The sequence below is a fragment of the Streptomyces sp. NPDC002446 genome (assembly GCF_053595675.1).
The window spans coordinates 1-48,998 of record NZ_JBSFYC010000062.1 but is presented as its reverse complement, the minus strand read 5'-3'; the positions used below and the strand labels follow the sequence as shown (position 1 = coordinate 48,998).

At 70.6% G+C, this 48,998-nt stretch carries 44 protein-coding genes and 1 pseudogene; 27 read left to right on the top strand and 18 right to left on the bottom strand.

Annotated features, from left to right (window positions below):
- Positions 1–235 precede the first annotated feature (235 nt).
- Both typA and ACWD6P_RS28275 read right to left on the bottom strand, forming a co-directional pair.
- Entirely contained in the window at positions 236–2,140 is a 1,905-nt protein-coding gene (gene typA / locus ACWD6P_RS28280) for a translational GTPase TypA (protein ID WP_451446990.1), read from the bottom strand.
- A 183-nt stretch (positions 2,141–2,323) separates the two neighbouring features.
- Positions 2,324–4,759, bottom strand: coding sequence for an ABC transporter family substrate-binding protein (locus ACWD6P_RS28275; protein ID WP_451446989.1), 2,436 nt, complete (start codon positions 4,757–4,759; stop codon positions 2,324–2,326).
- 390 nt (positions 4,760–5,149) lie between these two features.
- On the opposite strand from ACWD6P_RS28275, the gene ACWD6P_RS28270 reads away from it, so the two are divergent.
- The 4 genes from ACWD6P_RS28270 to ACWD6P_RS28255 all read left to right on the top strand — a co-directional run bounded on the left by ACWD6P_RS28270 (position 5,150) and on the right by ACWD6P_RS28255 (position 9,215).
- On the top strand, positions 5,150–5,449 hold the full coding sequence (locus ACWD6P_RS28270) for a hypothetical protein (RefSeq protein WP_451446988.1): 300 nt from the start codon (positions 5,150–5,152) through the stop codon (positions 5,447–5,449).
- A 127-nt stretch (positions 5,450–5,576) separates the two neighbouring features.
- A complete protein-coding gene (locus tag ACWD6P_RS28265) occupies positions 5,577–6,404 on the top strand; it encodes a hypothetical protein (protein WP_451446987.1) in 828 nt (275 codons plus the stop codon).
- A gap of 46 nt (positions 6,405–6,450) precedes the next feature.
- On the top strand, positions 6,451–8,418 hold the full coding sequence (locus ACWD6P_RS28260; RefSeq protein WP_451446986.1) for a fumarate reductase/succinate dehydrogenase flavoprotein subunit: 1,968 nt from the start codon (positions 6,451–6,453) through the stop codon (positions 8,416–8,418).
- Positions 8,415–9,215 carry a succinate dehydrogenase/fumarate reductase iron-sulfur subunit gene (locus ACWD6P_RS28255; RefSeq protein ID WP_451446985.1) on the top strand — a complete coding sequence of 267 codons (801 nt, stop codon included), beginning with the start codon at positions 8,415–8,417 and terminating at the stop codon, positions 9,213–9,215. The genes ACWD6P_RS28260 and ACWD6P_RS28255 overlap by 4 nt, the downstream gene beginning before the upstream one ends.
- Positions 9,216–9,452: 237 nt before the next feature.
- Here the strand turns inward: ACWD6P_RS28255 and ACWD6P_RS28250 are convergent, their stop codons facing one another.
- The 6 genes from ACWD6P_RS28250 to ACWD6P_RS28225 form a co-directional block, all read right to left on the bottom strand.
- Positions 9,453–12,122 (bottom strand): SpoIIE family protein phosphatase, encoded by a 2,670-nt coding sequence (locus ACWD6P_RS28250; protein WP_451446992.1) that lies wholly within the window; start codon positions 12,120–12,122, stop codon positions 9,453–9,455.
- 171 nt (positions 12,123–12,293) lie between these two features.
- Positions 12,294–12,755 carry an ATP-binding protein gene (locus tag ACWD6P_RS28245; RefSeq protein ID WP_451446984.1) on the bottom strand — a complete coding sequence of 154 codons (462 nt, stop codon included), beginning with the start codon at positions 12,753–12,755 and terminating at the stop codon, positions 12,294–12,296.
- A gap of 225 nt (positions 12,756–12,980) precedes the next feature.
- Positions 12,981–13,406 (bottom strand): (deoxy)nucleoside triphosphate pyrophosphohydrolase, encoded by a 426-nt coding sequence (locus tag ACWD6P_RS28240; protein WP_451446983.1) that lies wholly within the window; start codon positions 13,404–13,406, stop codon positions 12,981–12,983.
- Positions 13,407–13,457: 51 nt separating this feature from the next.
- A complete protein-coding gene (locus ACWD6P_RS28235; RefSeq protein WP_451446982.1) occupies positions 13,458–13,637 on the bottom strand; it encodes an SPOR domain-containing protein in 180 nt (59 codons plus the stop codon).
- 246 nt (positions 13,638–13,883) lie between these two features.
- Positions 13,884–15,587 (bottom strand): APC family permease, encoded by a 1,704-nt coding sequence (locus ACWD6P_RS28230; protein WP_451446981.1) that lies wholly within the window; start codon positions 15,585–15,587, stop codon positions 13,884–13,886.
- Between the two features lie 290 nt (positions 15,588–15,877).
- Positions 15,878–16,630 carry a GntR family transcriptional regulator gene (locus ACWD6P_RS28225; RefSeq protein WP_451446980.1) on the bottom strand — a complete coding sequence of 251 codons (753 nt, stop codon included), beginning with the start codon at positions 16,628–16,630 and terminating at the stop codon, positions 15,878–15,880.
- Between the two features lie 278 nt (positions 16,631–16,908).
- Between ACWD6P_RS28225 and ACWD6P_RS28220 the strand changes: the two genes are divergently transcribed.
- Both ACWD6P_RS28220 and ACWD6P_RS28215 read left to right on the top strand, forming a co-directional pair.
- Positions 16,909–17,658, top strand: coding sequence for a PIG-L deacetylase family protein (locus ACWD6P_RS28220; protein WP_451446979.1), 750 nt, complete (start codon positions 16,909–16,911; stop codon positions 17,656–17,658).
- A gap of 165 nt (positions 17,659–17,823) precedes the next feature.
- Positions 17,824–18,405, top strand: coding sequence for a Uma2 family endonuclease (locus tag ACWD6P_RS28215; RefSeq protein ID WP_451446978.1), 582 nt, complete (start codon positions 17,824–17,826; stop codon positions 18,403–18,405).
- 230 nt (positions 18,406–18,635) lie between these two features.
- On the opposite strand, the gene ACWD6P_RS28210 is transcribed toward ACWD6P_RS28215, so the two are convergent.
- The 3 genes from ACWD6P_RS28210 to ychF form a co-directional block, all read right to left on the bottom strand.
- A complete protein-coding gene (locus ACWD6P_RS28210) occupies positions 18,636–19,052 on the bottom strand; it encodes a PIN domain-containing protein (protein ID WP_451446977.1) in 417 nt (138 codons plus the stop codon).
- Positions 19,049–19,300: a type II toxin-antitoxin system VapB family antitoxin gene (locus tag ACWD6P_RS28205; RefSeq protein ID WP_451446976.1), complete on the bottom strand. Its 252-nt coding sequence runs from the start codon at positions 19,298–19,300 to the stop codon at positions 19,049–19,051. The genes ACWD6P_RS28210 and ACWD6P_RS28205 overlap by 4 nt, the downstream gene beginning before the upstream one ends.
- Before the next feature lie 254 nt (positions 19,301–19,554).
- On the bottom strand, positions 19,555–20,643 hold the full coding sequence (gene ychF, locus ACWD6P_RS28200; protein ID WP_451446975.1) for a redox-regulated ATPase YchF: 1,089 nt from the start codon (positions 20,641–20,643) through the stop codon (positions 19,555–19,557).
- 393 nt (positions 20,644–21,036) lie between these two features.
- On the opposite strand from ychF, the pseudogene ACWD6P_RS28195 reads away from it, so the two are divergent.
- Positions 21,037–21,612, top strand: a pseudogene (locus tag ACWD6P_RS28195) (DUF6542 domain-containing protein); the annotation flags it as partial.
- A 13-nt stretch (positions 21,613–21,625) separates the two neighbouring features.
- Here ACWD6P_RS28195 and ppgK read toward each other — a convergent pair.
- Both ppgK and ACWD6P_RS28185 read right to left on the bottom strand, forming a co-directional pair.
- The gene (ppgK, locus tag ACWD6P_RS28190) at positions 21,626–22,519 is read right to left on the bottom strand and encodes a polyphosphate--glucose phosphotransferase (RefSeq protein WP_451446974.1); all 894 of its coding nucleotides are present in this window, start codon (positions 22,517–22,519) and stop codon (positions 21,626–21,628) included.
- Between the two features lie 60 nt (positions 22,520–22,579).
- Positions 22,580–23,581 carry a 4-hydroxy-3-methylbut-2-enyl diphosphate reductase gene (locus tag ACWD6P_RS28185; protein ID WP_451446973.1) on the bottom strand — a complete coding sequence of 334 codons (1,002 nt, stop codon included), beginning with the start codon at positions 23,579–23,581 and terminating at the stop codon, positions 22,580–22,582.
- A gap of 77 nt (positions 23,582–23,658) precedes the next feature.
- Here ACWD6P_RS28185 and ACWD6P_RS28180 point away from each other — a divergent pair, with 77 nt between their 5' ends.
- The 4 genes from ACWD6P_RS28180 (at position 23,659) to ACWD6P_RS28165 (ending at position 27,474) form a co-directional block, all read left to right on the top strand.
- The gene (locus ACWD6P_RS28180; RefSeq protein ID WP_451446972.1) at positions 23,659–25,008 is read left to right on the top strand and encodes an APC family permease; all 1,350 of its coding nucleotides are present in this window, start codon (positions 23,659–23,661) and stop codon (positions 25,006–25,008) included.
- Between the two features lie 116 nt (positions 25,009–25,124).
- Positions 25,125–26,360: an exodeoxyribonuclease VII large subunit gene (gene xseA / locus ACWD6P_RS28175; protein WP_451446971.1), complete on the top strand. Its 1,236-nt coding sequence runs from the start codon at positions 25,125–25,127 to the stop codon at positions 26,358–26,360.
- Between the two features lie 10 nt (positions 26,361–26,370).
- Entirely contained in the window at positions 26,371–26,679 is a 309-nt protein-coding gene (locus ACWD6P_RS28170; RefSeq protein WP_451446970.1) for an exodeoxyribonuclease VII small subunit, read from the top strand.
- Between the two features lie 201 nt (positions 26,680–26,880).
- On the top strand, positions 26,881–27,474 hold the full coding sequence (locus ACWD6P_RS28165) for a malonic semialdehyde reductase (protein WP_451446969.1): 594 nt from the start codon (positions 26,881–26,883) through the stop codon (positions 27,472–27,474).
- Between the two features lie 93 nt (positions 27,475–27,567).
- On the opposite strand, the gene ACWD6P_RS28160 is transcribed toward ACWD6P_RS28165, so the two are convergent.
- A complete protein-coding gene (locus tag ACWD6P_RS28160) occupies positions 27,568–28,104 on the bottom strand; it encodes a DUF4245 domain-containing protein (RefSeq protein WP_451446968.1) in 537 nt (178 codons plus the stop codon).
- 204 nt (positions 28,105–28,308) lie between these two features.
- Between ACWD6P_RS28160 and glpX the strand changes: the two genes are divergently transcribed.
- Positions 28,309–29,340, top strand: coding sequence for a class II fructose-bisphosphatase (glpX, locus tag ACWD6P_RS28155; protein WP_451446967.1), 1,032 nt, complete (start codon positions 28,309–28,311; stop codon positions 29,338–29,340).
- Between the two features lie 78 nt (positions 29,341–29,418).
- On the opposite strand, the gene ACWD6P_RS28150 is transcribed toward glpX, so the two are convergent.
- Both ACWD6P_RS28150 and ACWD6P_RS28145 read right to left on the bottom strand, forming a co-directional pair.
- Positions 29,419–29,778: a WhiB family transcriptional regulator gene (locus tag ACWD6P_RS28150; protein WP_451446966.1), complete on the bottom strand. Its 360-nt coding sequence runs from the start codon at positions 29,776–29,778 to the stop codon at positions 29,419–29,421.
- A 246-nt stretch (positions 29,779–30,024) separates the two neighbouring features.
- Positions 30,025–30,879: a DUF1707 SHOCT-like domain-containing protein gene (locus ACWD6P_RS28145; RefSeq protein WP_451446965.1), complete on the bottom strand. Its 855-nt coding sequence runs from the start codon at positions 30,877–30,879 to the stop codon at positions 30,025–30,027.
- A gap of 178 nt (positions 30,880–31,057) precedes the next feature.
- Here ACWD6P_RS28145 and ACWD6P_RS28140 point away from each other — a divergent pair, with 178 nt between their 5' ends.
- The 5 genes from ACWD6P_RS28140 to ACWD6P_RS28120 all read left to right on the top strand — a co-directional run bounded on the left by ACWD6P_RS28140 (position 31,058) and on the right by ACWD6P_RS28120 (position 35,919).
- Positions 31,058–32,725, top strand: a complete 1,668-nt coding sequence (locus ACWD6P_RS28140) for a fumarate hydratase (protein ID WP_451446964.1) — start codon at positions 31,058–31,060, stop codon at positions 32,723–32,725.
- Between the two features lie 220 nt (positions 32,726–32,945).
- Positions 32,946–33,293, top strand: coding sequence for a WXG100 family type VII secretion target (locus ACWD6P_RS28135; protein WP_451446963.1), 348 nt, complete (start codon positions 32,946–32,948; stop codon positions 33,291–33,293).
- Positions 33,294–33,334: 41 nt separating this feature from the next.
- Positions 33,335–34,588 (top strand): putative T7SS-secreted protein, encoded by a 1,254-nt coding sequence (locus ACWD6P_RS28130; protein ID WP_451446962.1) that lies wholly within the window; start codon positions 33,335–33,337, stop codon positions 34,586–34,588.
- Between the two features lie 9 nt (positions 34,589–34,597).
- Positions 34,598–35,191 carry a hypothetical protein gene (locus tag ACWD6P_RS28125; protein ID WP_451446961.1) on the top strand — a complete coding sequence of 198 codons (594 nt, stop codon included), beginning with the start codon at positions 34,598–34,600 and terminating at the stop codon, positions 35,189–35,191.
- A 5-nt stretch (positions 35,192–35,196) separates the two neighbouring features.
- Positions 35,197–35,919, top strand: coding sequence for a hypothetical protein (locus ACWD6P_RS28120; RefSeq protein ID WP_451446960.1), 723 nt, complete (start codon positions 35,197–35,199; stop codon positions 35,917–35,919).
- 32 nt (positions 35,920–35,951) lie between these two features.
- Here the strand turns inward: ACWD6P_RS28120 and ACWD6P_RS28115 are convergent, their stop codons facing one another.
- Positions 35,952–36,197: a hypothetical protein gene (locus ACWD6P_RS28115; protein WP_451446959.1), complete on the bottom strand. Its 246-nt coding sequence runs from the start codon at positions 36,195–36,197 to the stop codon at positions 35,952–35,954.
- Between the two features lie 116 nt (positions 36,198–36,313).
- Here ACWD6P_RS28115 and ACWD6P_RS28110 point away from each other — a divergent pair, with 116 nt between their 5' ends.
- The 7 genes from ACWD6P_RS28110 to ACWD6P_RS28080 all read left to right on the top strand — a co-directional run bounded on the left by ACWD6P_RS28110 (position 36,314) and on the right by ACWD6P_RS28080 (position 44,288).
- The gene (locus ACWD6P_RS28110) at positions 36,314–36,682 is read left to right on the top strand and encodes a Scr1 family TA system antitoxin-like transcriptional regulator (protein ID WP_451446958.1); all 369 of its coding nucleotides are present in this window, start codon (positions 36,314–36,316) and stop codon (positions 36,680–36,682) included.
- A complete protein-coding gene (locus ACWD6P_RS28105; protein WP_451446957.1) occupies positions 36,661–36,876 on the top strand; it encodes a DUF397 domain-containing protein in 216 nt (71 codons plus the stop codon). The genes ACWD6P_RS28110 and ACWD6P_RS28105 overlap by 22 nt, the downstream gene beginning before the upstream one ends.
- 52 nt (positions 36,877–36,928) lie before the next feature.
- A complete protein-coding gene (locus ACWD6P_RS28100) occupies positions 36,929–38,344 on the top strand; it encodes a class II fumarate hydratase (RefSeq protein ID WP_451446956.1) in 1,416 nt (471 codons plus the stop codon).
- A 188-nt stretch (positions 38,345–38,532) separates the two neighbouring features.
- Complete coding sequence (gene fomD / locus ACWD6P_RS28095) at positions 38,533–39,270, top strand: cytidylyl-2-hydroxypropylphosphonate hydrolase (RefSeq protein WP_451446991.1); 738 nt, start codon at positions 38,533–38,535, stop codon at positions 39,268–39,270.
- A 218-nt stretch (positions 39,271–39,488) separates the two neighbouring features.
- Complete coding sequence (locus ACWD6P_RS28090) at positions 39,489–40,172, top strand: class I SAM-dependent DNA methyltransferase (protein ID WP_451446955.1); 684 nt, start codon at positions 39,489–39,491, stop codon at positions 40,170–40,172.
- A 90-nt stretch (positions 40,173–40,262) separates the two neighbouring features.
- On the top strand, positions 40,263–42,668 hold the full coding sequence (locus ACWD6P_RS28085) for a SpoIIE family protein phosphatase (RefSeq protein ID WP_451446954.1): 2,406 nt from the start codon (positions 40,263–40,265) through the stop codon (positions 42,666–42,668).
- A 156-nt stretch (positions 42,669–42,824) separates the two neighbouring features.
- Complete coding sequence (locus tag ACWD6P_RS28080) at positions 42,825–44,288, top strand: catalase (protein WP_451446953.1); 1,464 nt, start codon at positions 42,825–42,827, stop codon at positions 44,286–44,288.
- A gap of 90 nt (positions 44,289–44,378) precedes the next feature.
- Here ACWD6P_RS28080 and ACWD6P_RS28075 read toward each other — a convergent pair whose 3' ends face one another.
- Positions 44,379–46,664 (bottom strand): transglycosylase domain-containing protein, encoded by a 2,286-nt coding sequence (locus ACWD6P_RS28075; protein ID WP_451446952.1) that lies wholly within the window; start codon positions 46,662–46,664, stop codon positions 44,379–44,381.
- Positions 46,665–46,973: 309 nt separating this feature from the next.
- Here ACWD6P_RS28075 and ACWD6P_RS28070 point away from each other — a divergent pair, with 309 nt between their 5' ends.
- From ACWD6P_RS28070 to ACWD6P_RS28060, 3 genes are all read left to right on the top strand, one after another.
- Positions 46,974–47,945, top strand: a complete 972-nt coding sequence (locus ACWD6P_RS28070; protein ID WP_451446951.1) for an SPFH domain-containing protein — start codon at positions 46,974–46,976, stop codon at positions 47,943–47,945.
- Positions 47,942–48,214, top strand: a complete 273-nt coding sequence (locus ACWD6P_RS28065) for a hypothetical protein (RefSeq protein WP_451446950.1) — start codon at positions 47,942–47,944, stop codon at positions 48,212–48,214. Before ACWD6P_RS28070 ends, ACWD6P_RS28065 begins: the two co-directional genes overlap by 4 nt.
- A 170-nt stretch (positions 48,215–48,384) precedes the next feature.
- Positions 48,385–48,998, top strand: a 614-nt coding sequence (locus ACWD6P_RS28060) for an ABC transporter ATP-binding protein (protein WP_451446949.1), incomplete at its 3' end; no start/stop codon positions are given.

Below are 48,998 nucleotides of genomic sequence, written 5' to 3'. Positions count from 1 at the left end.
GCGAAGCAGTCCGGACACCCTGCCCCGGAGGACCGCCACCGCACCCCGAAAAGCCCCGCGCAGCGGCACCCAGCCCGCCGCAGGCGCAACGGCGACAAACCCCCACGGCGGGAAACCCGAAAACGCAGGAAGCGAAAACAGGAACCAAAAACAGAAAGCAAAAAAGGGGCGCCCCCCAAAGAAGAGGGACGCCCCAAACACACCCTGAGCCCGAATAACGGCCCAGCGCCCAGCGTTACCGCTTGGCGCGCGAAGCCGTGCGGCCACGCTCCTTCTGGTCCAGGACGACCTTGCGGATGCGCACGGCCTCCGGCGTCACCTCGACGCACTCGTCGTCGCGGCAGAACTCCAGGGACTGCTCCAGCGACAGCTTGCGCGGCGGCACGATCGCCTCGAAGGAGTCGGCCGAGGAGGAGCGCATGTTGGTGAGCTTCTTCTCCTTGGTGATGTTGACGTCCATGTCGTCGGAGCGGGAGTTCTCGCCGACGATCATGCCCTCGTACACCTCGGTGCCCGGGTCGGTGAAGAGCACACCGCGCTCCTGGAGGTTCGTCATCGCGAAGGCGGTGACGGAACCGGCGCGGTCGGCGACCAGCGAGCCGTTGTTACGGGTGGACAGCTGGCCGAACCACGGCTCGTGGCCCTCGTGGATGGAGTGGGCGATACCCGTGCCGCGGGTGTTGGTCAGGAACTCGGTACGGAAGCCGATCAGCCCGCGGGACGGGACGACGAACTCCATGCGGACCCAGCCGGAGCCGTGGTTGGACATGTTGTCCATCCGGCCCTTGCGGACACCCATGAGCTGGGTGACGGCGCCCATGTGCTCCTCGGGCACGTCGATCGTCATGCGCTCGACCGGCTCGTAGGTCTTGCCGTCGACCTGCTTGGTGACCACCTGCGGCTTGCCGATGGTCATCTCGAAGCCCTCGCGGCGCATCTGCTCGACCAGGATGGCCAGCGCCAGCTCACCGCGGCCCTGCACCTCCCAGGCGTCGGGGCGCTCGGTGTCCAGGACGCGGAGGCTGACGTTACCGATCAGCTCGCGCTCCAGGCGGTCCTTGACCTGGCGGGCGGTGACCTTGCGGTCCTTGACCGCGGCCTTGGCGTCCGCGCCCTTGCCCGTGCCGCCGCGGCCGACCAGCGGCGAGGTGTTCGTACCGATGGTCATGGAGATCGCGGGCTCGTCGACCGTGATCAGGGGCAGCGCGACCGGGTTCTCGGGGTCGGCCAGGGTCTCGCCGATCATGATGTCGGGGATACCGGCGACCGCGCAGATGTCACCCGGGCCGGCGACCTCGGCGGGCTTGCGGGTGAGGGCCTCGGTCATCATCAGCTCGGTGATGCGGACGTTGGAGATCGAGCCGTCACGCTTGATCCAGGCGACGGTCTGGCCCTTGCGCAGCTCGCCCTGCTCGACGCGGAGCAGCGCGATACGGCCGAGGAAGTTGTCCGCGTCGAGGTTGGTGACGTGGGCCTGCAGCGGCGCCTCGTCGTCGTACGTCGGGGCCGGGACGTGCTCCAGGATCGTGGAGAAGAACGGCTCCAGGTTGGTGGAGTCCGCCGGGACCGTGCCGTCCTCCGGCTTGGTCAGCGAGGCGATGCCGTCGCGGCCGCACGCGTAGACGATCGGGAACTCGATCTGGTCCTCGTCGGCGTCCAGGTCGAGGAAGAGGTCGTAGGTCTCGTTGACGACCTCGTCGATGCGGGAGTCCGGGCGGTCGGTCTTGTTGATGCACAGGATGACCGGCATCCGGGCCTGCAGGGCCTTGCGCAGCACGAACCGGGTCTGCGGCAGCGGGCCCTCGGAGGCGTCGACGAGCAGGACGACGGCGTCCACCATCGACAGACCGCGCTCGACCTCACCACCGAAGTCGGCGTGGCCGGGGGTGTCGATGATGTTGATCGTGATCGGGGCCCCGCCGTCCTTGGGGTGGTACTTCACCGCCGTGTTCTTGGCGAGGATCGTGATGCCCTTCTCACGCTCCAGGTCGTTGGAGTCCATGACCCGGTCGTCGACGGAGTCGAGCTGGTGCGCGGCGAAGGCACCCGCCTGCTTGAGCATGGCGTCGACGATGGTGGTCTTACCGTGGTCGACGTGGGCGACGATGGCTACGTTACGAATGTCGTGGCGGGTGGGCATACTGGCGGCGCTTCTCCCGGAATCGTGGATGGCGACGCGTCCATCCGGTACGCGCGCCTGCCGGGCATGACACGCCACGGCCTCACCCCATGGTACGTGGCTGCGGCGGCAATGGCCGCCGCAGCCCATACGCATACCCTCTGACCTGCGGTTTCACACCGTTTGCGAGCTCTGGCTCGGCCTTTACTTCTGGTAGCCGATGTCCTGGAAGCGGGGCGTGGCGAACCCGAACGCGCCGACGTTGGCGAGCGTCTTCTTCGTCGCCACCAGCTCCGGCCGCTGGTAGAGCGGGATCGATCCGGCCGCCGCCCAGATCCGGGCGTCGGCCTGCCGCACCAGCGTGCGCGCGGCGCCCTCGTCCAGCTCGGAGGCGGCCTGGTCGAAGAGCTGGTCAATGTGGTCGGAGCCGACCCGGGTGTAGTTCTGCTCGACGGTCAGCGAGCCGTCGGGCGCGGGCTGCGGCTTGGCGTAGATCGGGCGGGCGTCGGTCGCCGGGTAGGCGGTGCCGGGCCAGGAGTACAGCGCCAGGTCGTAGTCGCCGGAGGCGATGTGGTCCTGGAAGTAGCTGGCGTCGGAGACCCGCTGGAGCGACGTCTGCACGCCGATCTTGGAGAGCATCGCGGCGATCCGCCGGCCGACGGTGCGCAGCTGCGCGGAGGCCGCCCCGTCGGGGACGACGAAGCGCAGGGTGAGCGGCTTGCCGTTCTTCTTGACGGTGGTGGCCCGGACCGCCGCGCCGCCGGCCGGATCCCGGTCGCCGCGGGCGGCCGGCCCGTGGTGGGGGCGCTGGGCGGTCAGGCGCCGGGCACCGGGGTGGCCGCCGTGTCCCGGCAGGTACGGGGTCTGGCCGGCCTCGACCAGCTCGGCGGCGCTCAGCGTCTGCGCCGCGCGCTTCTTGTACCGCTTGTACTTGGCGTACGCGGCGGACCCGGTGTCGCCGTCCGCGTCCTTCTTCTGGCCGGCGGCCGCGTCCTTGTAGAACGCCGCGCTCTGCCGCAGCAGGGCGGCCTGCTGCAGCTCGGAGCCGACCACGCCGGTGAAGGACAGCGGGGCCTTGGCCGCGGCGGGCCGGGCGTCCGGCTCCCGGCCGCCCCGGGCGGGCGCGCCGGCGTGGCCGGGGACGGGGCGCCCCGGGTTGCGGCCGTCGTAGGCGCCCTCGGCATCGCCGTACGCGCCGCCGCCCGGCTCCCCGTAGCCGTACTCGTACCGGTCGCCGTCGTCCTCGTACGGCTCGCGCCCGGAGCCGCCGTCCTCGTCCCCCCGGTCCCGCGCGCCGGGCGCCGGCGCGGCCGCCTTCCCGCCGGCCTGGTGCCGGTCGCCGTCCGCCTTCCAGCCGGCGTCCGCCAGCAGCTCCTTGGCCGCCCCGGTGTCCTGTTCGCCGAGCGCGTCGCTGTGGTCCTCGTAGCCGCGCTGCCCGGCCATCAGCAGATGGCTGCCGAGCGGCTCGGAGGGCAGGTCCAGCGGCTTGAGGACGAGGTCGGCCAGGGCCTGCCGGTCGATGGCGCGGGCCACCGCGCGGCGCACCCGGTCGTCGGCCAGCGGGCCGCTGGTCCCGTTGAGGGCGAGCTGGGTGTAGGCGGGCTCCAGGGCCTTGTGCAGGGTGTAGCCGCTCAGCTCGGCGCGCTCCGCGGCGGCCCGGGCGGCGGCGCGGCCCTGGGCCCGGCCGTCGTCGCCCGGCGGGCCCGCGTGGCCCATGCCGTCCCTGCGGAAGAGGCCCGCCGCGGCCGCGCCAGCGGCGGAGGTGACCCGCTTCGCGGTCGCCTGGTCGACCGCGGCGACGTCCACGGAGCCCTTGGCCAGCGCGGCGGCCCGCTTGTCGCCGGGCAGCGACTGCAGCACGATCGTGTCGAGCTTGGCCGGTGCGCCCCACCACTTCGGGTTCCGTGCCAGGACGACCCGCCCCGCCTTGGCGTCGCGCGCGCGGACCAGGAACGGGCCCGCGCCGACCGGGAGCCGCTCGCGCGCCGCGTCGTTGAAGGCGTTGGCGTTGCCCATCACGCTCCTGGGATAGAGCGGGGTGAACAGCGACCGCCAGTCGGCGTAGGGCCGGGCGAAGGTGACCTTGACCTCGCGGCTGCCCGCGCCCTGTGCGACCTTGCCGATCCGGTCGTAACCGGCGTTGCGGGCGGTCCAGTACGCGTTGTCCTTGCCGCGCAGCGCCGTCCACTGGGCGATGAAGTCCGCCGCGGTGATCGCCGTGCCGTCGCTCCACCGCGCCTCGGGATTGATCTTGTACGTGACGACCTGCCGGGGGTCCCGGTCGCTGACCTCCGCGGCCTCCAGGTAGTCGGCGTTGCGCTGCGGCGCGCCGTTGACGTCGACGGTGAACATGCTGGGCAGCACCGCACCGGCGATCCGGCTGGTGGTCGCGTCGGCGTCGGCCTGGAAGGCGTTCAGGGTGCCGGGCATCGCGTCGACCGCCCAGCGCACGGTGCCGCCGGTCCTGAGCTCGCCGCGGGGCGCCGGGGCGATGTCCTGGGCCGTCGAGGCGGACGCCGGCCGGCCCTCGTCGCTGCACCCGGCCAGGGCGGGCAGCGGAAGCAGCACCCCCGCCGCGACCAGCGCGGCGATGCGGCGTCCACGGGCCGCGGGGGCCGAGGGGTTGGCGTGGTCGGTCATGACTGTTACCTCCGGGCTCGCCCGCGTCGCGCCGCCGGCGGTCTGGCTCCGGCGCACCACGTTCGGCCGACTTTGCGGCTCATCACATCTATGGGCCCCTACTGAAAGCGACCGTCCGGCGCCCCGCCCCCCGACACGTCCAAGGCGGTACGAAGGCCACCCGCCCGGCGCAATACGCGACGGCCGATCGGCGGTGCGCGGGCGCGCCTGCGGCCGTACATCCGCCCGGTCCCGTACCGGCGTTCGATCTCCGCCGCGGCGCGCCGTAGCCGAAACGCACCGGTTCGAGTCGTAATCGCGCCGGACCCCTTCCCAACGCCTACTGTGACGCGCGACACTCTCGGGCGCATGAGATCGCCCACCACACCTTCAAAAGTGAGGGCACGTTATATGTCCCTTCAGGACGAACTGACGGCGGTTGAACGCAGCCTGGACGATCTGGTCCGGTCGGTGGGAAGTCTGGAGGCGCGGCTCGGCGCGGGGCTGGACATCCGCCGGGTGCGCAACGACACGGACCATCTGCGCGAGAGCCTCGCCCTGCTCAAGCAGAGCGCGGCGGCCGCACCGCCGACCCGGCCGGCCCCCCGCGCCGAGGAGATGGTGCTGATCCCCGACACCCCCTACGACGCCAAGCTGTGGACCGACGCCGAGGACGAGGGCCTCGGTTCCCGCAACGGGCATGCGCCCTAGGGGGAAACCCCTGGTGGAGGCCCCTTAGGGGGTGGCTCCGCCCCACTCAGATCCCTACCCCGTTGCCGCCCCGGCGGATGCGTTCGCGGACAGCATGCGCACGGAGCGCCCTTCACGGAGACCGACGTTGGCCACTGGCACCGAACCCTCATCGCACACGGGCGCGAGCGGTGTGCACACTGCCTCGCGCGCCGCCATCCCCGCCCGCCATCTGCGTACCGACCGCTGGTGGCTGGCGCCGGCCGGCACCGCCGCCGGGCTGCTCGCGTTCATCGTCTACTCGACCTGGCGGGCGTTCGCGAACGCCGACTACTACGCCGCGCCCTATGTCTCGCCGTTCTACTCGCCGTGCCTGGCGGAGAACTGCGAGACCATGCGCGGCGGCCCCAACTGGGAGATCTTCGGCAGCTGGTGGGTGCTCTCCCCCGCCCTGCTCATCCTGATCTTCCCGCTGGGGTTCCGGCTGACCTGCTACTACTACCGCAAGGCCTACTACCGCGGCTTCTGGGCCTCGCCGCCGGCCTGCGCGGTCGCCGAGCCGCACAAGAAGTACACCGGCGAGACCCGCTTCCCGCTGATCCTGCAGAACATCCACCGCTACTTCTTCTACTTCGCGGTGCTGGTCGCCGGGGTGCTGACGTACGACACCGCGCTCACCTTCCGCGATGCGCACTACGAGTGGGGCCACATGGGCCTGGGCACCCTGGTCTTCCTCGCCAACATCGTGCTGATCTGGGCGTACACCCTCTCCTGCCACTCCTGCCGGCACATCGTCGGCGGACGGCTGCGGCACTTCTCCAAGCACCCGGTGCGCTACCGGCTGTGGGGCTGGGTCGGCAAGCTCAACGAGCGGCACATGCTGCTCGCGTGGTCCTCACTGATCAGCGTGGCCCTGGCGGACTTCTATGTCTTCCTGCTGGCCAGCGGGGCCTTCGAGGACCCCCGCTTCTTCTGACCCCGACTTCTGGACGAGAGTTCCTCCAAGGAAAGGTGTGCCCCCGATGGCGCATGTGGACCGGCAGGCATGGGATGTGGTCGTGGTGGGCGCGGGCGGCGCCGGACTGCGCGCCGCCATCGAGGCCCGCGAGGCCGGTATGCGGACGGCCGTGATCTGCAAGTCCCTGTTCGGCAAGGCCCATACGGTGATGGCCGAGGGCGGGATCGCCGCCAGCATGGGCAACGCCAACGAGCACGACAACTGGCAGGTCCACTTCCGCGACACCATGCGCGGCGGCAAGTTCCTCAACCACTGGCGGATGGCCGAACTGCACGCCCGTGAAGCACCCGACCGGGTCTGGGAGTTGGAGACCTGGGGCGCGCTCTTCGACCGTACGCCCGACGGCCGGATCTCCCAGCGCAACTTCGGCGGCCACGAGTACCCGCGGCTGGCGCACGTCGGCGACCGTACGGGCCTGGAGCTGATCCGCACCCTCCAGCAGAAGATCGTCTCGCTGCAGCAGGAGGACGAGCGGGAGTTCGGCGCGTACGACGCCCGGCTGAAGGTCTTCCAGGAGTGCACCGTCACCCGCGTGCTCAAGACGCGCGCCGAGGGCGGCTCCGCCGCGGACGAGCGGGTCGCCGGCGCCTTCTGCTACGACCGCGAGTCCGGCCGCTTCTTCGTCCTGGAGGCCCCGGCGGTGGTACTGGCCACCGGCGGCATCGGCAAGTCCTTCAAGGTGACGTCGAACTCCTGGGAGTACACCGGCGACGGGCACGCCCTGGCGCTGCTGGCCGGCGCCCCGCTGATCAACATGGAGTTCGTGCAGTTCCACCCCACGGGCATGGTCTGGCCGCCGTCGGTCAAGGGCATCCTGGTCACCGAGTCCGTACGCGGTGACGGCGGGGTGCTGCGCAACAGCGACGGCAAGCGGTTCATGTTCGACTACGTCCCGGACGTCTTCAAGGAGAAGTACGCCGAGACCGAGGACGAGGGCGACCGCTGGTACGAGGACCCGGAGAGCAACCGCCGCCCGCCCGAACTGCTGCCCCGCGACGAGGTCGCCCGCGCCATCAACGCCGAGGTCAAGGCGGGCCGCGGCTCTCCGCACGGCGGTGTCTATCTGGACGTCTCCACCCGGATGCCGGCCGAGGTGATCATCCGCCGGCTGCCGTCGATGCACCACCAGTTCAAGGAGCTGGCGGACGTGGACATCACCGCCGAGCCGATGGAGGTCGGGCCGACCTGCCACTACGTGATGGGCGGGGTCGAGGTGGACCCGGACACCGCGGCGGCGACCGGCGTACCGGGCCTGTTCGCGGCCGGTGAGGTGGCCGGCGGGATGCACGGCTCCAACCGCCTGGGCGGCAACTCCCTCTCCGACCTGCTGGTCTTCGGCCGCCGGGCGGGGCTGCACGCGGCCGAGTACGCGGCGTCGCTGGCCGAGCGGCCGGCGGTCGATCCGCTGCAGATCGACGCCGCGGAGGCGGAGGCGCTGCGTCCCTTCAGCGTGGAGGCCGGCGCGGACGGCGCGGTGCACGACAAGGGCCCGGCGGAGAACCCGTACACCCTCCACCAGGAGCTCCAGCAGGCGATGAACGACCTGGTCGGCATCATCCGCCGGGAGAGCGAGATGTATGAGGCGCTCAAACGGCTCGCGGACCTGCGGGTGCGGGCCCGGCGGGCCGGCGTCGAGGGGCACCGGCAGTACAACCCGGGCTGGCATCTCTCCCTCGATCTGCGGAACATGCTGCTGGTCAGCGAGTGTGTGGCCCGGGCCGCGCTGGAGCGCGAGGAGAGCCGCGGCGGGCACACCCGCGACGACCATCCGGCGATGGACCGCGACTGGCGCAACATCAATCTGGTCTGCCGGCTCGCCGACCCGCAGGGCGACTCGCGGGCCGCGGACCCCTCGCTCGGGCAGATCCGGCTCTCCCGCCGCGAGACCCCGCCGATCCGCCGCGATCTGCTGGAGCTGTTCGAGAAGGACGAGCTGGCGAAGTATCTGACGGACGAGGAGCTGAGCCGGTGAGCGAGGCACAGACGCAAACGCAGCAATCGGGCGCCTACCAGGCGCACTTCAGGGTCTGGCGGGGTGAGACCGGATCCGGCTCCCTGGAGGACTTCCGGGTCGAGGTGCACGAGGGCGAGGTGGTGCTGGACATCATCCACCGTCTGCAGGCGACCCAGGCGCCCGATCTCGCCGTGCGCTGGAACTGCAAGGCGGGCAAGTGCGGTTCGTGCAGCGCGGAGATCAACGGGCGGCCGCGGCTGATGTGCATGACCCGGATGTCGGTGTTCGACCGTACGGAGACGATCACGGTCACACCGATGCGGGCGTTCCCGGTCATCCGCGATCTGGTCACCGATGTGTCCTTCAACTACACCAAGGCCCGCGAGATCCCGTCGTTCGTGCCGCCCGCGGAGCTGGCGCCCGGTGAGTACCGCATGCAGCAGGAGGACGTGGGCCGCTCACAGGAGTTCCGCAAGTGCATCGAGTGCTTCCTGTGCCAGGACACCTGTCATGTGGTCCGTGACCACGAGGAGAACAAGGCGGCGTTCGCCGGCCCCCGCTTCCTGATGCGGATCGCCGAGCTCGACATGCATCCGCTGGACGCGGCACCGGCGTCCGGCATCGACCGCAAGCGCACCGCGCAGGACGAGCACGGGCTGGGCTACTGCAACATCACCAAGTGCTGCACGGAGGTCTGCCCCGAGCACATCAAGATCACCGACAATGCGCTGATCCCGCTGAAGGAGCGCGCCGCGGACCGCAAGTACGACCCGCTGGTGTGGCTCGGGAACAAGATCCGGCGCCGCACGGAGTGACTCTCCGGCCGCTGGGGTGGCGGACGGTCCCGTAGGGGAGGTCCTGTGGGGGAGATCCCGTGGGGGAAGTCCCGTAGGAGAAGTCCCGTGGGGGAGGTCCCGTAGGGGAGATCCCGTGGGGGAAGTCCCGCAAGGGAAATCCCCTACGGGATCGACGGCCCCCCTTTCGTCCAGGGTAGGGGGCGCCTCCCCGGCCCGCGCCCCCTGTGGACAGCCCCCCTGTGGACAGCCCGCCCCTCAGAACAGGCTCAGCAGCGCATCCGCCGGATCCACGGCCGCCGACTCCCCGTCGGGCAGGGCCAGTTCGAACCAGACGGTCTTGCCGCGCGGTGTCCGGCGGCTGCCCCAGCCCTCGCTGAGCAGACCGACCAGCTGCAGTCCGCGGCCGCCCTCGTCGGTGTCGCGGGCGCGGCGGCGGCGCGGCTGGGCGAGATCGGCGTCCCAGACCTCGCAGACCAGCGTGCGGTCGAGCAGCAGCCGCAGCCTGATCTCGCCGTGGCCGTGCCGCAGCGCATTGGTCACCAGCTCGCTGACCAGCAGCTCCGTGGTGTCGACCAGCTCCTGCAGGCCCCAGTCCGTGAGCTGGTCGCGGGCCAGCTCACGGGCGCGGGACACCGAGCGGGCCTCCGGGGCGAGGCTCCAGTCGCCGACCGCGTCCTTGGGCAGCCCGTGGACCCTGGCCATCAGCAGCGCGATGTCGTCCTCGCCGTGCGAGGTGTCCAGGGCGCTGAGGACGTGGTCGCAGGCGTCCTCCAGGGGGCGGTCGGCGTCCGAGAGCGCCGCCCTGAACGCCCGCAGCCCCTCGTCGAGGGGGTGGTCGCGGGACTCCACCAGGCCGTCGGTGTAGAGGGCCAGCAGCGCGCCGTCCGGCAGCTCCACCTCGATCTCCTCGAACGGCTCGCCGCCGACGCCCAGCGGCATCCCCGGCGGTACGTCGAGCAGCAGCGCGTCCTCGCCCTCCTCGACCAGGACCGGCGGCAGATGCCCGGCGTTGGCGAACGTGCAGCGCCGGGTGACCGGGTCGTAGACGGCGTAGACGCAGGTGGCGAGGTAGACCTCGGAGAGGTCGGCGGTGCGGGCGGAGCGGCCCGGCTCCGGCGCGGCCGCGGCGGCGCCGTTGCGGCCGCGGGCGGTGCGCCCGGTCGGGCGGCCGTTGCCGCTGCCGCCGAGCCCGCGGGCGATCTCGTCCAGCGCCGAGAGCACCTCGGCGGGTTCCAGGTCGAGCAGGGCCAGCGTCCGTACGGCGGTGCGCAGTTCGCCCATCGCCACGGCGGCGCGCAGTCCGCGGCCCATGACGTCGCCGACGACCAACGCCGTGCGGTGCCCGGGGAGTTCGATGACGTCGAACCAGTCGCCGCCGACCTCGGTGGCGGTGGTGCCGGGCAGATAGCGGCAAGCGATGTCGAGTCCGGCCGCCTCCGGGTCGCCGGGCGGCAGCAGGCTGCGCTGCAGTATCAGGGCGCGTTCGTGCTCGCGGCGGTAGAGGCGGGCGTTGTCGATGCAGACCGCGGCGCGCGCCGCGAGCTCCACGGCGAGGGCGGTGTCGCGCTCCCCGAACGGCTCGCTGCCCTTCGTGCGGGAGAACTGCACCAGTCCGACGACGGTGTCCCGGGCGACCATGGGGACGGCGAGCGTGGAGTGCACCACCGCGCCCAGCTCGGGTCCGTCGTCGCTCTCCCGGGCCGGGATGATCTGCGCCTGGGCGGTGCGCAGGGCGCCCGCGCAGGGGGAGTTGAAGGGGTAGCGGTGGACGGCGCCGACCGCGACCGGCGTGTCCGCGGGGGAGCCGCCGGCCGCGCTGACGAACGGGGCGTCGGAGACGGCGCTGGCGAAGGCGACCCGGCGCAGCTCCGCGCTGCCGTCGCTCATGCCGGGCGGCGCCTCGTCGCCGGAGAGCAGGCCCTGGTAGAGGTCGACCGACGCCAGGTCGCAGAACTGCGGGACGGCGACGTCCAGGAGGGTGCGGGCGGTGGTCTCCAGGTCGAGGGAGTTGCCTATCCGGGCGCCGGCCTCGTTCAGCAGGGCGAGGTTGCGGCGGGCGTTGGCGGCTTCGCGTTCGGCCCGGCGCCGGCCGGTGACGTCGGCGGCGAGCGCCGCGACGCCGATGGGGCGGCCGCTGGCGCCGTGCAGCCGGTAGAGCGACACCGACCAGCGGCGGCGCTCCTCCTCGCCGGGCACCGCCCCGACGAGCTGCATCTCGGTGACCGGCTCGCCGGTCTCCAGGACGCGGCGCAGCGCGACGGTCATCCGCTCGGCCTCGGGGCGCGGCAGGAAGTCGTGCGGGGTGCGGCCGCGGTACTTGCTCGCGGGGCCGCCGAAGACGGTGGCGAAGCGTTCGTTGACCCGCAGCAGCTTCAGGTCCGTGCCGAACAGCGTGAAGCCCATGGGAGATTGACCGAAAACGGCCTGCGAGGCGGCGAGGTCGGTCTCGATGCCGCGCAGTGCCCGGACGTCGACGACGACACAGACCGCGGCGCGCTGCCCGTCCTCGTCGTGGGAGGGCATCACATAGATCTCGGCGAGCCCGTCGGCCGGTCCGCCCTCGTCCCTGCGGTAGGGCACCAGGCCGGTCCACTCGCGGCCGTCGAGGATCTCGGACACCTTGCGGCGTCCGGTCTCGCGGAACTCGCTGGGGACGAACGCCTCGACGGGGTCCTTGCCGATGGCGTATCGGGCGGGGATGCCCAGCATCTGCTCGGCCCGCTCGCTCCATTGGTCGATGCGCCCGTCGGGGCCGAGCGAGAACGAGGCCACTCTGATGTAGTCGTAGATCGATCCGGGCCGGCTGCTCTGCCATACGGGCGGACCTTGCAGGTTGCGCGCGTAGGAACGCCCACCTGGGTCACCGGGGCCGTCCACACCGCCCTGACCATCGGTCTGCGCGGGTTCTGCCCCGCCAGATGACATCTCGCTCACGAGCCCCGTCCCCTCCAGCTCATCGTGCCCGGACCGGACCAGCCTGAGTATCCAGCACCCCGGCTATCCGGAACACGGTCTTCACGATCACAGCACAGTCTCGATCGCAGGCCATCTACAAAATGTCGATGAAATGGCAACGATCACGACTCCACATGTCTCCTAACCAGCCACCGACAGCTCGAACCACACTGTCTTGCCACTCTTTCCACGCCGGGTCCCCCAGCGCCGCGAACTGCACGCGACCAGCTGCAATCCGCGGCCTCCCTCGTCGTCGGGGGCGGCGGTGCGCTCCTGTGGCGGGTCGGGCAGCGGATCGGAGACCTCGACGAGCAGCCCGCCGGCGCTCAGCAGCACCATGCGGACGCCGATCGGTCCGCTGGCGTAGCGCAGGGAGTTGGTGACGAGCTCGCTGACGAGGAGTACGGCGACATCGGTGGCGCCGTTCAGCCCCCAGTCGTCCAGCACCCGGCGGACCATGGTGCGGGCGGTGCGCACCGCGCCGGGATCGGCCGGAAAGCTCCATTCGGCGATCGGTGAACCGGTGGCCCTGCCGCGCTTGCGGACACTGCTGGAGCCGGACTCTGGGACCCCTGCCGCTGCGCTGTCGCTCACGCCGATCACATCCCAACCCCGATGGCATCCCCGTCGGATTGCCCGCATTGAAGGGGTCAATCTGGACATACCCGATATCGAGGCCGGAGTATCGCCCTCAACGGTGCACTGTGACACGAATGGAACAAATGGGAACGGCGGAGTGGAGCACGCGCAGCGGGCGGGCGCGCGTGCGCGGCGGAGGGGCCGGGGTACGCGGGGCGTGAGCGACGGCGGGCGGGCGGCCGCGCGCGCTCAGCAGGGCCGGGCGCCCGGCACTCCGGCCGTGACGACCAGCCGGCGCATCGCCTCGGCGACCGCCGGGCGGTCCTGATCCAGCCAGTCGACCTGCGTCTCCTCGCCGGGCCGCAGCCAGCGCAGCTCGTCATGGTCCTGCAGCGGCCGCGGCCGTCCGGACACCAGCCGGGCCGTCCACACCCGCAGGACGTAGCCGGGCCGCAGCACCCACTCCCCCGGAATGCGCTCCATGACCGCGGCCTCGACGCCCAGCTCCTCACGCAGTTCGCGCTCCAGCGCCCGTTCGGGCGTCTCGCCGTCCTCCACCTTGCCGCCGGGCAGTTCCCAGCGGCCGGCCAACGCGGGCGGTGCGCTGCGCCGGGCAGCCAGCAGCCGCCCGCCTTCGCACACCGCTCCGCCCACCACTACGCGCACCGTCGTCATGCGCGGCAGCCTACGTCCCCCGTCCTCGTCCCGCTTCTCGCCCGCCGCCCCTCAGGTCGCCGCGTGGTCGACCTTCTCGACCACGTAAAGCTGCTCATGGCCACGCGCGTCGAGCCCGTCGGCCACGCGCTCCGCCTCCGCCCGGGTGGCATAACGACCGACGCGATACCGGTTGCCACCTTCGTCCTGGCGGATGACTTGCCAGGGGAGCACGGCTCCACCGTCGGTCATTGCACCCCTCCGTCCGCCACACAGCGCGCCGTCGCGCGCCCCTCGTCTGCTGATGCCGAAATCGCAATCCGCATATGCCCGAGCGTACGCCCGACCTTTACGCACCGGATATGGATTTACACAAAGAGATACCGAACCGGCCACCCGCGGGCCCCCGGCGTACCGGAAGCGGCCTGCGAGTGGCCGGTTCTCGCCCGATGGCCTCGGGCATGTGTACAAAACTTCGCGACGCGGCGCCGGGCTGACTCAGGCCCCGACGGACGCCTTGGCCCCTTCGGCCTCCCCGGCCCCGTCCGCAACCGCGGCCTCGTCCGCCTCGCGGATCTCGGCCTCGACCTGGACCAGCGACGGGTTGCGCCAAGCGCTGCGCACACCCCAGAAGTAGAAGGCCAGCGCGATCACCACGACCACGGCGATGTCCCAGCCCTCGGGCAGATAGCCCTTGCCGCCGAACTCCTTGCCGCCCATGTACGAGACGGCCGCCATGACCAGCAGATACGCCACCATCCAGGCACCGGCCTTCAGGTGCGGGAGCAGCCCGGCCCACGGCTTGCGGCCCTGGGTCAGCGGCTTGCCGATCTCGTACCAGGCCCAGACCGGCAGTCCGACGGCCATGATCAGGATGACCTTGCCGGTCAGCGGCCAGCGGCCCCAGTACAGCACCAGCGAGCCGAAGATCATCGCGATCGGCGCGATGACCGGCATCACCCGGAGCTTGACCGGACGCTTGAGGTCCGGCGAGATGCGGCGCAGCGACATCACGGCGACCGGTCCGGTGATGTACGAGATGACCGTGGCGACCGAGACGATCTCGGCGAGCGAGCCCCAGCCGCGGAACACCGCGAGGAAGAGGAACGCGATCACGAGGTTGAGCAGCAGCGCCGGACGCGGCACACCGGTCTTCTTGTCCACCTTGCCGAAGACGCCGGGCAGATGGCCGTTCTCCTGCACGCCGTGGATCATGCGCGAGGTGGTGGCGGCGTAGATCATGCCGGTGCCGGACGGCGAGACGAAGGCGTCCGCGTACAGCAGCAGCGCCAGCCAGTTCAGGCCCCAGGCGACCGCGAGGTCGGCGAGCGGCGAGTTGTAGCCGAGACCGGCCCAGCCGCCGCGGGCGCCCAGGTGGTCGCCGGGCACCGCCATCAGGAACGCGACCTGCAGCGCGACATAGATGACCAGCGCGATCAGGATCGACCAGACCACGGCCTTGGGCAGCGACCGGCCGGGGTTGCGGGCCTCGGCGGCGAGGTTCAGCGGGGACTGGAAGCCGTTGTAGGCCCAGACGATGCCGGAGACGGCGACGGCGGTGAAGACCGAGCTCCAGCCGTTGGGGGTGAAGCCGCCGTGCTGGGTGATGTTGCTGGTGTCGAAGTGCGCCACCATCAGCGCACCGGCGGTCATCACCGGCACCACGACCTTGAAGACCGTGATCGCCGTGTTGGTCTTCGCGAACAGCGAGATGGCGAACCAGTTGAGGAAGAAGTAGAAGATCAGCAGGACGCTGGCGAGCGCGACACCCGTGCCGGTCAGCTCCTTGCCGTCGTAGAGCGACTGCGCCCAGCCGAATTCCCAGGAACTCATGTACTGGACGGAGGCGGTGGCCTCACCGGGGATGACCGAGACGATCGCGATCCAGTTGGCCCAGGCGGCGAGGTAGCCGGCCAGCGAGCCGTGCGAGTACTGGCCGTAGCGGACCATGCCGCCGGCCTTCGGGAACATCGCGCCGAGTTCGCTGTAGGTGAGCGCGATCGTGAGGGCGACCAGCGCGCCGATGATCCAGGCCACGATCGCGGCCGGACCGGCGATGGCAGCGGCCCGCTCGGCCCCGAAGAGCCAGCCGGACCCGATGATCGACCCGAGACCCGTGGCGGTCAGGGCGATGGTCCCGAGGGACCGGCGGTAATTCGAATGCGAACCCTGCTCCGCACCCTGGGTTTTCGTCGTGCTCACGTGCTGGTCTCCTGGTCTTCCCCCGTGCCGTGCACAAACTTCGCCATCGTAAGAGCGATTCCGAAGATCGGCTTCCCGCAGCTGGCCAAAACTCCCGCCCAGTTGAGGGTCTGTGAGGTTTCCAACACCAAGATCCGGCCAAGATTTATATCCATTTCCGGGCAAATTGGACATCGGACTGGAGACCGGAAGACGCTACGGATCCCGTACGCGGCGTCGAGCACGCGGACACAGGGAGTGGGGACAAGAGGGAGAGAAGGGGCGAACGGCCTCCCCGAAGGCCGTCGCGGCTACTTCACCGGCAGGTGGTACGACACCCGGTACCGGTCCGCGAGCGTGACGACATCGGCCGTCTCGACCGGCCGGCCGCCCGCGCAGTACGTCCGCGAGATGACCAGAACCGCATGCCCCGGCACCCCGCCCAGCGCCATGGCCTCCTCGGCCAGCGCGGGCCGCGCGCCGACCTCCTCGACGACGTTGTCCACCACCACGTCGATGGCCGCCATCCGCTCGACCACCCCGCGCCCCGCCAACGGCCCTTCCTCCGGCAGCATCACCGGCGTCCGGCCCGTCACCTCCAGGGGTTCCCAAGACGTGGAGAGCATCGCCGGCTCGCCCTCCGCCCGGAACACATAGCGGGTGCGCATCACCCTGGCGCCCGGCGGAATGCGCAGCCGGGCCGCGACCGCCGAACCGGCCGCCTCCTGCTCGCTGTTGGACTCCCAGGTGCCCCGCACCCGCTCATCCGTCTGCTCCTGCCGGAAGGGCGTACAGCCGCCGACCGAATGGAATCCGACCCGGGCGATACGGCGCGGGACGGGCTGCTCGCGGACGTATGTGCCCGACCCCGAGCGGCCCTCGACCAGCCCCTCGGCCATCAGGACCTTGCGCGCCTCCAGGGCGACGGTGTCCGAGACCCCGTACTCCTCGCGGATGCGGGCCTGCGAGGGAAGGCGGGTATGCGGCGGCAGCAACCCGTCGACGATCTTCTGGCGCAGGTCGCCGGCGACGCGGAGGTACGCGGGCTGCTCACCGAAAGGCACGTGCCCTCCCAACAGCTTGACAGTCAGCAACAGCGTGGCAACTGCGCGTTGTCGACCGCAACCTTGGGCCAGATATTCACCTGATGTGATGAAACCCAGCTCAGCCCCTGGAGAGCGGGCCCGAACCCCACGCCTCCCCCACCCCTCCCCTTCCCCCGCCTCACCCACACCCCACGCGGCACCTCCCCGCGCGGGCCGCCCCCGCATGGCACGATCGACCCGGCCGTCCCCCGGAACAGGTCACCGGAACAGGTCACAGGAAGGGAAGGAAGGCACCCATGCCCGCCGAGCCCCGCCTCGCCCCCATGCCCAAGGAGTGGCAGCGCGCCCTCGCGGTCGTCGCCCACCCCGACGACCTCGAATACGGCGCCGCGGCCGCCATCGCCGAATGGACCGCCGCCGGGCGCGAGATCAGCTACCTCCTGGTGACCCGCGGCGAGGCCGGAATCGACGGGCTGGCGCCGGCGGAGTGCGCGAGCGTCCGCGAGGCCGAACAGCGGGCCGGCGCCGCACTCGTCGGCGTGCACACCGTCGAATTCCTCGAACAGCACCGCGACGGCACCATCGAGGCCGGTACGGCGCTGCGCCGCGACCTCTCCGCCGCCATCCGGCGCCACCGCCCCGAGCTGCTGATCACCCTCAACCACCACGACACCTGGGGCGGCGTGCAGTGGAACTCCCCCGACCACCGGGTGGTCGGCCGGGCCGTCCTGGACGCGGCGGGCGACGCCGGCAACCGCTGGATCTTCCCCGAACTGGCCGACGCACACGGCCTGGCACCCTGGAACGGCGTCCGCTGGGTCGCCGTGGCCGCCTCCCCGTACCCCACCCACGCCGCCGAGGTCGGCCCCGGCATCGACCGCGCGATCGCCTCACTGGCGGCCCACGCCACCTACATCAGGGGCCTGCGCGGCGCCGACCAGGACCCGCACGCCTACGCCCGTACCTTCATCGAACAGGGCCTGCGCGCCGGCGGCGAACGCTACCGCGGCCGCCCGGCAACGCTCTTCCAGCTCTTCCCGCGCTGACCCTCGCGCTGCCCCCGCCCCACGGTCCTCGGGAATCCCCAACTCGGCGGCCATGGCGGCCTGATACCCGGGCACACCATCCATCGCGGCGGCGCCTAAGAGCCACCCGCCCCGCCGGTTGACGACCTCGTGGTCCGGGCCCTGCCGAGTCGCTACGGTTGAGCCATGACCGCACTGCCCGACTGGATGCGCCCGCCGCGCGCGGAAGGCTGGTTCGCGGAGGACCTGGACCGCCTCCCCGAGGCACCACGCCACACCGAGCTGATCGACGGAGCACTCGTCTTCATGCTGTCGCCGCAGCGGTCCTGGCACGGCCGCCTCGTCACCGCCCTGACCACCACGCTCACAGACCAGGCGCCGGCGGGCATCGAGGTCGAGCGGGAGATGACCATCCGGCTCGATGCCCGCAACCGCCCCGAGCCGGACCTTCTCGTGACGACCGCCCCCTACGACCCCGACCGCACGTACTTCGCACCCGGCGAAGTCCAACTCGTCATCGAGGTCGTCTCCCCCGAGTCGGCCCACCGCGCCCGCACCGTCAAGCTCCGCAAGTACGCGGAGGCCGGCATCCCGCACTACTGGTGCATCGAGGACGAGGACGGGTCACCCGTCGTTCACGTCTACGAGCTCGACGAACCCACCAGCGCATACGCGCCCGCCGGTATCTTCCGGGGCGCCCTCCAGCGCCCCGTGCCCTTCGACATCAGCCTCGACCTCGACAAGCTCACTCCGCCCCGGACCGGCTGAGGACCACCGCCGCGCCGGCACGGGGAATGCGAAGGGCCGGACTCCCAGAGCCCGGCCCCTTGCGATCTGTGTCTAGACGTTGAACCGGAACTCCACCACAACTTGTTTGACCTGCGGTTATGCGGACGCGTCCCAGCACCATCCCAGCACGGGAATCTCGACAAAGTACAAGAAGATTCGACGCCGAGAACGCTACCCAACACCTGCGAGCGCCGGTGCGCGTTCCCGACTCAGTCGGCGGTGCCTGGCTCTACGACCCACTCGGCCTGCAGCCCGCTCACCGAAGCAATCATGTCGAAGTCGCCGTCGTAGTGCAGGACCGTGGCTCGATGCCGCTCGGCGGTTGCCGCGATAAGGACGTCGGCCAGCGACAGCGCCCGGTGAAAGCCGGCGTTCAGGGCCACGGCCTGGATCTCGAGCGCCCGCTCGAACTCTTCGTCGTTGCAGGGCAGGTAGTCGAATCCACGGAGCAAGGTGCGCAGCCGCAGCGCCTCGGGCTTTCCGCGCGCCGAGTACAGAACCTCGTACTCGGTCGGGGCGCACACTGCCAAGAGCCCATCGCGGTCCAGCGCATCCAGCCGCGCCCGCACCGCCGGCCTGCCCCGGCGGGCCAAAGCGGACTTGTCGATCAGGTAGCGCCCCTTCACGCCGCCGAGGCCCCGCCTCCGCGCTTCAGGGAGCCGTCCGGATTCCGCGGCCCCGTCTGCGAGCGGATCTCCGCAAACACGTCCTCGAACTCGCCGTCATCCATGGCATCGAACAGCTCCCGGCGCAGCCGCAGCTTCACTCCCTCCTCCATGGCCGCCCGCACTGCGGCGGCCTTCGTCTTCACCCCGTACACCCGCATCGCCTGCTCGACGATCTCCTCGTCCAGATCGATCACAGTCCTGGCCATCAGCTATCCCTCCACACCCCGACGACACAACAACGATATCAATCGAGTCCCAAAAATGACATCGAAGTGCGGAGGTACGTCGATGACGCCTCTACTGCGAGCGGTGACGCGGCCCGGGAGGTAGACCACCAACCCATCTACATCCCAGCGCAATCCCAGCACGGGGAAAACCACAAGGGGTCCGACTCCAGAGAGTCGAACCCCTTCTGAACTGCATGTTTGCCAGATCAGCGATGCGGTGTTAGTTCATCCGCTCACACGTTGAAGCGGAACTCCACCACATCCCCGTCCTGCATCACATAGTCCTTGCCCTCCATGCGGGCCTTTCCGGCGGCGCGGGCGTCGGTGACGGAGCCGGTTTCGACGAGGTCGTCGAAGGAGATGACCTCGGCCTTGATGAAGCCCTTCTGGAAGTCGGTGTGGATGACACCGGCCGCCTCGGGGGCCGTTGCGCCCTTCTTGATGGTCCAGGCGCGGGTTTCCTTGGGGCCGGCCGTCAGGTAGGTCTGCAGGCCGAGGGTGTTGAAGCCGACGTGGGCGAGGGTGGCGAGGCCGGGCTCGTCCTGGCCGACGGACTGGAGGAGTTCGAGGGCCTCGTCCTCGTCGAGCTCGGCGAGGTCGGCCTCCAGCTTGGCGTTGAGGAAGATCGCCTCGGCGGGCGCGACCAGGGCGCGCTGCTCGTTCTTGAAGTCCTCGTCGGTCAGCTCGTCCTCGTCGACGTTGAAGACGTAGAGGAAGGGCTTGGTGGTGAGGAGGTGGAGGTCGTGCAGGAGCTCCTCCTTGCCGGAGCCCTGGACGATGCCCTGGGAGAAGAGGGTGTCGCCCTTCTCCAGGATCTCCTTGGCGGCCTCGACCGCCGCGACCTTCGGGGCGATGTCCTTCTTGATCCGGGACTCCTTGACCAGGCGCGGCAGCACCTTCTCGATGGTCTGGAGGTCGGCCAGGATCAGCTCGGTGTTGATGGTCTCGATGTCGTCCTTGGGCGAGACCTTGCCGTCGACGTGGACGACGTTCTCGTCCTTGAAGGCGCGGATGACCTGGCAGATCGCGTCGGACTCGCGGATGTTCGCGAGGAACTTGTTGCCCAGGCCCTCGCCCTCCGAGGCGCCGCGGACGATGCCCGCGATGTCGACGAAGTCGACGGTGGCCGGGAGGACCTTCTGCGAGCCGAAGATCTCGGCGAGCCTGGCGAGGCGGGAGTCGGGGACGCCGACGACGCCGACGTTCGGCTCGATGGTGGCGAACGGGTAGTTGGCCGCCAGCACGTCGTTCTTGGTCAGGGCATTGAACATGGTCGACTTGCCGACATTCGGCAGACCGACGATTCCGATCGTGAGCGACACTGTGGCGACTCGACTTCCGCAGGCAGAGGTGGTGGGTGGGCGGCCGCTGCGGGTCCGGTGCCGGATCCCGGGAGGGCCGATCAACCAGTCTACGGGGCGGGCCGGCCCAAGCGGCCGCCAGCGGGACCCGCCCTGCCCGGACGGCGCCCCCGCTCCCGGCCCCGCCTCGCACACCCGGTATCGGAGGAAGCCCCAAGCTCGGAGCAAAGCGCGTGTCCCGCAACCGGTTAATCCCACTTAGCGGCCTACCGTTGGCGAGTGGAGCAACACGAAGCGCGCACGCCCCAGCACGGCCCGCCACGGTCCGGACAGCCGGCCACGGACACGGGCACCCGGCTCCCGCGCCCCGCGGAGGCCGTGGCCGCCGACCCCGACGACGCCTTTCTCACCGCGATGCGGGCCTCCGGGTTCGTGTCCGTACCGGCGTCCGCCCCCGCCCCCGCACAGGCCCCGGCACGCGGCCCGGTGCAGGCGCGCCCGGCCCGCGGCCCCACCGGGGCGCCCATGGTGGCCCGCGCGCCCGGACGCCCCCAGGGGCCACCGGACGGCGCCGGGCCCCCGGCCGTCCGCCGGGCCGGTCCCCGGCACCTCCCCGCGGCCGCCGCCCCGCCGCCTCCCGCGCCGCGCCGGATGCCGGCCGCCAAGCTCACCGGCCTGGGCTGCTGGCTGCTGGCGACGCTGGCGCTGCTGGCGTTCGCGTATCTGGACCGGCTGCTCCTGGGCGGCGCGCAGGCCCCGTACGGCTTCGTCTTCCTGCTGGTGAGCGTGGGCGCGGCGCTCTGGGTCCGGCCGTACGACCTGATCTGCGCGCCGGTCACCCTGCCGATCGCCTTCGCGGTCGGTGCGCTGCCGATCCACCGCGGCGGGAGCGGATTCGGCGGACTGGTGATGGGGGTCTTCACGGTCCTCGCGCTGGATGCCGGCTGGCTCTACGCCGGCACGCTGATCTGCGCGCTGATCGCGGTCGTCCGCCGCGCGACGGTCATCTCGCGACGTCGGGCCAGCCGACCGGCGAGTCGACCGCGGAGCGGGCAGGGCGGGCCGCGCGACCGGTCGGCTGCGCGGCCGGCGGACCGGGGACGGCCGCGGCCGGGGAGCCGTCCGCGGCAGCAGGCCCGCCGGCCCGAGCGGCGTACGCAGCCATCGCGGCACCCACAATCCCCGCGTTGTTCTGAAGCTGAGCCGGCACGATCTCGGCCCTGACGCCCTCGATCAGCGGCAGGAACTTCTCCGCCTTGCGGCTCACTCCGCCGCCGATCACGAACAGCTCGGGCGAGAAGAGCATCTCCACATGGGCGAGGTACTTCTGGACCCGGCGTGCCCAGTGCGCCCAGTTCAGCCCCTCGTCCTCCTTGGCCCTGGTCGAGGCGCGCTTCTCGGCGTCGTGGCCGTGCAGCTCCAGGTGGCCGAGCTCGGTGTTGGGGACGAGCCGGCCGTCGGTGAAGACGGCGCTGCCGATGCCGGTGCCGAAGGTGAGGACGATGACCGTGCCGGCCCGGTCGCGGCCCGCTCCGAAGCGCATCTCGGCCAGGCCGGCCGCGTCCGCGTCGTTGAGGACGGTGACGGGGCAGCCGCCGGCCTCGCCGCCCAGCCGGCCGCTGAGCAGCGCGGCGGCGTCGGTGCCTATCCAGCCCTTGTCGACATTGGCGGCGGTACGGGTCGTGCCGCCGGTGACCACGCCGGGGAACGTCGCACCGACCGGCCCCGACCACCCGAAGTGCGCCACGACCTGCCGGACGCAGTCCGCGACCGCTTCCGGGGTGGCCGGGTGCGGGGTCAGTACCTTGTAGCGCTCCTCGGCGAGGTCGCCGCGCTCCAGATCCACCGGGGCACCCTTGATGCCCGATCCGCCGATGTCCACACCGAAGACCCTCATGGGGAAAAGGCTAGGCGGGGACGGGACGGCGCGCCCGGGGGAATCCGGATCCGGTGGCGGTCAGCTCTCGGCGGCGGACCTGGCCTCGGCGCGCAGGTCGCGGCGGAGCTCCTTGGGCAGCGAGAAGGCGATGGACTCCTCGGCGGCCGTGATGGTCTCGACGTCCTCGTAGCCGCGCTGGGCGAGCCAGTCCAGGACGCCGTGGACGAGGATCTCGGGGACCGAGGCGCCCGAGGTGACGCCGACCGTGCCGACGCCTTCCAGCCAGGCCTCGTCGATCTCCTCGGCGTAGTCGACGAGGTGCGCGTCGCGGGCGCCGGCGCCCAGCGCCACCTCGACGAGGCGGACCGAGTTCGAGGAGTTCTTGGAGCCGACGACGATGACGAGATCGGCCTCGGCGCCCATCTGCTTCACGGCGGTCTGGCGGTTCTGCGTGGCGTAGCAGATGTCGTCGCTGGGCGGCGAGAGGAGGTTGGGGAAGCGGCCCTTGAGGGCGTCCACGGTCTCCATGGTCTCGTCGACCGAGAGCGTGGTCTGGGAGAGCCAGACGACCTTGTCCGGGTCGCGGACCTCCACGTTGGCGACGTCGCCGGGGCCGTCGACGAGGGTGATGTGGTCGGGCGCCTCGCCGCTGGTGCCGATGACCTCTTCGTGGCCCTCGTGGCCGATCAGGAGGATGTCGTAGTCCTCCTTGGCGAACCGGACGGCCTCCTTGTGGACCTTGGTGACCAGCGGGCAGGTCGCGTCGATGGTGGCGAGCTTGCCGCGCTTGGCCTCTTCGTGGACGACGGGTGCGACGCCGTGTGCCGAGAAGATGACGATGTTGCCCTCGGGCACCTCCTCCGTCTCGTCGACGAAGATCGCGCCCTTCTTCTCCAGGGTCTTCACGACGTACTTGTTGTGCACGATCTCGTGGCGTACGTAGACGGGGGCGCCGTACTGCTCCAGCGCTTTCTCGACGGCGATCACGGCGCGGTCCACACCCGCGCAGTAGCCACGGGGGGCGGCGAGCAGGACCTTGCGGGCGGGCGGCTGGCCGGGCAGTGCAGTCATGCGTCCCATCGTAGGCCGTGCCTCCGCCTCGCAAGTTCGTGCCTTTAGCCCAGACTGAGAGCCGGACATTTCGAGGAGGCGCACGGATGGGGCTGCGGCGGACTCTGACGTTCCGGGATCTGATCGTCTACGGGCTGCTGTTCATCGCCCCGATGGCCCCGGTCGGCATCTTCGGCACGCTGCAGGCCAGGTCGCACGGGGCGATCACCGTCGTCTACGCCGTCGCGACCCTCGCGATGGGGTTCACGGCGTACTCGTACGCCCAGATGGTGCGGGTCGCCCCGCAGGCCGGGTCGGTCTACACCTACGCCCGGGTGGGGCTGGGCGAGGGTGCGGGGTTCGTCGCCGGGTGGATGGCGATGCTGGACTATCTGCTGATCCCGGCGGTGGCGTATCTGTTCTCCGGGATCGCGCTGCATGCGCTGGTGCCGTCGGTGCACCCGTGGGTGTGGACGGCGCTCGCCGTGGTGGTGACGACGCTGCTGAACCTGTGGGGCGTGCGGACCGCGGCCCGGGTGGGGTTCGCGGTGCTGGCGATGGAGATCACGGTGCTGGCGGTCTTCGTCGTCGCGGCCGTCTGCGTGCTGGTCGCGCACGGGGCGCAGCGGAGCTGGACGGCGCCGTTCACCGGCGAGGGCGCCTTCTCCATGGGCGCGGTGCTGTCGGCGGTGTCGGTCGCGGTGCTGTCCTATCTGGGCTTCGACGCCATCGCGTCGTTCGCGGAGGAGTCCGCCGGAGGGGCGCAGCGGGTGGCTCGGGCGGTGCTGACGTGTCTGGTGGTGGCGGGTGTGCTCTTCGCCGTACAGACGTATCTGGCGGCGCTGCTCACCCCGATGACCGCGGCCGAGCTGGCGGCCGAACCGGGGAAGCAGGGGGAGGCCTTCTACGCGACGGCCGACGCGGCCGTGGGCGAGTGGCTGCAGAAGCTGGTGGCGGCCAGCAAGGCGATCGGGGCGGCCTTCGCGGCGCTGGCGGGGCAGGCGGCGGCCGGGCGGCTGCTGTTCGCGATGGCCCGGGACCGGCGGCTGCCGGGCGCGATGGCGAAGGTGGACGCGTCGCGCGGGGTGCCGCGCCGGGCGCTGCTGGGTGCGGCCGCGGTGACGCTGGTGGCGGCGGTGTGGGCGGCCCGCCGGGACGACGGGCTCGACCGGCTGTCGTCGATCGTGAACGTGGGCGCGCTGACCGCGTTCGCGCTGCTGCACGCGTCGGTGATCGGGCACTTCCTGGTACGGAGACGGGGAACGGCACCGAGCGCACTGCGGCACGGGGTGGTGCCGTTGCTGGGCCTGGCAGTGGTGGTCGCGGTGATCGCGGCGGCGTCGCCCACGGCGCAGGTCGTGGGTGGGGTGTGGCTGGGGGTGGGGGTGGTGGTGCTGGGGGCGCAGTACGCAAGGTCCGGCGAATCCAGCCCGTCTGGGGGCACCTCCCAGCGGTAGCTGGGGGAGATTGAGGACCGGGGGTCCGGGGGCAGCGCCCCCGCGCAACGGCGCCGCACACGGGACCGACGGCAAGGCGGCGGCCACTGTCAGTGCCCACCGCTACCCTCGCTCGTATGGCTGTCTCAACGTCCCCGGAAACGCCGATCCCGGTCGGCGAGGTCTCCCGGCTCATCGGCGGTTGGATCGACCGCCTCGGCGCGGTGTGGGTCGAGGGGCAGATCACCCAGCTCTCGCGGCGGCCCGGCGCGGGGGTCGTCTTTCTGACGCTGCGTGATCCGTCGTACGACATCTCGCTGAGCGTGACGTGCTACCGCCAGGTCTTCGACAAGGTCGCCGACGTGATCAGCGAGGGCGCCCGGGTCGTGGTGCACGCCAAGCCGGAGTGGTACGCCCCGCGCGGCCAGCTGTCGCTGCGGGCGGCCGAGATCCGGCCGGTCGGGGTCGGTGAACTGCTGGCCAGGCTGGAGCAGTTGAAGAAGTCGCTGGCGGCCGAGGGGCTCTTCGCGGCGGACCGCAAGCGGCCGCTGCCGTTCCTTCCGCAGCTGATCGGGCTGGTCTGCGGCCGGGCGAGCGCCGCGGAGCGCGACGTCCTGGAGAACGCGCGGCACCGCTGGCCCGCCGTCCGCTTCGCGGTGCGCAACGTCCCCGTACAGGGCGTGCACGCCGTGCCGCAGGTGATCGCGGCGGTGCAGGAGCTGGACGCGCTGCCCGAGGTGGACGTGATCATCGTGGCGCGCGGCGGCGGCAGCGTGGAGGATCTGCTGCCGTTCTCCGACGAGCAGCTCGTACGGGCCGTGAGTGCGGCGACGACGCCGGTCGTCTCGGCGATCGGCCATGAGCCGGACACCCCGCTGCTGGACCTGGTCGCCGATCTGCGCGCCTCGACGCCGACGGACGCGGCGAAGAAGGTGGTGCCGGACGTGGGCGAGGAGCTGGCCCGGGTCCAGCAGCTGCGGGAGCGGGCGCGGCGGGCGGTCGACGGCCTGGTGCAGCGCGAGGAGCGGGGGCTGGCCGCGGCGCTGCAGCGGCCCTGCATACAGCGGCCGCAGCGGATGGTCGAGGAGCGCGAGGAGCAGATCACGGCCCTGCTGGAGCGCGGCCGGCGGACCCTGGGGCATCTGCTGGACCGTGCGGATTCGGAGCTGGTGCACACCCTCGCGCGGGTGGTCGCCCTCTCGCCCAAGGCGACGCTGGAGCGCGGCTACGCGGTACTGCAGAAGCCGGACGGCGCGGCGGTGCGCTCGCCTCAAGAGGTGAGTACGGACGACGAGTTGCGGGCCCGGGTGGCCGAGGGCGAGTTCAGGGTGCGGGTGGGCAGCGTCGGGGGCGCTGTCACACCCGCCGAATAGGGTGGGAGACATGGCGAAAGCGAAGACGGACGGCGTGGTGGACGCGGAGCAGGGCGCGGCGGCCGGCGCGGCACAGGTGGCGCCGGTGGACTCCACGCTCGGCTATGAGCAGGCGCGGGACGAGCTGATCGAGGTCGTCCGCAGCCTGGAGGCGGGCGGCACGACGCTGGAGGAGTCGCTGGCGCTGTGGGAGCGCGGCGAGGCGCTGGCGAAGGTCTGCCGCCGCTGGCTGGACGGCGCGCGGGCCCGGCTGGACGCGGCGCTGGCGGAGTCGGACGAGGCGGAGACGGAGGCGGGGGCGGGAGTGGAGCGCCGCTAGGGCCTTCCGGCCCTCGACCGGCCGAGCGTCCGCCCGTCATCCACTTTCCGGAAAGCCGCTTTCGGATCCCGGAATCTAGCTACCATCCCATGTGAACCGACTCACAATCAGCCGGAATCGCGCGCCATTTAGTTGAAACTTCACCTATCCGGTTTAGAGTGGTTTTGAACCCGACCCCACCCGACCCACCGAGGTGCCCTTATGTCTCTCGCCCTTGACGCCGCCGCTCAGGACCTCCTGTTCCGCGAGGCCCAGACCGCCAACACGTTCACGGACGAGCCGGTGACGGACGAGCAGGTCCAGGCGATCTACGACCTGGTGAAGTACGGCCCGACCGCCTTCAACCAGTCCCCGCTGCGGATAACCCTGGTCCGCTCGCAGGACGCCCGTGAGCGCCTGGTCAAGCACGCCATGGGCGCCAACGGCCCGAAGACCCTGAGCGCGCCGCTGACCGCGATCCTCTCCGTGGACCTGGACTTCCACGAGAACCTGCCGAAGCTCTTCCCGCACGCCCCGGGCATCAAGGACACCTTCTTCGCCGAGGCCGCCGTCCGCGAGGTCGCCGGCACCCAGAACGCCACCCTGCAGGCCGGCTACTTCATCGTCGGCATCCGCGCGGCCGGCCTGGCCGCCGGTCCGATGACCGGCTTCGACTTCACCGGCGTCGACAAGGAGTTCTTCGGCGACGGCAAGCAGAAGGCGTTCCTGGTCCTCAACATCGGCAAGCCGGGCCCCGACGCGTTCTCCCCGCGCTCGCCGCGGCTCGGCTTCGACGAGGCCGTCGCCAGCGTCTGAGCCGCACCCCGCGCGGCGACGCCGCGCCCCGGGCAATGACGAGGCCGCCGCACCCGCGTGGGTGCGGCGGCCTCGTCGCGCTCCGGTGCGCCGTCAGCCCTTCTTCGCCACCAGCGCCGCCGCCAGGTCCGCGAGCCGCCCGTACGGCGCGGTGCCGGTGACGACCGTGGTCACCCCGGACTCCTCACGGACCAGCGCCCGGTACTTGTCGCCCTGGTAGCGGTCCCACTTCTTGCTGCCGACGGCCTGCTTGCCCGCGACCTTCGTGGCGCCGAGCGTGACGTCCTTGATGAACTCCTTGGCGCTCGCGTCGCTCTGCTCGATGGACGCGTACTGCTGCTCGGGGTCGAGCATGCCCAGATGCCAGGCGCCGCCCTTGCCGTCGTCGCTGGCCTTGTACGAGACCGAGGTGGCGCGCCAGGTCCTGGGCAGCCCCTCGGGCGCCGCGACCGGGTACGGCGCCGCCCGCCGGGCCGTGATGAGCTCGACGCGGTAGTCGACCCTCTTGACCGCGCTCATCTCCGCGTCGGCGCTGTCGTCGTGCGGGATGAAGATGTAGATCGCCCCGACAAGGACGCCGATCACCGCCAGCGACAGGACCATGTCCCGCACCGTTTGCCTGCCTCGCATACCTGCCACGCCCCTATGGTCCCCCATGCCCGCCCCCGCTCCGACAGGCCCCCTGGTGACGGCCGTCACCTGCCAAAACGGCGGGGCGCGGACCTCCGCTGCGGCTGCTCATGCGAAGGGCCCTCTGCTCATTTTCGCGGGCTGGAGATAAAGTCATACCTACCCTCATCCTCACGGCCGTCGCCGTACAGAAAGGTGCGCTCGATGACCGAGCATCATCTCCCGTCCCAACTCGAGGTCAGTCCCGAGGCCCCGGACCGCAACCTCGCCCTGGAGCTCGTACGGGTCACCGAAGCCGGTGCCATGGCGTCGGGCCGCTGGGTGGGCCGGGGTGACAAGAACGGCGCGGACGGCGCGGCGGTCAAGGCCATGCGCGCCCTGATCCACACCGTCTCGATGAACGGCGTCGTGGTCATCGGGGAGGGCGAGAAGGACGACGCCCCGATGCTCTACAACGGCGAGCGCGTCGGCGACGGGACCGGCCCGGAGTGCGATGTGGCCGTGGACCCGGTGGACGGCACGACGCTGACCGCCAAGGGCATGGCGAACGCGGTCTCCGTGATGGCGGTCGCCGAGCGCGGCTCGATGTTCGACCCGTCCGCGGTCTTCTACATGGACAAGCTGGCGACCGGCCCGGAGGCCGCGGACTTCGTCGACATCACGGCCCCGGTGGCGGTGAACATCAAGCGGATCGCCAAGGCGAAGAAGTCCGCGGTCGAGGACGTCACCGTGGTCATCCTGGACCGGCCCCGCCACGAGGGCCTGGTCAAGGAGGTCCGCGAGGCCGGTGCGCGGATCAAGTTCATCTCCGACGGCGATGTCGCGGGCGCGATCATGGCGGCCCGCGAGGGCACCGGCGTCGATCTGCTGCTGGGCATCGGCGGTACGCCCGAGGGCATCATCGCGGCCTGCGCGATGAAGTGCCTGGGCGGCACGCTCCAGGCCAAGCTGTGGCCCAAGGACGACGAGGAGCGGCAGCGCGCCCTGGACGCCGGGCACGACCTGGACAAGGTGCTGGAGATCGACGACCTGGTCCGCGGCGACAACGTCTTCTTCGTCGCCACCGGCATCACCGACGGAGAGCTGCTGCGCGGGGTCCGCTACCGCGCCGAGACCGCCTACACCCAGTCCCTGGTGATGCGGTCCAAGTCGGGCACCATCCGCCAGATCGACTCCCAGCACCGGCTGTCCAAGCTGCGCGCCTACAGCTCGGTGGACTTCGAGCGCCCCAGCTGACGGCGCCGGCCGCCACGACACTTCGCCCCCGTCGGAGAGGCTCCGGCGGGGGCGAAGTGGCCCATACGGTCGCGACGGTCAGCCTGCCGCGGGCATATGGGCCGTACGCTGCAGCTCGGACTCGCGGCGCCGCCGACGGGTCAGCACGACCCGGCGCTCGGCCGCGGTCAGACCGCCCCAGACGCCGTACGGCTCCGGCTGGAGCAGCGCGTGTTCGCGGCACTCGACCATCACGGGACAGCGGGCGCAGACCCGCTTCGCGGCTTCTTCCCTGGCGAGCCGCGCGGCGGTCGGCTCCTTGGACGGGGCGAAGAACAGCCCGGCTTCGTCCCGGCGGCACACCGCCTCCGAATGCCAGGGGCCGGCCTCGTCGCGCGCAGGCACTCGCGGGGACGGAACGACAGCGGCATCCTGCAGGGGCTGATGCGGTAGCAGCACGGTCTACTCCTGACGACGGCTTCGGCGAGAGAAATCACCCTTGCCCGTCTCGCTGCGCACGGCCTTTTTCCGCACCCCGCAGCCGTACGAGAGACGATGCACCAGCCCTACCCGCTGTACGCACGCTTATGCACACCGTGGCGATCGTGCGGAAACGAGAAAGGGCGACAACGCGAAAATCTGCCGCTGCCCAGGCGGGACGATGCCGTCGGCTCCGGTCCGCACGGAGCCGTCAGCCGCCCGGCCCTAGCGGAAGCGGTCCCGGCGCTCGCGCCGCTCGGTGTGCCGCCGCTCGTGCCACTCCCGGTGCTCCTCGTGCAGCCGCTCATGGCGCTCGCGGTGCTCCTCGCGCAGCTGCCGGCGCATCTCCCGGTGCCCCTCGCGCAGCCGGTCGCGCAGATCGCCTATCCAGGCGCCGCGCTTGGGCCTGGCCTCGACGTTGCCCAGTACGGCGTAGCCGTTGACCAGGAGCTGCGGGGCGGCGGCGTCCTCGGCCTCGTTCGTCTCGATCTCGAAGTTGCCCAGGACGCCGGAGCCGCTGCTGCGCAGCGTGACGTTCTCCGGGACCCGGATCTCCACGTTGCCGAGGATCGAGGTGACGTTGATCTGGACCTGCTGCTGCGGGAAGACCGCCTCGGTCAGATCGATCTCGACGCTGCCGAAGACGGCGACGGCGTTGATCCGCGGGGGGACCTGCCAGCGGCCCTTGCGGACGGAGGCGCTGAAGATCGCGACGAGGTTCTGGTCCGGGGCCGGTTCGCCCGTCTCGTAGGCGTACGCCGCGGGGCCCGGCTGCGGACGGCCGGCGCCCGCCGCGGGCAGGTCCCGTACGACGGGCTCCAGCTCGCCCATCGTCTTGGCGCGATAGACCGTGTCGATCCGCTCGGCGTGCTCCTCGGGGTCCAGCCGGCCCTCCGCCAGCGCCTCGCGGAGGATCTCGGCGACCCGGTCGCGGTCCGCGTCGGAGGCGCGTATGTCGGCCACGGGCGCGGCCGCCGGTTTGGTCAGCTTCACCGCCGGCCGCTCCGGCTGCTGGTCCTGCTTCTGAAGCGGTCCGGGCGGGGTTTCGGGGCCCGGCAGTCCCCCGTTGTCTGCGTCCACGGCACCAGCGTACCGAAACGCGATAGATCGCGACTAGGGATTCACGGGACCGGTCGTCCCGCCCGCCCCGCTGCGACTGAGCCTTACCTCACAGCGGTCCGCGCCCCTCAGGGTTCTACGCTGTTGTGGCGCTGCCGTAGATGCCAGCCGGACCCCTCCGAGTAAGGAATGACCTTCGATGCCGGAATTCGCCTACACCGACCTTCTCCCCGTAGGTGAGGACAACACGCCGTACCGCCTCGTCACCTCGGAGGGCGTGAGCACCTTCGAGGCCGACGGCCGTACGTTCCTCAAGGTGGAGCCGGAGGCGCTGCGCAAGCTGGCCGCCGAGGCGATGCACGACATCTCGCACTACCTGCGCCCGGCCCACCTCGCCCAGCTCCGCAAGATCCTGGACGACCCCGAGGCCAGCGCCAACGACCGCTTCGTCGCGCTCGACCTGCTCAAGAACGCCAACATCGCGGCGGCCGGCGTACTGCCGATGTGCCAGGACACCGGCACCGCGATCGTCATGGGCAAGCGCGGCCAGCACGTCCTCACCGGGGGCCGCGACGAGGAAGCCCTCTCCCGCGGCATCTACGACGCCTACACGCAGCTCAACCTGCGCTACTCGCAGATGGCCCCGCTGACGATGTGGGAGGAGAAGAACACCGGCTCCAACCTCCCGGCGCAGATCGAGCTCTACGCGACCGACGGCGGCGCCTACAAGTTCCTCTTCATGGCCAAGGGCGGCGGCAGCGCCAACAAGTCCTTCCTCTTCCAGGAGACCAAGGCGGTCCTCAACGAGGCCTCCATGATGAAGTTCCTGGAGCAGAAGATCCGCTCGCTGGGCACGGCCGCCTGTCCGCCGTACCACCTGGCCATCGTGGTGGGCGGCACCTCCGCCGAGTACGCCCTCAAGACCGCCAAGTACGCCTCCGCGCACTACCTGGACGAGCTCCCGGCCGAGGGCTCCCCCACGGGCCACGGCTTCCGCGACAGGGAGCTGGAGGAGAAGGTCTTCGAGCTGACGCAGAAGATCGGCATCGGCGCGCAGTTCGGCGGCAAGTACTTCTGCCACGATGTCCGCGTGGTCCGCCTGCCCCGCCACGGCGCGTCCTGCCCGGTCGCCATCGCCGTCTCCTGCTCCGCGGACCGCCAGGCCGTCGCGAAGATCACCGCCGAGGGCGTCTTCCTGGAGCAGCTGGAGACCGACCCGGCCCGCTTCCTCCCCGACACCACCGACGCCGAACTGACCGAGGGCGCGGGCCCCGACCTCGACGCCGTCGCCATCGACCTCAACCGCCCGATGGACGACGTCCTGGCCGAGCTGACCAAGCACCCGGTCAAGACCCGGCTCTCCCTCACCGGCACGCTGGTCGTCGCCCGCGACATCGCCCACGCCAAGATCAAGGAGCGTCTGGACGCCGGCGAGGAGATGCCGGAGTACCTCAGGAACCACCCCGTCTACTACGCGGGCCCGGCCAAGACCCCCGAGGGCTACGCCTCCGGCTCCTTCGGCCCGACGACCGCGGGCCGTATGGACGCCTACGTCGAGCAGTTCCAGGCGGCCGGCGGCTCCAAGGTGATGCTCGCCAAGGGCAACCGCTCCCAGCAGGTCACCGACGCCTGCGCCGCGCACGGCGGTTTCTACCTCGGCTCCATCGGCGGCCCGGCCGCCCGCCTGGCCCAGGACTGCATCAAGAAGGTCGAGGTCCTGGAGTACGAGGAGCTCGGCATGGAAGCCGTCTGGAAGATCGAGGTCGAGGACTTCCCGGCGTTCGTCGTCGTCGACGACAAGGGCAACGACTTCTTCCAGGACCCGGCGCCGGCGCCCACGTTCACGAGCATTCCGGTGCGCTCCTGACATTTGCCGGACGAACGGCCACCATCCACACCAAGTGGGTGGTGGCCTTTCTGCTTGATAGGCCGTCATCCAAGAGTTCTCCAGGCAGACTTCCACCGAATACGCGCCCCAAGCGGCCGGCGTCAGGAAGCCGTAAAGGTAAGTGACACCCCCGTTACCCGCCTGTTAGCTTGGATGATCTTGATCAGGAATTGCTCATACACGGGGCAGGGGGATATCGGTGTCGGGTTCGGGAGGATTCAAGGCCGACGTCGAGGAGTTGAGCTCGCTGTCGGCGCGTCTGGAACGCTGCACGGAGTCCATGACCCACGCCAGTGGCGACCTGCACAGTGCGACGTTCAGCGAACTCGGCAGCGATCCCATCGACAGGGCCGGGGCAAAGTTCAAGAACTCCTGGGAGTACGGCATTTCGCAGATCTCAGAGATCACGAAAGCGATCCGTCAAGACCTGCACGCCACCGCCCGCGCCTACCACGAGACCGACAACGCAGTTCGGCAGGCATTCGCAAAGGGACACCCGGGCGATGGACCGGGGAACAGCGGCGAGCAGGCAAGTCCGTTCGGATAGCAGCAGTCCGACTCATATCGGTACGGGACCGCGGGGGTGGCATGTTTTCACTCGGTGAAAAGATTTGGGGATACAGCGGAGGGGACCCGTACGAGGACAACGGCCACTTCTCCGGGCTGCAGTTCAATCCGGCGCCCGGGGTTCTCCAGGCAATCAGTGATCTGGTCGATGATCTGAACCGCGCGCACAAGAACATCACAAGTGCCGCGGAGACCCTGCGGGGCATCGAGGACGGGACGACCTGGACGGGCCAGGCCGCAGAAGGTTTCCGCGCGAAGACCCGACCACTTCCGAAGATGCTCGACACCGCGGGCACGAGCTTCGAGAAGGCCTGGCACGCCTTGGACAACTGGCAGGTGCACCTGAGCACGATGCAGTCCAGAGCGAGTTCGTACGAGAGCGAGGCCAAGGCCGCCCGCAAGCGCGCCGAGCGGGCCGAGAACGACCCGGACCTGCAGATCTTCCGCGATGGCGGGATCGGCATGTCCGACGCGGATCTCGAAGTGGCCAACGAGCGCTACGACCGGGCCGTGAAGGAAATGAACACGGCGCGCGATGAGCTCTCGAACATCATCGAAGACGCGAAGAAGATCCGCTCGAGCCATGAAGAATTGGCTGCGAAAACGGCCTCGGCGCTGTCGGACGCCGCCGAACAGGCCCCGGACGAACCGGGTTTCTTCGATGATCTCTTCAGGGGCTTCAAGGACCTGGCAAACGCCATCGCAGACTTCGAACGCGATCTCGGGAAATGGATCAAGGAGCACGCGAACGCGATTGCGGCCATTGGCGATGTATTCGCGGCGGTCAGCACGGTCACAGGTGCGGTCGGGCTCCTCTTCCCGCCGGCGGAAGGGATCATGGGGACCGTATCCGGGGTCACTTCACTGGCCGCCTGGGGCCTGCACGCGACAGCACAGGCGGCAGGTGGTGACGGTGTCGTCAGCGACCGCACGCTGACCGAGGACAAACTGGGGGCAGTCTCCTTCGGCCTGGGCAGGGTCGCCAACGGGGTGAAGAGTGCGACGGAAGCCGTTGTCGTGGCAGGGAAGATCGACGACCTCGGAAAAGCCTCGGGCTGGGCCAGCATCGGCATGACCGGCTGGGACTGGATACAAGATCAGACAGGACTGGGCTACTTCCTTCCGGACGACAAGAAGGAAGCCGCAGTAGTAGGCGGATCGATGTTGTTCGGTGGCCCGATGGGTCCCGTGGTTCATCTGGGCATGGCATTCACCCATGCCTGGGAAAAGGGCAGCGAGAAAGATGCTGCGGCAGCACAACAGGCAGCCAGTTAAAGGCCCCAGATGGTATACGCACTCATCCTCCTCGTCACCCTGGTCGGCGTCATTGCCGTGGTACTCCTTGGTTTCTCCGATCTCGTCGGCACAAGGGACCAGCACAGGCGACGGCAAGCGGACATCATCCGTTCCTTCGACGGCCGCCCGGAAGTCAAGGTCCGGGTGAACGGCACCGGATGGTCCGCGGAACAGACCGCATGGCTGGGCCATCAGTACGGATACTCCGTCTGGCAGTGGGAAACCAACCGGGGGCAGCCCCGCTACCTCGTGATGCGGAGAACCGCCCCCACGCCGCCGAACACGGGCGCCAGTCCAGGGAACTGGAATGCAGCGCCCCAACCGGCCTCAGTGGAACAGATACAAAACGAGCTGCGTCAGGCCCCCGATCCTGCTGCCCGGCGCACCCAGATCATCGGGCTCCTGGTGTTCGGTATCGGTTCCGTCATCGCAGCCGTCAGCAACTACCGATCCGGTGACCCGTACCTCGCGCCCGCCATTGCCGCGCCCGCTTTCCTGGGCGGTGCCGCAGCTCTCACGTGGTACACGCGGCGGGCCGACCGCCGAAGGACCCTGCCCCCACCGGGCCGGCAGAAATGGTGAATGCAATGAGTGGCGTACGTGTCGCCTTCGAAGTCCCGTCCATCTTCCACAGGATCACCCCCGGAATAACCCCTGAGCAGACCCGGGCCGAGGTCGCCGCCCGTGCCCAAGCCCAGGGCGCAGCGTTCCCCGACGAGCGGATCGACGAGATCGCGGCGGAGTATCAGAAGGTTTCCGCCCTGCTCGCAAAGGTCGGAGTGATCTACTCGGCCTCCTGTTTCGGCCGGTTCGACGACGGCGACTGGTCCACTGGAACCCTCACCATCGGACTCGCGCCGCTCTCCTACGAGGACCCGGAGATTCCTGTCGCCGGCATGACCAAGATCCTGGCCGCGCAGCACGGCCAGAGCGCCGAGGTCAGCGCCATCACCCTGCCCTGCGGCCAGGCCACCCTGGTCATCCGGCAATCCCCCGACCTGCGTCTGCCCGCCGAATTCACGCAATCCGGCGAGGACATGCCGATCGACGTCGCTCAGCTGCAGGCGTTCATTCCCGTACCACCGAGCGCAGTGCCCGGCGCGCAGACACTGGTCACGGTGACGTTCAGTACGCCCAGCACGGACCACTGGGCCGACTACTGCGAACTGCTGGTGCCGTTCCTCCAAAGCCTGCGCTTCCTCCCGGACCGGGACGAGGAAGCACAGGTGGGGACGCCCGCCGACGGCCCGAGGGCCGAGGCGTCACCGGTGCCTTCTGCCGCCAGCGGGTCTTCGGCAGCGTTCGGCTGAGGCGCCTATGGGCGTCGCCCCGGTGGCGAGGGTCACCAGACCACCTCGGCGGGCTGCGGCGCGTGCTCGTACGCGACGTAGTACGGGCGGACGAGCGGCGAACGGTCCCCGTCGACGACCTCCGGGCCTTCCACGGACCTGCGGTGCCTGGCCGTACGGGGGAACCGCGGCGGGTTCGCCGGCCATACGAGGACCGTACGGACCGTCACCGGGCAGATGTGCGGCGTCGAGTCGGCACGGTGTCGCCCCGACGGCCGCGGGATGAGTAAAGCGCGCACCCAGGCAAGGCAACGGGCAATAAACTGACGCATGTTGACGCTCCTGGAGGATCAAGCGTTGGCCATGCCCCGGGGCCGTTGTGGCGGTCGCCGGGGTACTTACCGTCTGTGCCTCCATGGTTGCTCTGCGCTGGCTACGATCGACAGGGCGTTGCCGTCCCGCGCGAAGTCAGGGGACGGGGAGGGACGGGCCCAATGAACTCGGGGCGCGGGCACACATCACCGTCCAAGTCCTGCCGTTCGCGGCGGGCGGGCATGCCGAGGCAGGCGGTTCTCTCACGCTCTACACGTTGTCGAATCAGCCAACGGTTGCCTACGAAGAGGGCAGCCGCTCGGGAACGGTCATCGAGGGTGCGGACGAGGTGGCCGAGCGTCGCGAGTCCTACGATCTGCTCAGGGCCATGGCCCTCTCGCCCCGTGACTCCGGGGCGATGATTCGAGCGGCAATGGAGGAGTGGACGCGATGGGAACCGCCCCGGATCTGAGGACGGCCGTATGGCGCAAGTCCAGCCACAGCAACAATGACGGGGGAACGTGCGTAGAGGTGGCCGACGGCTACCCCGGCCTCGTCCCCGTCCGGGACAGCAAGGACCCGCACGGTCCCGCCCTGCTCATCCCCCAGGCGGCCTGGGGTGTCTTCATATCCGGCCTGAAAGACGACCGCCCCGCACCCAGGTGACATCACCCCGATGCCCGGGAACAGATCGGCGCTCCCGGGCACTGTCATAGGTATGAGCGACAACAGCGCGTCCGGCGCGGCCGGCGACGACTTCAGGACCGAGCACGACTCCATGGGCGAGGTGCGGGTGCCCGCGCACGCGAAGTGGCGGGCGCAGACCCAGCGGGCGGTGGAGAACTTCCCGATTTCCGGGCAGCGGCTGGAGCGGGCGCACATCGGGGCGCTGGCCCGGATCAAGGGGGCGGCCGCGAAGGTCAACGCCGAGCTGGGGGTGCTCGACCAGGACATCGCGGCGGCCGTCCAGGAGGCCGCCGCGGAGGTCGCCGAGGGACGGTGGGACGCGCACTTCCCGATCGACGTGTTCCAGACCGGTTCCGGCACGTCGTCCAACATGAACGCCAACGAGGTCATCGCGACGCTGGCGAGCGAGCGGCTGGGCCGGGACGTCCACCCCAATGACCATGTGAACGCCAGTCAGTCCTCCAACGACGTGTTCCCGTCGTCGATTCACATCGCGGCGACCTCCGCGGTGCTCAACGACCTCATTCCGGCGCTCGACCACCTCGCCGCCTCCCTGGAGCGCAAGGCGGCGGAGTTCGCGGACGTCGTGAAGTCGGGGCGGACGCATCTGATGGATGCGACGCCGGTGACGCTGGGGCAGGAGTTCGGGGGGTACGCGGCCCAGGTCCGGTACGGCGTGGAGCGGCTGCGGGCGTCGCTGCCGCGGCTGGCGGAACTGCCGCTGGGCGGTACGGCGGTGGGCACCGGCATCAACACGCCGCCCGGATTCTCGGCCGCGGTGATCGCCGAAGTGGCGCGGGTGACGGGGCTGCCGCTGACGGAGGCCCGCGATCACTTCGAGGCGCAGGGGGCGCGGGACGGGATCGTCGAGACCAGCGGGCAGCTGCGGACCATCGGCGTCGGGCTGACGAAGATCGCCAATGATCTGCGGTGGATGGCCTCGGGTCCGCGGACCGGCCTCGCGGAGATCGCGCTGCCGGATCTGCAGCCGGGCTCGTCGATCATGCCGGGGAAGGTCAACCCGGTGATTCCCGAGGCGGTGCTGATGGTCGCGGCGCAGGTCACGGGGAACGACGCGACGGTGGCCGCGGCCGGGGCGGCCGGCAATTTCGAGCTGAATGTGATGCTGCCGGTCATCGCCAGGAACGTGCTGGAGTCGATCCGGCTGATCGGGAACGTGGCGCGGCTGCTGGCGGACCGTACGGTGGACGGGATCACCGCCCATGCCGAACGGGCCCGGGAGTATGCGGAGTCGTCCCCGTCGGTGGTCACTCCGCTGAACAAGTACCTCGGCTACGAGGAAGCCGCGAAGGTGGCGAAGACGTCGCTGGCCGAGCGGAGGACGATCCGTCAGGTCGTCGTCGAGGGCGGATATGTGGAGCGCGGCCTGCTGACCGAGGAGCAGCTGGACGAGGCGCTGGACGTGCTGCGGATGACGCGCCCGTAGGGCCGCCGCGGCCGGGGCGGCGGGTGCGCGCCGTGGTGCGCACCCGTGTCGCGCCCCCTGGCGCTCCCGCGCAGCGCGCGTTCGTCACGGCGCGCGGGGCGCGCGTTACCACGCTTGTAACGCCGGGTGCGGCTCATGTCACGGCGGGCGTCACGCCGCGCCTCTAAGATCTGCGCATGACAGCGGACATGGTGGACACGACGGAAGGCGAGACGGCCGGCGAACGCGGGGAGGCCGGGGCAAAGCGGGCGGCGGACGGCGCGGTGCGGGTGCCGGCCGGGCGCTGGGCGGCGGGGGACCACATCCTGTGGCGCTACCGCGACAACGCCCAGCCCCATCAGATCCACATCTGCCGCCCCATGACCGTTGTCCAGGACACCGATGACCTGCTCGCGGTGTGGATGGCGCCCGGTACGCCCTGCGTCCGGCCGGTGCTCGCCGACGGCACGCCCGTCCACCGCGAGCCGCTGTCCACCCGCTACACCAAGCCCCGCCGGACCGTGCGCGACCACTGGTTCGGCACGGGCGTGCTGAAGCTGGCGCGGCCCGGCGATCCCTGGTCGGTGTGGCTGTTCTGGGAGCGCGGCTGGCAGTTCAAGAACTGGTACGTCAATCTGGAGGAGCCGCGGCGCCGTTGGGCGGGCGGGATCGACTCCGAGGACCACTTCCTCGACATCTGCGTCTATCCGGACCGGCACTGGGAGTGGCGGGACGAGGACGAGTTCGCGCAGGCGCAGCGGGACGGGCTGATGCCGCCCGCCCGGGCCGCCGAGGTCCGATCGGCCGGACGGGCCGCGATCGCACAGATCTCGGCCTGGCGGGGGCCGTTCGCGGACGGCTGGGAGGACTGGCGGCCCGATCCGGCCTGGGGGGTCCCGGGGCTGCCGGACGACTGGGACCGCGCACCGGATCGTTTGCGGTCGTGAGGGAGCGAAGGGAATCGGCGGGAGTGAAGGGGGCGAACGGTGGAAAGGTGCGCGAGTGGGCGAAGCTGTTTCCCGCCGTACGACAAGCGGGGCCGAGCCCCCTTGCTGCGCCCTGGGTCTTCAAACGTAGGATCGTCCTCCGCAAGACTGCACAGGCGCAACGCGCAACTCCAGAACTGGAAAACGAACTTGACCGCGGTCGCAGGAGGGGCGAGGTCGTGAGCGCGACGAGCTACGACGGATACGAGGGTCTGAACCGGTTAGCACTGGACCGGGCCGGTCAGGCCGAGGCGTTCGATGCGATCGGTGACCGCTATGACGACGCTTTTCCGCACAAGGAGGGGCAGATCGCTTCGGGCGCCTGGCTGGCCGGTGCGCTGCCCGAGGGCTCGCGCATCCTGGACCTCGGATGCGGGACGGGGCTGCCGACCGCCCGTCAGCTGTCGGAGGCCGGGCACCGCGTCGTCGGTGTCGACCTCTCCCCCTCGATGGTCAAGCTGGCCCGGGACAACGCCCCGGGCGCGGAGTTCCACCGGCTGGACATCGCCGATCTGCGCGGTGGCCGGCTCGGCGGCGCCGGCTCTTTCGACGGAATCGCCGCTTATTTCTCCCTGCTGATGCTGCCCCGTGCGGAAATCCCTTACGCACTGGGCATGCTGCATGATCTGCTACGACCCGAGGGGCTGCTCGCCCTGTCGATGGTCGAGGCGGATGTGGACGACTTCACGATTCCGTTCCTGGGCAACTCGATCCGGGTATCGGGTTACCTGCGGGACGACCTGCGCCGGGTCGTGCACGACGCGGGTTTCGACGTCGTCGGGGAGGATGCCTACGCATACGCCCCGGCGAGTACGGACGTACCACCCGAAATCCAGCTCTTTCTGCACCTGCGACGCGCCTGAGACGCAGCGCCTCGGGCGCGTCCCGCACTCAGGACGCGCCCGGAACGCGGCGCGTTTGGCGCACAGCCCCGGACGGATGGAATCCCACGCGTGACGGAGCACCCCACCTCCCACGAATCGCGGCAGTCGGCCTCGACCGCCGCGCCCTCGGCGTCCCCTGCGCGGGGGCCGGGCCAGGCGGCGCCGCTCGGCGCGGTCCCGGACCCGCGCAGCGCCCTGCAGCGGCCCGCCGCGACCGGGATCGCCCCGGTGCCGGGCAGCGGCTTCGCGGTGCGCGGCGGTGACGACCTCGGCCTGTCCGGTGCCGCCGTCACCGCTTCGGCGGGCCCGCCGGCCGGCTGTTCCGGGCACTCCGGTCACGCCGACGAGGAGCCGGTCGCGGACCATGGTGCGGCGCGGGACAGCGCCGCCATTCCGTACGGGGAGGCGTACGGCGACTCATACGGGGAGGTGGCCATGCCGGCGAGCAGGCGGGAGTCCGGCGCGCCGGACGCGGGGCGGGAGCCGGTCCGGGCCCAGCGGCGAACGGCGCAGGGTGCGGTGAACCGCGCCCAGGCGCCCGAGCCGGGCGAGGAGCCGCACCGCGGGCAGCGTCCGCCCCACGGCGGCGACGGGATCGAGCGGCCGCGCGGCGGCGAAGGGGGGCGGATGACGGCCGGGGAGGCCACCGGGGCGCAGGTGCCGGCTCCGGCGGGTCCCCCGGAGGGACTGCCGCCGGCTCCGCTGCCGCCGGCTCCCCCGGCGCGCTCGGCGCATCCGGGCGAGAGCGGTGAGGTGGCGGCGGCCCGGCAGGCGGGCGGCGACCGGCTGCGGTTCATCGGGGCGGCGACGCGGCGGATCGCCCGCGGGATAGACCTCGACGAGATCGTGCTCGGCCTGTGCCGGGCGACGGTGCCGACGTTCGCCGACGCGATCCTGGTCTATCTGCGCGATCCGCTGCCGGTGGGCGATGAGCGGCCGACCGGCCCGGTGGTCCTGCGGCTGCGGCGTACCGACCGGATTCCGGAGGAGCCGGACACCAACGGCGGCCGGCTGCCGGTGCTGCCCGCGCAGCCCGATCTGGGCCCGGCGATGGGCGGCAGCGCGGCGGAGCTGGCGGAGGTGCGGCCCGGCGGTCCGCTGGCCGAGGTGCTGCGGGGCGTACGGCCGCTGTTCGGTGAGGCGCAGGCGGCGCGTACGGCGCTGCCCGAGCTGCTGGGGCCCGATCCGCGGCTGCCCGGCGGGCACCGGGTGATCCTGGCGCCGCTGCGCGGGCGGCGGCGGGTGATCGGTGCGGCGGTGTTCCTGCGCCGCCCGGACCGGCCGGCGTTCGAGCCGGACGATCTGCTGGTGGCGGCGCAGCTGGTGGGTGTGGACAAGGCGGTGCTCTACGGCCGCGAGGCGTATATCGCCGATGCGCTGCAGCGCACGATGCTGCCCGATTCACTGCCGCAGCCGACCGGGGTCCGGCTGGCCAGCCGCTATCTGCCGGCCGCCGAGACGGCCCGGGTCGGCGGCGACTGGTACGACGCGATCCCGCTGCCGGGCAGCCGGGTGGCGCTGGTCGTCGGCGATGTCATGGGGCACTCGATGACCTCGGCCGCGATCATGGGCCAGCTGCGGACCACCGCGCAGACGCTGGCGGGCCTGGACCTGCCGCCGCAGGAGGTGCTGCACCACCTCGACGAGCAGGCGCAGCGGCTGGGTACGGACCGGATGGCGACCTGCATGTACGCGGTCTACGACCCGGTGGCGCACCGGATCACCATCGCCAACGCGGGCCATCCGCCGCCGGTGATGCTGCACCGCGGCGGGCGTGCCGAGGTGCTGCGGGTGCCGTCGGGCGCGCCGATCGGCGTCGGCGGGGTGGACTTCGAGGCGGTGGAGCTGGACGCGCCGGCGGGCGCCACGCTCGTCCTCTACACCGACGGTCTGGTGGAGTCGCGGATCCGGGACGTGTGGACCGGCATCGAGCAGCTGCGGGAGCGGCTGGCGGAGACGGCGCGGCTGACGGGTCCCCATCCGCCGCCGCTGGAGCCGCTGTGCGACGAGGTGCTGGACATGCTGGGGCCGGGCGACCGCGACGACGACATCGCGCTGCTGGCGGCCCGGTTCGACGGGATCGCGCCGAGCGATGTCGCGTACTGGTATCTGGACCCGAAGGCGCAGACGGCCGGGCAGGCGCGCCGGCTGGCCCGGCGGGCGCTGGCGCGCTGGGGTCTGGACGAGCTGACCGATCAGCTCGAGCTGCTGGTCAGCGAGGTGGTGACGAACGCGGTGCGGTACGCGGAGCGGCCGATCACGCTGCGGTTGCTGCGCACGGACGTACTGCGCTGCGAGGTCGGGGACGACGTTCCGCAGCTGCCGCGGCTGCGCCAGGCCCGGCCGTCGGACGAGGGCGGGCGGGGCCTCTACCTGGTCAACCGGATGGCGCGGCGCTGGGGCGCGACCCGTCTGAGCATGGGGAAGGTCGTCTGGTTCGAGCTGACGATGCCGCCGGGGACCGCGCGCCGCTGACGGCGGCCGCCGTCCCACATGTTGGACCCCGTCCGAGACCGGACGGGGTCCAACTCTTGCCGACATGCCGTCGGGGGCGTTGACTGCTTGGGTGGGCAAAAGGGACCTACCGCACCGTAAGCACCCCACCCCCGTCGATTGGGAGGCATCCCACTCATGACCAGCACCGCTCGCGACGTCCCGCGCACGACGACCAACGCCGGGGTCCCGGTGGAGAGCGACGAGCACTCGCTCACCGTCGGGCGCGACGGCCCGATCCTGCTGCACGACCACTACCTGATCGAGAAGATGGCCCAGTTCAACCGCGAGCGGGTCCCCGAGCGGGTGGTGCACGCCAAGGGCTCGGGCGCCTACGGCACCTTCGAGGTCACCAACGACGTCAGCCAGTTCACCAAGGCGATCGTCTTCCAGCCCGGCAAGCAGACCGACATGCTGGCCCGCTTCTCCACGGTGGCCGGCGAACAGGGCAGCCCGGACACCTGGCGCGACCCCAGGGGCTTCGCGCTCAAGTTCTACACGGAGGCCGGCAACTACGACCTGGTCGGCAACAACACCCCGGTCTTCTTCGTCCGCGACACCATCAAGTTCCAGGACTTCATCCGCTCCCAGAAGCGGCGGCCGGACAACGGTCTGCGCGACAACGACATGCAGTGGGACTTCTGGACGCTCTCCCCGGAGTCCGCGCACATGGTCACCTGGCTGATGGGCGACCGCGGTATCCCCAGGACGTACCGCCACATGAACGGCTACGGCTCCCACACCTACATGTGGATCAACGACAGCGGCCAGCGGTTCTGGGTCAAGTACCACTTCAAGACCGACCAGGGCATCGACTTCCTCACCCAGGAGGAGGCCGACCGCCTCGCCGGGACGGATCCCGATGTGCACCGGCGCGATCTGTACGAGGCGATCGAGGGCGGCAACCACCCCTCGTGGACGCTGTATGTGCAGGTCATGCCGTTCGAGGACGCGGCGGACTACCGCTTCAACCCGTTCGATCTGACCAAGGTGTGGCCGCACGGCGACTACCCGCTGATCGAGGTCGGCCGGATGACCCTCAACAAGAACCCCGAGGACTTCTTCATCCACATCGAGCAGGCCGCGTTCGAACCCAGCAATCTGATCCCGGGCGTCAGCGTCTCGCCCGACAAGATGCTGCTCGGCCGGATCTTCTCCTACCCGGACACCCACCGGTACCGCATCGGCCCCAACTACGCCCAGCTGCCGCCGAACCGGCCGCACGTACCGGTGCACTCCTACGCCAAGGACGGCCCGATGCGCTTCGACCCGGCCCGGCTGGGCGCGCCGTACGCACCGAACTCCAAGGGCGGACCGGCCGCCGACCCGGAGCGCTTCGACCCGGCCGCCGGCTGGGAGACCGCCGGCGAGATGGTCCGCGACGCCTACACGCTGCGCCGGGACGACGACGACTTCGGCCAGCCGGGCACGATGGTCCGCGAGGTGCTGGACGACGCGGCCCGCGAACGCTTGGTGGGCAATGTCTCCGGCCATCTGCTGAACGGCGTCAGCAGCCCGGTGCTGGAGCGCGCGCTGCAGTACTGGCGCAACATCGACAAGAACGTGGGCGACCGGATCGCCAAGAAGGTGAACGGGGGCTAGGGCCTGTCCGATGGGTCCTCCGGACACAGCACCGCGGCCCCCGCCATCGAGGCGGGGGCCGCGGTGTCACTGTGCAGGCGCGCTCCGGCGTCAGTGGAAGCCGGGCAGGCTGTTTGGCTCGGTTCCGCCGGTGTCCTCCCCGGTGCCGCCGTCCGTCGTCCCGCCGTCGGTGGTGTCACCGCCGGTCGTGCCGCCGTTCGGCGGGCCGGAGGAGGAGTCGGACGGCGAGGGCCGGCCGGTCGGGGGGCCGGACTCGGACTGCGACGGCTTGCCGGTCGGGGTCCGGGTCGGGCTCGGGGTGCCGCTCGGGGTGCCGCTCGGCGACGGGGTCGACGACGGGGTGTTGCTCGGCGTCGGGGTGGAGGTCGGCGGCACTCCGGCACCGAGGTCCGTCTCCAGGTCGAAGTCGGCGCCGATGCTGCCGCCGAGCACGTCCTCGTTGTAGGCCGCCCACACCTGGGCCGGGTAGCCGCCGCCGTTGACCCGGCCGCCGCCCCCGGTGCCCTTGAGGGTGACCTGGGCGCCGCCCTTGGGGGACTCGCCGAACATGCCCACCGCGGTGGCCAGCTTGGGCGTGTAGCCCACGAACCACGCCGACTTGTTGTCGTCGGAGGTGCCGGTCTTGCCGACCGCGTGGTAGGCGGTGTTCTTCACGGCGGACGTGGCGGTGCCGTCGTTGACCACACCCGCCAGGACGGAGGTGAGGGTGTCGGCGGTCTTGCGGCTGAGGACCTGTTCGCCGATCGGGTCCCTGAGGTCCTGTTCCCGGTCGATGCCGTCGACGGGGTGCACGGCCTTGGTCACCAGCGTCGGGGTGACCTTCTTGCCGTGGTTGTCGAGGGTGGCGTAGGCCCCGGCCATCTGGAGCGGGCTGGCGCCCATGCTGCCCAGCGTCATGGCGGGCCGGGCCTCCATCTTGGAGCCGTCCATGCCCAGGCTCACGGCGGTCTTCTTGACCTTCTCCAGGCCGACGTCCTCGCCCATCTGCGCGAAGACCGCGTTGACGGAGTTGTTGGTCGCCGTCTGAACGGAGATCTTGCCGTACTGCTGCTCGTCCTCGTTGGGCGGCGCGAAGGGGATGGTGCCGCCGACGACCGGACGGCGGTTGCGGCCGTCGTAGATCGTGTCCGGGGTGATCGGCACATGGTCCTGGGTGACCGCGTTGTTCTCCATCGCCGAGGCCAGGATCAGCGGCTTGAACGTGGAGGCCGGCTGGTAGTCGGAGCGCGTGGCGTTGTTGGTGTAGTGCTTGGGGTAGCCCGCGCCGCCGTACATCGCCACGATGTGGCCGGTCTTGGGGTCCACCGAGGCGGCGCCGAGCTGGGCGTCCGCGTCGACCTTGCGTTCCTTGGGCTTGAGCTCGTCGGTCAGCTTGCGCTGGACGGCCTTCTCCAGCGCCTTCTGCTTGCCCTTCTCGATCCCGAGGGTGATCGTCCAGCCGCCGCGCTCGAAGGTGTTCTCGTCGACGCCCTGGGCGAAGAGCTCCTTCTTGGCCAGGTCGACGAGGTAGCTGGTCTGACCGGTCAGACCGGGCAGTGGCTTGGGGTCCTGGGGCTTCTTGAACGTCTGCTTCGCGCGGTCCTCCTGGGAGAGCGCGTGCATCTCGACCATGTTGTTCAGGGTGTAGGCCCAGCGCTCCTTGACCAGCCGCTGTCCGGTCTTGGTCGCCCTCGACCAGTCGTACTGGCTCGGCGCCTGGAGCAGCGAGGCGAGGTAGGCCCCCTGCGAGACGGTGAGCTTCTCGACGTCCACGCCGTAGTAGGCCTGGGCGGCGGCCTGGATGCCGTACGCGCCGCGGCCGTAGTAGCTGGTGTTGATGTAGCCGGCGAGGATCTGGTCCTTGGTCAGCTTGTTGTCCACCTTGAGCGAGATGACGATCTCCTGCAGCTTGCGGGAGACGGTCTGCTCGTCGCTCAGGTAGTAGTTCTTGACGTACTGCTGGGTGATCGTCGAGCCACCCTGCTTGCCGCGTCCCAGAAGGGTGTTGAGGATGCCGCGTGCGGTGCCCTTCAGGTCGACGCCGGAGTCCTGGCGGAAGGTCTTGTTCTCGGCGGCGATGAAGGCGTCCTGGACCTTCTTGGGTATCCGGTTGAGCGGGACGCTCTCGCGGTTGATGTGGCCGACCCGGGCCATGACCTTGCCATCGGCGTACTTGTAGACGTTGCTCTGCAGCTCGGCGTCCTTGTTCCCCTCGTTGGGGATCTCCACGTACAGGTACAGACCGATGAAGCCGAGGATGCCCAGCAGGCACACCCCGAGGAAGGTTCCGACGATCTTCTTCCAGGTGAAGAGGCGGCGTATACCGGACTTCTTCTGTTTCGGTTTGGTCCGGCGGGCGCTCCCCTGTCGCGCCCTTCTCGCTTCCGCTCGGCCCATCGCTTCGACAACTCCAGTCGTTCCGCCCCCAGCTAACTCAGCTGTTGAAGCTAACACCGCATCTGTCAACAGATACTCATCGATCCAGGCATTTCCCTGCGTGACAAACAGCACCCGGGCCGACGGAACCTCGGGGTGGGTTTTCTGCGTCGCCCCCGCCCCACCTGCGGACTTACCGCGGCGGACCCCCGTGCACAGCACTGGACGGCCCGGCACCCCAGGCATTAAAGTGCTATCACTTTGCTAAGCCAGTGACATCACCCGGTGCGGCGGACATCACGTGCCGCATCCGGAGAAACGGGGATCCCCATGCCCGAACCGACACCGACCGAGCTCACCACACCCCCCGGCGACGAGCCCGCCGTGGACGCTCCCGAGATGCCGCGCCCGCAGGTCCGCGAGACCCCGGCGCACAGCATCCCGGGCGGCCTCGCCCTGCTGCTGACCGTGCTGGGGGTGGCACTCGGCGTCGCCGTGATCATCGTGGGCGGCGTGCTCGGCAACGGCGGCAACAACGCGGCCGGTGTGCCGCTGGTCATCGCGGGCGTCCTGCTGCTGCTCGGCTCCTTCTTCTGCATGACCGGCGTGAAGATGATCGCGCCCGGTGAGGCCCGGATCATCCAGCTGTTCGGCCGGTACGTCGGCACCATCCGCACCGACGGGCTGCGCTGGGTCAACCCGCTGACCACCGCCCGCAAGATCTCCACCCGGGTGCGCAACCACGAGACCGCGGTCCTGAAGGTCAACGACGCCTACGGCAACCCGATCGAGCTGGCCTCGATCGTCGTCTGGCAGGTCGAGGACACCGCCCAGGCGCTGTTCGAGGTCGACGACTTCCTGGAGTTCGTCGCCACCCAGACCGAGGCGGCCGTCCGGCACATCGCGATCGAGTACCCCTATGACGCGCACGACGAGGACGCCCTGTCGCTGCGCGGCAACGCCGAGGAGATCACCGAGAAGCTCGCCCTGGAGCTGACCGCCCGGGTCCAGGCCGCCGGCGTACGGATCATCGAGTCCCGCTTCAGCCACCTCGCCTACGCCCCCGAGATCGCCTCCGCGATGCTCCAGCGCCAGCAGGCCGGCGCGGTGGTGGCGGCCCGCCAGCAGATCGTCGAGGGCGCGGTCGGCATGGTCGAGATGGCACTGGACCGGATCAACGAGCAGGGCATCGTCGAGCTGGACGAGGAGCGCAAGGCGGCCATGGTCAGCAATCTGATGGTGGTGCTCTGCGGCGACCGGGCCGCCCAGCCGGTCCTGAACACGGGCTCTCTCTACCAGTGAGTGCCGATGCCCCGGAGGGGTCCGGCGCCGAGGGCGAGCGGACCCCGCCGCGACGGCCGCAGCGGCGCAAGCAGGTGCTGCTGCGGCTGGACCCGCTGATCCACGACGCCCTCGCGCGCTGGGCCGACGACGAACTGCGCAGCGCCAACGCGCAGATCGAGTTCCTGCTCCGCAAGGCCCTGGCCGACGCGGGGCGGCTGCCGCGCGGCGCCGGGGCCATACCGCGGCGGGGGCGCCCGCCCAAGGCACAGGAGCCGGACGGGCCGTAGACGGGGCAGACGCGGTATGGCCCCGGCGCCGCGCGGCGACTCACCGCACACCACGCCCCCACTGCACACCACATCTATACATCGCGCGTATACACCTCATGTAGAGTGCTCGGCATGCCCATAGCACCCCCAGGGCGCTGCCCCCTGCCCGCACTCCCGGAGGCCCGCGGATGACCCCGGCCGGTTCCCTGCTCGACGCCCGCGCGCTGCGCAAGGCGTACGGCACCACCCCCGCACTCGACGGCGCGGACTTCTCCATCCACCCGGGCGAGGTCGTCGCCGTCATGGGCCCCTCCGGCTCCGGCAAGTCGACCCTGCTGCACTGCCTGGCCGGCATCATCGGCCCGGACTCCGGCACCGTCCGCTACCGCGACCGCGAGCTGACCGCGATGAGCGACACCGAGCGCAGCGCCCTGCGCCGGGCCGACTTCGGTTTCGTCTTCCAGTTCGGCCAGCTGGTACCGGAGCTGACCGCCGTGGAGAACGTCGCACTACCACTGCGGCTGAACGGCACCAAGCGCAAGGAAGCCGAACGCCAGGCCCGCGACTGGCTGCAGCGCCTGGAGGTCGACGACGTCGCGGCCAAACGGCCCGGCGAGATCTCCGGCGGCCAGGGCCAGCGGGTCGCCGTCGCCCGCGCGCTGGTCACCCGGCCGCGGGTGGTCTTCGCCGACGAGCCGACCGGCGCCCTGGACTCGCTCAACGGCGAACGCGTACTGACCCTGCTGACCGACGCCGCCCGCGACACCAGCGCCGCGGTCGTCCTGGTCACCCACGAATCCCG

Coding starts and splice junctions, on each gene's coding strand:
- ACWD6P_RS28180 (WP_451446972.1), top strand. CDS start 23,659: ATGGGGCTGCGGCGGACTCTGACGTTCCGGGATCTGATCGTCTACGGG.
- glpX (WP_451446967.1), top strand. CDS start 28,309: ATGACCGAGCATCATCTCCCGTCCCAACTCGAGGTCAGTCCCGAGGCC.
- ACWD6P_RS28130 (WP_451446962.1), top strand. CDS start 33,335: ATGTTTTCACTCGGTGAAAAGATTTGGGGATACAGCGGAGGGGACCCG.
- ACWD6P_RS28270 (WP_451446988.1), top strand. CDS start 5,150: ATGTCCCTTCAGGACGAACTGACGGCGGTTGAACGCAGCCTGGACGAT.
- ACWD6P_RS28070 (WP_451446951.1), top strand. CDS start 46,974: ATGCCCGAACCGACACCGACCGAGCTCACCACACCCCCCGGCGACGAG.
- ACWD6P_RS28250 (WP_451446992.1), bottom strand. CDS start 12,122: ATGTCATCTGGCGGGGCAGAACCCGCGCAGACCGATGGTCAGGGCGGT.
- ACWD6P_RS28105 (WP_451446957.1), top strand. CDS start 36,661: ATGGGAACCGCCCCGGATCTGAGGACGGCCGTATGGCGCAAGTCCAGC.
- ACWD6P_RS28120 (WP_451446960.1), top strand. CDS start 35,197: ATGAGTGGCGTACGTGTCGCCTTCGAAGTCCCGTCCATCTTCCACAGG.
- ACWD6P_RS28220 (WP_451446979.1), top strand. CDS start 16,909: ATGCCCGCCGAGCCCCGCCTCGCCCCCATGCCCAAGGAGTGGCAGCGC.
- ppgK (WP_451446974.1), bottom strand. CDS start 22,519: ATGAGGGTCTTCGGTGTGGACATCGGCGGATCGGGCATCAAGGGTGCC.
- typA (WP_451446990.1), bottom strand. CDS start 2,140: ATGCCCACCCGCCACGACATTCGTAACGTAGCCATCGTCGCCCACGTC.
- ACWD6P_RS28165 (WP_451446969.1), top strand. CDS start 26,881: ATGTCTCTCGCCCTTGACGCCGCCGCTCAGGACCTCCTGTTCCGCGAG.
- ACWD6P_RS28275 (WP_451446989.1), bottom strand. CDS start 4,759: ATGACCGACCACGCCAACCCCTCGGCCCCCGCGGCCCGTGGACGCCGC.
- ACWD6P_RS28100 (WP_451446956.1), top strand. CDS start 36,929: ATGAGCGACAACAGCGCGTCCGGCGCGGCCGGCGACGACTTCAGGACC.
- ACWD6P_RS28140 (WP_451446964.1), top strand. CDS start 31,058: ATGCCGGAATTCGCCTACACCGACCTTCTCCCCGTAGGTGAGGACAAC.
- ACWD6P_RS28110 (WP_451446958.1), top strand. CDS start 36,314: ATGGTTGCTCTGCGCTGGCTACGATCGACAGGGCGTTGCCGTCCCGCG.
- ACWD6P_RS28215 (WP_451446978.1), top strand. CDS start 17,824: ATGACCGCACTGCCCGACTGGATGCGCCCGCCGCGCGCGGAAGGCTGG.
- ACWD6P_RS28240 (WP_451446983.1), bottom strand. CDS start 13,406: ATGACGACGGTGCGCGTAGTGGTGGGCGGAGCGGTGTGCGAAGGCGGG.
- ACWD6P_RS28235 (WP_451446982.1), bottom strand. CDS start 13,637: ATGACCGACGGTGGAGCCGTGCTCCCCTGGCAAGTCATCCGCCAGGAC.
- ACWD6P_RS28125 (WP_451446961.1), top strand. CDS start 34,598: ATGGTATACGCACTCATCCTCCTCGTCACCCTGGTCGGCGTCATTGCC.
- ACWD6P_RS28170 (WP_451446970.1), top strand. CDS start 26,371: ATGGCGAAAGCGAAGACGGACGGCGTGGTGGACGCGGAGCAGGGCGCG.
- ACWD6P_RS28185 (WP_451446973.1), bottom strand. CDS start 23,581: ATGGGACGCATGACTGCACTGCCCGGCCAGCCGCCCGCCCGCAAGGTC.
- ACWD6P_RS28080 (WP_451446953.1), top strand. CDS start 42,825: ATGACCAGCACCGCTCGCGACGTCCCGCGCACGACGACCAACGCCGGG.
- ACWD6P_RS28075 (WP_451446952.1), bottom strand. CDS start 46,664: ATGGGCCGAGCGGAAGCGAGAAGGGCGCGACAGGGGAGCGCCCGCCGG.
- ACWD6P_RS28260 (WP_451446986.1), top strand. CDS start 6,451: ATGGCGCATGTGGACCGGCAGGCATGGGATGTGGTCGTGGTGGGCGCG.
- fomD (WP_451446991.1), top strand. CDS start 38,533: ATGGTGGACACGACGGAAGGCGAGACGGCCGGCGAACGCGGGGAGGCC.
- xseA (WP_451446971.1), top strand. CDS start 25,125: ATGGCTGTCTCAACGTCCCCGGAAACGCCGATCCCGGTCGGCGAGGTC.
- ACWD6P_RS28160 (WP_451446968.1), bottom strand. CDS start 28,104: ATGCGAGGCAGGCAAACGGTGCGGGACATGGTCCTGTCGCTGGCGGTG.
- ACWD6P_RS28205 (WP_451446976.1), bottom strand. CDS start 19,300: ATGGCCAGGACTGTGATCGATCTGGACGAGGAGATCGTCGAGCAGGCG.